The 56,965-nt window shown below is 68.6% G+C and carries 53 protein-coding genes, 2 pseudogenes and 1 riboswitch (2 of these 56 cut by a window edge); of the genes and pseudogenes, 33 read left to right on the forward strand and 22 right to left on the reverse strand.

Annotated features, from left to right (window positions below; genetic code table 11):
• The 3 genes in view from ABZV44_RS10835 to ABZV44_RS10845 are tightly spaced (at most 11 nt apart) and all read right to left on the reverse strand, a layout consistent with a single transcriptional unit that may run on beyond the window.
• Positions 1-314: the 5' portion of a DUF742 domain-containing protein gene (locus ABZV44_RS10835; protein WP_354834447.1), read on the reverse strand. Its footprint begins 124 nt before the window's first position; only the first 314 of its 438 coding nucleotides appear in the window; its start codon is at positions 312-314; the stop codon falls past the left edge of the window.
• Entirely contained in the window at positions 311-739 is a 429-nt protein-coding gene (locus tag ABZV44_RS10840) for a roadblock/LC7 domain-containing protein (protein ID WP_354834451.1), read from the reverse strand. The genes ABZV44_RS10835 and ABZV44_RS10840 overlap by 4 nt, the downstream gene beginning before the upstream one ends.
• Before the next feature lie 11 nt (positions 740-750).
• The gene (locus tag ABZV44_RS10845; RefSeq protein WP_354834453.1) at positions 751-3,273 is read right to left on the reverse strand and encodes a nitrate- and nitrite sensing domain-containing protein; all 2,523 of its coding nucleotides are present in this window, start codon (positions 3,271-3,273) and stop codon (positions 751-753) included.
• A 312-nt stretch (positions 3,274-3,585) separates the two neighbouring features.
• On the opposite strand from ABZV44_RS10845, the gene ABZV44_RS10850 reads away from it, so the two are divergent.
• Complete coding sequence (locus tag ABZV44_RS10850; RefSeq protein ID WP_354834456.1) at positions 3,586-4,227, forward strand: DUF4389 domain-containing protein; 642 nt, start codon at positions 3,586-3,588, stop codon at positions 4,225-4,227.
• On the opposite strand, the gene ABZV44_RS10855 is transcribed toward ABZV44_RS10850, so the two are convergent.
• The 3 genes from ABZV44_RS10855 to ABZV44_RS10865 are packed head-to-tail and all read right to left on the reverse strand — an operon-like array spanning position 4,191 to position 6,788.
• Positions 4,191-5,180, reverse strand: a complete 990-nt coding sequence (locus ABZV44_RS10855; protein WP_354834459.1) for an ATP-binding cassette domain-containing protein — start codon at positions 5,178-5,180, stop codon at positions 4,191-4,193. The genes ABZV44_RS10850 and ABZV44_RS10855 overlap by 37 nt on opposite strands.
• The gene (locus ABZV44_RS10860; RefSeq protein ID WP_354834462.1) at positions 5,177-5,992 is read right to left on the reverse strand and encodes an ABC-2 family transporter protein; all 816 of its coding nucleotides are present in this window, start codon (positions 5,990-5,992) and stop codon (positions 5,177-5,179) included. The genes ABZV44_RS10855 and ABZV44_RS10860 overlap by 4 nt, the downstream gene beginning before the upstream one ends.
• The gene (locus ABZV44_RS10865; protein ID WP_354834465.1) at positions 5,985-6,788 is read right to left on the reverse strand and encodes an ABC-2 family transporter protein; all 804 of its coding nucleotides are present in this window, start codon (positions 6,786-6,788) and stop codon (positions 5,985-5,987) included. Before ABZV44_RS10865 ends, ABZV44_RS10860 begins: the two co-directional genes overlap by 8 nt.
• Positions 6,789-6,997: 209 nt before the next feature.
• Between ABZV44_RS10865 and ectB the strand changes: the two genes are divergently transcribed.
• From ectB to ABZV44_RS10910, 9 genes are all read left to right on the forward strand, one after another.
• The gene (gene ectB, locus ABZV44_RS10870; protein ID WP_354834468.1) at positions 6,998-8,260 is read left to right on the forward strand and encodes a diaminobutyrate--2-oxoglutarate transaminase; all 1,263 of its coding nucleotides are present in this window, start codon (positions 6,998-7,000) and stop codon (positions 8,258-8,260) included.
• A 178-nt stretch (positions 8,261-8,438) separates the two neighbouring features.
• A complete protein-coding gene (locus ABZV44_RS10875; protein ID WP_354834471.1) occupies positions 8,439-8,789 on the forward strand; it encodes a hypothetical protein in 351 nt (116 codons plus the stop codon).
• Positions 8,790-8,880: 91 nt separating this feature from the next.
• Complete coding sequence (locus ABZV44_RS10880; protein WP_354834473.1) at positions 8,881-9,693, forward strand: ABC transporter permease; 813 nt, start codon at positions 8,881-8,883, stop codon at positions 9,691-9,693.
• Positions 9,666-10,469 (forward strand): ABC transporter ATP-binding protein, encoded by an 804-nt coding sequence (locus ABZV44_RS10885; protein ID WP_354834476.1) that lies wholly within the window; start codon positions 9,666-9,668, stop codon positions 10,467-10,469. The genes ABZV44_RS10880 and ABZV44_RS10885 overlap by 28 nt, the downstream gene beginning before the upstream one ends.
• Positions 10,466-11,461, forward strand: a complete 996-nt coding sequence (locus ABZV44_RS10890; protein ID WP_354834479.1) for an ABC transporter substrate-binding protein — start codon at positions 10,466-10,468, stop codon at positions 11,459-11,461. The genes ABZV44_RS10885 and ABZV44_RS10890 overlap by 4 nt, the downstream gene beginning before the upstream one ends.
• A gap of 10 nt (positions 11,462-11,471) precedes the next feature.
• Positions 11,472-12,617 (forward strand): LLM class flavin-dependent oxidoreductase, encoded by a 1,146-nt coding sequence (locus ABZV44_RS10895; protein WP_354834482.1) that lies wholly within the window; start codon positions 11,472-11,474, stop codon positions 12,615-12,617.
• A 150-nt stretch (positions 12,618-12,767) separates the two neighbouring features.
• A complete protein-coding gene (locus ABZV44_RS10900; protein ID WP_354834485.1) occupies positions 12,768-13,049 on the forward strand; it encodes a hypothetical protein in 282 nt (93 codons plus the stop codon).
• A 67-nt stretch (positions 13,050-13,116) separates the two neighbouring features.
• On the forward strand, positions 13,117-16,038 hold the full coding sequence (locus tag ABZV44_RS10905) for an AAA family ATPase (RefSeq protein ID WP_354834488.1): 2,922 nt from the start codon (positions 13,117-13,119) through the stop codon (positions 16,036-16,038).
• A gap of 73 nt (positions 16,039-16,111) precedes the next feature.
• Positions 16,112-17,794 (forward strand): bifunctional metallophosphatase/5'-nucleotidase, encoded by a 1,683-nt coding sequence (locus tag ABZV44_RS10910; RefSeq protein WP_354834491.1) that lies wholly within the window; start codon positions 16,112-16,114, stop codon positions 17,792-17,794.
• A 33-nt stretch (positions 17,795-17,827) separates the two neighbouring features.
• Here ABZV44_RS10910 and ABZV44_RS10915 read toward each other — a convergent pair whose 3' ends face one another.
• Complete coding sequence (locus ABZV44_RS10915; protein ID WP_354834494.1) at positions 17,828-18,595, reverse strand: glucose 1-dehydrogenase; 768 nt, start codon at positions 18,593-18,595, stop codon at positions 17,828-17,830.
• 184 nt (positions 18,596-18,779) lie between these two features.
• Here ABZV44_RS10915 and ABZV44_RS10920 point away from each other — a divergent pair, with 184 nt between their 5' ends.
• The 3 genes from ABZV44_RS10920 to ABZV44_RS10930 all read left to right on the forward strand — a co-directional run bounded on the left by ABZV44_RS10920 (position 18,780) and on the right by ABZV44_RS10930 (position 20,812).
• The gene (locus ABZV44_RS10920; RefSeq protein WP_354834497.1) at positions 18,780-19,334 is read left to right on the forward strand and encodes an HD domain-containing protein; all 555 of its coding nucleotides are present in this window, start codon (positions 18,780-18,782) and stop codon (positions 19,332-19,334) included.
• Positions 19,335-19,380: 46 nt separating this feature from the next.
• Complete coding sequence (locus ABZV44_RS10925) at positions 19,381-20,289, forward strand: LysR family transcriptional regulator (protein WP_354834500.1); 909 nt, start codon at positions 19,381-19,383, stop codon at positions 20,287-20,289.
• Between the two features lie 247 nt (positions 20,290-20,536).
• Positions 20,537-20,812 (forward strand): hypothetical protein, encoded by a 276-nt coding sequence (locus ABZV44_RS10930; RefSeq protein ID WP_354834502.1) that lies wholly within the window; start codon positions 20,537-20,539, stop codon positions 20,810-20,812.
• 174 nt (positions 20,813-20,986) lie between these two features.
• On the opposite strand, the gene ABZV44_RS10935 is transcribed toward ABZV44_RS10930, so the two are convergent.
• Positions 20,987-22,759 (reverse strand): NRAMP family divalent metal transporter, encoded by a 1,773-nt coding sequence (locus tag ABZV44_RS10935; RefSeq protein WP_354835304.1) that lies wholly within the window; start codon positions 22,757-22,759, stop codon positions 20,987-20,989.
• Positions 22,760-23,101: 342 nt separating this feature from the next.
• Positions 23,102-23,280: riboswitch (M-box (ykoK) riboswitch) on the reverse strand.
• A gap of 143 nt (positions 23,281-23,423) precedes the next feature.
• Between ABZV44_RS10935 and ABZV44_RS10940 the strand changes: the two genes are divergently transcribed.
• Both ABZV44_RS10940 and ABZV44_RS10945 read left to right on the forward strand, forming a co-directional pair.
• Positions 23,424-23,567 (forward strand): helix-turn-helix domain-containing protein, encoded by a 144-nt coding sequence (locus tag ABZV44_RS10940; RefSeq protein WP_354834505.1) that lies wholly within the window; start codon positions 23,424-23,426, stop codon positions 23,565-23,567.
• Between the two features lie 7 nt (positions 23,568-23,574).
• Positions 23,575-23,823: a hypothetical protein gene (locus ABZV44_RS10945; protein ID WP_354834508.1), complete on the forward strand. Its 249-nt coding sequence runs from the start codon at positions 23,575-23,577 to the stop codon at positions 23,821-23,823.
• A 60-nt stretch (positions 23,824-23,883) separates the two neighbouring features.
• Here the strand turns inward: ABZV44_RS10945 and ABZV44_RS10950 are convergent, their stop codons facing one another.
• Together ABZV44_RS10950 and ABZV44_RS10955 are read right to left on the reverse strand one after the other, a co-directional pair.
• Positions 23,884-24,237 carry a hypothetical protein gene (locus ABZV44_RS10950; RefSeq protein WP_354834511.1) on the reverse strand — a complete coding sequence of 118 codons (354 nt, stop codon included), beginning with the start codon at positions 24,235-24,237 and terminating at the stop codon, positions 23,884-23,886.
• Positions 24,238-24,367: 130 nt separating this feature from the next.
• Positions 24,368-25,788: pseudogene (locus tag ABZV44_RS10955) on the reverse strand (amidase).
• 81 nt (positions 25,789-25,869) lie between these two features.
• Between ABZV44_RS10955 and ABZV44_RS10960 the strand changes: the two are divergent.
• The gene (locus ABZV44_RS10960) at positions 25,870-26,508 is read left to right on the forward strand and encodes a TetR family transcriptional regulator (protein ID WP_354834514.1); all 639 of its coding nucleotides are present in this window, start codon (positions 25,870-25,872) and stop codon (positions 26,506-26,508) included.
• A gap of 4 nt (positions 26,509-26,512) precedes the next feature.
• Positions 26,513-27,565, forward strand: coding sequence for an AraC family transcriptional regulator (locus tag ABZV44_RS10965; RefSeq protein WP_354834517.1), 1,053 nt, complete (start codon positions 26,513-26,515; stop codon positions 27,563-27,565).
• A 21-nt stretch (positions 27,566-27,586) separates the two neighbouring features.
• On the opposite strand, the gene ABZV44_RS10970 is transcribed toward ABZV44_RS10965, so the two are convergent.
• Entirely contained in the window at positions 27,587-28,957 is a 1,371-nt protein-coding gene (locus tag ABZV44_RS10970) for an NAD(P)-binding domain-containing protein (protein ID WP_354834520.1), read from the reverse strand.
• A 300-nt stretch (positions 28,958-29,257) separates the two neighbouring features.
• On the opposite strand from ABZV44_RS10970, the gene ABZV44_RS10975 reads away from it, so the two are divergent.
• From ABZV44_RS10975 to ABZV44_RS10990, 4 genes are all read left to right on the forward strand, one after another.
• Positions 29,258-29,677 (forward strand): YciI family protein, encoded by a 420-nt coding sequence (locus tag ABZV44_RS10975; protein ID WP_354834523.1) that lies wholly within the window; start codon positions 29,258-29,260, stop codon positions 29,675-29,677.
• An 11-nt stretch (positions 29,678-29,688) separates the two neighbouring features.
• On the forward strand, positions 29,689-30,969 hold the full coding sequence (locus tag ABZV44_RS10980; protein WP_354834526.1) for a sigma-70 family RNA polymerase sigma factor: 1,281 nt from the start codon (positions 29,689-29,691) through the stop codon (positions 30,967-30,969).
• 95 nt (positions 30,970-31,064) lie between these two features.
• Positions 31,065-32,237 (forward strand): serine hydrolase domain-containing protein, encoded by a 1,173-nt coding sequence (locus tag ABZV44_RS10985; RefSeq protein ID WP_354834529.1) that lies wholly within the window; start codon positions 31,065-31,067, stop codon positions 32,235-32,237.
• A 127-nt stretch (positions 32,238-32,364) separates the two neighbouring features.
• A complete protein-coding gene (locus ABZV44_RS10990; protein ID WP_354834532.1) occupies positions 32,365-33,468 on the forward strand; it encodes a glycoside hydrolase family 43 protein in 1,104 nt (367 codons plus the stop codon).
• Between the two features lie 2 nt (positions 33,469-33,470).
• On the opposite strand, the gene ABZV44_RS10995 is transcribed toward ABZV44_RS10990, so the two are convergent.
• Complete coding sequence (locus ABZV44_RS10995; RefSeq protein WP_354834535.1) at positions 33,471-34,484, reverse strand: AraC family transcriptional regulator; 1,014 nt, start codon at positions 34,482-34,484, stop codon at positions 33,471-33,473.
• A 163-nt stretch (positions 34,485-34,647) separates the two neighbouring features.
• On the opposite strand from ABZV44_RS10995, the gene ABZV44_RS11000 reads away from it, so the two are divergent.
• From ABZV44_RS11000 to ABZV44_RS11035, 8 genes are all read left to right on the forward strand, one after another.
• Positions 34,648-35,169 (forward strand): hypothetical protein, encoded by a 522-nt coding sequence (locus ABZV44_RS11000; protein WP_354835306.1) that lies wholly within the window; start codon positions 34,648-34,650, stop codon positions 35,167-35,169.
• A gap of 11 nt (positions 35,170-35,180) precedes the next feature.
• Positions 35,181-36,515: a peroxidase gene (locus ABZV44_RS11005; RefSeq protein WP_354834538.1), complete on the forward strand. Its 1,335-nt coding sequence runs from the start codon at positions 35,181-35,183 to the stop codon at positions 36,513-36,515.
• On the forward strand, positions 36,512-37,528 hold the full coding sequence (locus ABZV44_RS11010; RefSeq protein ID WP_354834540.1) for a hypothetical protein: 1,017 nt from the start codon (positions 36,512-36,514) through the stop codon (positions 37,526-37,528). Before ABZV44_RS11005 ends, ABZV44_RS11010 begins: the two co-directional genes overlap by 4 nt.
• Before the next feature lie 34 nt (positions 37,529-37,562).
• Positions 37,563-38,222 (forward strand): GAP family protein, encoded by a 660-nt coding sequence (locus ABZV44_RS11015; protein WP_354834542.1) that lies wholly within the window; start codon positions 37,563-37,565, stop codon positions 38,220-38,222.
• Between the two features lie 243 nt (positions 38,223-38,465).
• A complete protein-coding gene (locus ABZV44_RS11020) occupies positions 38,466-39,791 on the forward strand; it encodes a saccharopine dehydrogenase NADP-binding domain-containing protein (RefSeq protein WP_354835308.1) in 1,326 nt (441 codons plus the stop codon).
• Positions 39,792-39,797: 6 nt separating this feature from the next.
• Entirely contained in the window at positions 39,798-41,090 is a 1,293-nt protein-coding gene (locus tag ABZV44_RS11025; protein WP_354834544.1) for an FAD-binding oxidoreductase, read from the forward strand.
• Positions 41,091-41,184: 94 nt separating this feature from the next.
• Positions 41,185-41,880, forward strand: coding sequence for a transporter (locus ABZV44_RS11030; RefSeq protein WP_354834546.1), 696 nt, complete (start codon positions 41,185-41,187; stop codon positions 41,878-41,880).
• An 80-nt stretch (positions 41,881-41,960) separates the two neighbouring features.
• The gene (locus ABZV44_RS11035) at positions 41,961-42,611 is read left to right on the forward strand and encodes a TetR/AcrR family transcriptional regulator (protein WP_354834549.1); all 651 of its coding nucleotides are present in this window, start codon (positions 41,961-41,963) and stop codon (positions 42,609-42,611) included.
• On the opposite strand, the gene ABZV44_RS11040 is transcribed toward ABZV44_RS11035, so the two are convergent.
• A complete protein-coding gene (locus tag ABZV44_RS11040) occupies positions 42,575-43,756 on the reverse strand; it encodes a helix-turn-helix domain-containing protein (protein ID WP_354834552.1) in 1,182 nt (393 codons plus the stop codon). The two genes, ABZV44_RS11035 and ABZV44_RS11040, sit on opposite strands and share 37 nt — an antisense overlap.
• Before the next feature lie 151 nt (positions 43,757-43,907).
• Here ABZV44_RS11040 and ABZV44_RS11045 point away from each other — a divergent pair, with 151 nt between their 5' ends.
• A complete protein-coding gene (locus ABZV44_RS11045; RefSeq protein WP_354834555.1) occupies positions 43,908-44,657 on the forward strand; it encodes a GMC oxidoreductase in 750 nt (249 codons plus the stop codon).
• Positions 44,658-44,797: 140 nt separating this feature from the next.
• On the opposite strand, the gene ABZV44_RS11050 is transcribed toward ABZV44_RS11045, so the two are convergent.
• The 3 genes and pseudogenes from ABZV44_RS11050 to ABZV44_RS11060 all read right to left on the reverse strand — a co-directional run bounded on the left by ABZV44_RS11050 (position 44,798) and on the right by ABZV44_RS11060 (position 46,741).
• A complete protein-coding gene (locus tag ABZV44_RS11050; protein ID WP_354834558.1) occupies positions 44,798-45,034 on the reverse strand; it encodes a hypothetical protein in 237 nt (78 codons plus the stop codon).
• A 22-nt stretch (positions 45,035-45,056) separates the two neighbouring features.
• Positions 45,057-45,191 (reverse strand): annotated as a pseudogene (locus ABZV44_RS11055) (phosphotransferase family protein); the annotation flags it as partial.
• 296 nt (positions 45,192-45,487) lie between these two features.
• Complete coding sequence (locus ABZV44_RS11060) at positions 45,488-46,741, reverse strand: helix-turn-helix domain-containing protein (protein WP_354834561.1); 1,254 nt, start codon at positions 46,739-46,741, stop codon at positions 45,488-45,490.
• A 128-nt stretch (positions 46,742-46,869) separates the two neighbouring features.
• Here ABZV44_RS11060 and ABZV44_RS11065 point away from each other — a divergent pair, with 128 nt between their 5' ends.
• Entirely contained in the window at positions 46,870-48,378 is a 1,509-nt protein-coding gene (locus ABZV44_RS11065; RefSeq protein ID WP_354834563.1) for an NAD(P)/FAD-dependent oxidoreductase, read from the forward strand.
• 5 nt (positions 48,379-48,383) lie between these two features.
• Positions 48,384-49,271: an alpha/beta fold hydrolase gene (locus tag ABZV44_RS11070; protein WP_354834565.1), complete on the forward strand. Its 888-nt coding sequence runs from the start codon at positions 48,384-48,386 to the stop codon at positions 49,269-49,271.
• 38 nt (positions 49,272-49,309) lie between these two features.
• Here ABZV44_RS11070 and ABZV44_RS11075 read toward each other — a convergent pair whose 3' ends face one another.
• Complete coding sequence (locus ABZV44_RS11075) at positions 49,310-50,233, reverse strand: alpha/beta fold hydrolase (protein ID WP_354834567.1); 924 nt, start codon at positions 50,231-50,233, stop codon at positions 49,310-49,312.
• 233 nt (positions 50,234-50,466) lie between these two features.
• Between ABZV44_RS11075 and ABZV44_RS11080 the strand changes: the two genes are divergently transcribed.
• Positions 50,467-50,742: a hypothetical protein gene (locus ABZV44_RS11080; RefSeq protein WP_354834570.1), complete on the forward strand. Its 276-nt coding sequence runs from the start codon at positions 50,467-50,469 to the stop codon at positions 50,740-50,742.
• Between the two features lie 339 nt (positions 50,743-51,081).
• Here ABZV44_RS11080 and ABZV44_RS11085 read toward each other — a convergent pair whose 3' ends face one another.
• From ABZV44_RS11085 to ABZV44_RS11105, 5 genes are all read right to left on the reverse strand, one after another.
• A complete protein-coding gene (locus ABZV44_RS11085; protein ID WP_354834573.1) occupies positions 51,082-52,389 on the reverse strand; it encodes an FAD-binding oxidoreductase in 1,308 nt (435 codons plus the stop codon).
• A gap of 26 nt (positions 52,390-52,415) precedes the next feature.
• On the reverse strand, positions 52,416-53,867 hold the full coding sequence (locus tag ABZV44_RS11090) for an amidase family protein (protein WP_354834576.1): 1,452 nt from the start codon (positions 53,865-53,867) through the stop codon (positions 52,416-52,418).
• Positions 53,864-54,316, reverse strand: coding sequence for a DUF2871 domain-containing protein (locus ABZV44_RS11095; RefSeq protein WP_354834579.1), 453 nt, complete (start codon positions 54,314-54,316; stop codon positions 53,864-53,866). Before ABZV44_RS11095 ends, ABZV44_RS11090 begins: the two co-directional genes overlap by 4 nt.
• Before the next feature lie 7 nt (positions 54,317-54,323).
• Positions 54,324-54,761, reverse strand: coding sequence for a DUF4267 domain-containing protein (locus ABZV44_RS11100; RefSeq protein WP_354834582.1), 438 nt, complete (start codon positions 54,759-54,761; stop codon positions 54,324-54,326).
• Between the two features lie 73 nt (positions 54,762-54,834).
• Positions 54,835-56,965 carry the 3' portion of a BTAD domain-containing putative transcriptional regulator gene (locus tag ABZV44_RS11105; protein WP_354834585.1) on the reverse strand. It continues 1,127 nt past the right edge of the window, so 2,131 of the gene's 3,258 nt are visible here — the last part of the coding sequence; the start codon falls outside the window, past its right edge; the stop codon is at positions 54,835-54,837.

The following is a 56,965-nucleotide window of genomic DNA, read 5'->3' on the forward strand; positions in this document are numbered from 1 at the left end:
GGAACCCGCAGGGCCGCACCGATTTCGGCGATGGAGTGCGGGCGCTGGCACAGTCGCACCACCCGTTCCAGCTCGAACCGCAGCGGCGCGGACAGTGCCGCGGGGGTGGCGCGCACCAGGGTTTCGATGCGCAGGCCGTCGACTACCGGCGTGGTGCGCCCCGAGGTCATCATGAACGGTCGCACCACCTGTTCCTCATCGTCGGCCAATCTCGTATCTCGCGTGGGTTCTTCGGACGCGGCGGCACCGGACCAGCCGCGCGGGCGGCCGGGCGCGATCATGCGCGCGTCCGGCAGCCGATGCGAATCATTCATCGGCTCAAGGACTCCCGCAATTCGGTGATCAGGGCCGGGGTCAGCAGCGCGCCGGCGCGGTCGGCCAGCACGGCCATCTGATAGCCGACCAGGCCCACATCGGCGCCGTTGTCGGCGATCACGCCGATGCAGCTGCCATTGCTCATGGCCGAGACCAGCAGGAATCCGCGCCCCATCTCGATCATGATCAGCCGCAGTCCATCGAAATCGTAACTGCGCGAAGCGCTTCGGCCCAGGCTCGTGAGCCCGGAGACGATGGCGGCGAGCCGGTCGCCCGCGGTCCGGTCCAGGCCCTGGGACATGGCCATGAGTAGCCCGTCGGAGGACACCGCCACGGCGTCGCGCACCCCGTCGGTGGTACGCACGAAGTCGGCCAGCAGCCAGTTGAAAGTGTGCGGATCGGTGTCGGTGTAGTGGGTCGTCACCCGGTGTCCTCCTATGCTGTCGATCCGGGCCGCGGCGGTTCGCCGGTCTGCCCGCGCTGATGGCCGGACCGGAATCCGGCGAGCATGCTGCGTATCTCGTCGGGGGAGCGGTCCGCGACCGGCGGGGCGGCCGGCCGTGCGGCCGCCGGTTGGGCGCCGCCCGGTGTGACGCCCGGATTCTCGCGAGTCTTCCGGTTCCGCTTGACGAGACCGTTTCGCGTACGTTGCACCTCCGGGACAGCTCCCGAAACCTCGGTCGCCGCTCCCGGTGAGCTCGCCGGAACCGGGCCCGCCGAGGGCCCCGCCGCCGGTGGCTGAATGGCGAACGAACCCGTGGCCGGCCCGCCGAAGAGACGCTCGGCGGCGGTGGCGTGCGGTGGGGCCGCCGGGGTGTGCGGCGGAGCGGTCACGGTAGGGATGGGCAGCGGAACGAGTTTGATGGAGTTCGGGCTCGCGGGTGCGCCATTGGTGATGTCGTCGTGCACGGGTGTCGTACGCTGCGGGCGTTCCGTGTCGCCGGAGCCGGGGGTGTGTCCCGAGCTGTGGCGGCCCGGTTTCGGGTCCGGCATGGTGTCGGCGACCGTCGGAAGCTGCGCGCCCGCAGCGTGTTTCGAATCCTCGGGCGGGGCGGGAAGTTCCGCGCCGGGATCGCCGAGCAGGTCGCCCGGCAACTGCAGCCGGGCCACCACGCCACTGGTGGGGGACACGGTGAGCTCGACCTCGATGCCCAGGCGCCGGGCCAGCCGGCCGACCACGTAGTGGCCCAGGAAGCGGGTGGGCGCGACGAGGAAGTCGGCTTCGCCGCGCAGGCGGGCATTGGCGGTACTGAGCTGTTCGGGCGGCATGCCGACGCCGTGGTCGACGATGGCGAGCATGTAGCGCGAGCCGAGCCGGCGGCCGTAGATCTCCACCTCCAGATCGGGCGGGGAGAAGGACAACCCGTTCTCGATGAGTTCGGCCAGCATGTGCGCGACCTCGCTGACATGCGCGCCCGCGATGGAGATCTCGTCCACCCGGCGCAGCACCACCCGCCGGTAGTCGTCGACCTCGGACAGGCCGGCGCGGATGACGTCGGTCAGCGGAATGGGTTTCGACCAGCGGCGCGGGCTGGACTCGCCGACCAGCACCAGCAGGCTCTCGGCATTGCGCCGCATGCGGGTGGCCAGGTGGTCGAGCTCGAAGAGGTTGGCCAGCGTGCTGGGGTCGAGCTCCTCCCGCTCGAACTCGCTGATCAGCCCGAGCTGGCGGCGCACCAGGTTCTGATTGCGCCGCGCCAGGTTGGCCATGGATTCGGTGCTGTTGCGGCGCAGCCGCGCCTGCGCGGACGCGAGTTCGTAGGCGGTGGTCTGCACCCGGTCCAAAGCCCGTGCCACGGACACGATCTCGGCGCCGGCGCTCTCGTCGGCGCGCACCGGTTCGGGCGGGTCCGGGTCCGCGCCCTCGGAGGTCTGCCAGGCTTCGATGAGCTGCGGCAGTCGTTTACCGGCCACCCGGTCGGCCTCCTCGGCCAGCTCGGCCAGCGGCCGCACGATCGCCCGCACGGTGGCGACCACCAGCGCCACCTCGGCGGCGATGGCCAGCAGGGCGGCCAGCACGTAGAGGGACAGGCGCAGGGCGGCGTCGCGGCGCAGTTCGCTTGCCCGGGAGGTGATCTCGCCGCCGATATTGCGCTGGACGGTGCGTTCGCCGTCGATGATCGAACTCATCTGGCGCCACCAGTCGGCGGGGTTGACCGATTCGGTGATCGGACCGCGGTCGGAGGCGAGGGCGATGGTCTCCGCGTCGCCCGCCCGCGCCGACTCGTCGGTTCGCATCGCGGTGTAGAGCTGCGAACGTTGCGCGGGTGTGGCATCGCGTTCGAAGGCAGTCACCGCGGCCTGTTTGGCCGCTCGGATATCGAGGAACCTCACGTACTCGCCCGGTGCGAACGCGCCCGCGGCGAAGACACCGTTGAGGAAGCCGCGTTCCTGACCGGTGAACTCCTTGACGTCGCCGAGCGCGTAGAGGCTCTGCAGCCCCCGCCACAGCCGGCTGTCGAGAGCGTGATCGAGGCCGGGCCGCGCCTGGTTCAGCGTGCCGATCGCATTGGTATAGAAGGTGAACGAGGCCGACCGGTCGGCGCGACCGGCGTCCACATCGGCGCGCGTGGCGGTCACTCCGGAGAACTGCTGGAGCGCGGTGCGCACCAGATCGGCGCCCGGCGGCTGCTGGTTCAGCGTGGAGTTGAGCTCCTGCAATGCGCTGTCGGTGGCCAGGCGCTGATTGCCGAGCGCCGTGCGGGACGCGGTGTCGCCGCCGAGCAGTCCATTGGTGAGCCCGCGCTCGCGCTGCACCTCGTGGACCAGGTCCTGGACCGCCAGCGCGAGATGGACCGACTGGGCCGTGTTCCCGGTGTCGCGGTAGTCGTTCACCTCGCGGGTGATGACGATCGTCAGCAGCGCCAGCACCAGCGCCACCGACACGATCAGAATGCGCCGCAGGCGAGCCCGGATAGTGCGTGGCCGGATCAATTCCATTGGCGGCGTGAGCTTCACGTTACCCGATGGCAACAGTTTCGCCGGACGCACTCTCACTCGGTCTCCCGTAAATCAGCTTCGTGCCGACCCGGGCCGGGCACATGGAGAATAGTCAGCAACGTCGCACACCCGACTCCCGGCCGCAATTCGAAACAAGTCGATGTGGTGTGCGGAACTCGCTGTCGCGCGCGCTATTACAAATCTGGTCACAATGTGTGAGAAGCAGATGTGATCTTCGCGTCGCCGGGGAAACATTGGGGTGAACAACGGCTCACCGCTGTTCCGGCGGCGGTCGGAAGGAGGCCGCCGCGCTCGAGAGGAGTGACGGACATGCAGCCCAGTCCCGCTTATCCGGTGCGTGTGCGGGGAGACCTCGACCCGGGGTTGTCCCGCTGGCTGTGGATAGTCAAGTGGATACTCGCCATTCCACACTATGTAGTGCTGATCTTCCTGAGCATCGCGTATCTCGTGGTGAGCATCATCGCTTTCTTCGCGATCCTCATCACCGGCTCGTATCCGAGAGGGCTCTTCGATTTCAATGTCGGCGTGCTGCGTTGGAGCTGGCGAGTGCGTTTCTACGCGCTCTCGCAACTGGGAACCGACCGCTACCCGCCGTTCAGCCTGCAACCCGATCCGGACTACCCGGCTGATCTGGAAGTCGACTATCCCGAGCAACTGAATCGCTGGATGGTCTTGATCAAGTGGTGGCTGCTGGCGATTCCGCAGTATCTGATCGTCGCCGCGTTCATGGGCGGCGGCCGCAATCAGCTGTCGCTGCTGCCGATCCTGTTGATCGTCGCCGTCATCGGCCTGCTGTTCACCGGCGCGTATCCGCGGGGTCTGTACGACTTCGCCATGGGCGTCAACCGCTGGACGTTGCGGGTGCGCGCCTACGCGTCCCTGATGACCGACGCCTACCCACCGTTCCGGCTCGATCAGGGCGCGAGGGAGCCCGACGCCGCGGCCTCGTAGAGGCGCCGCACCACGTCCTCGATATCGGGTTCCTCGATGGACAGGTCGCGGACCTCGGCGCGTGCCGAAACGGCCGTGAGCAGCTGTGCGGCAGTGGTGATCTCGGTGTCGAAGGCCAGCCGCTGCCGCATGCCCGCGCCCTGGCTGTCGAGCAGTTTGGCGCCGGGCAGGTCGGCCAGGTCGGGGGTGGGCTCGGCGAGATCGACGGTGAGCACCCGTTGCGCACCGACGGTCGCGCCGAGGCCGGTCAGCGAGCCGTCGTAGACCAGCCGGCCGTGGTCCACCACCAGCACCCGCTCGCAGAGCCGCTCGATATCGCCCATGTCGTGGGTGGTGAGCAGCAGGGTGGTGCCGCGCTGGGTGCGCTCGCAGCGCAGGAATTCGCGTAGTCGCTGCTTGGACAGTACATCCAGGCCGATGGTCGGTTCGTCGAGAATGACCAGTTCGGGCGAATGCAGCAGGGCCGCCGCGACTTCCGCGCGCATGCGCTGGCCCAGCGACAGCTGCCGGACGGGGGTGTCGAGGGTGCCGCCCATCTCCAGCTGCTCGACGAGCTCGGCGGTGCGGGTGCGCGCCGCCGCCGGGGTGAGCCGGTGGATGGCGGCCAGGATCGAGAACGATTCGCGCAGTGGCAGATCCCACCACAGCTGCGAGCGCTGCCCGAACACCACGCCGATTCGCCCGGCCAGCTCGCGGCGCTGCCGCACCGGGTCCAGACCGCAGGTGCGCAGCTGCCCGGCCGAGGGCACCAGGATGCCGGTGATCATCTTGATGGTGGTGGACTTGCCCGCCCCGTTCGCACCGATGTAGCCGACCGCCGCGCCCGGCTCGACCCGGAAGCTCATATCGTCCACCGCGATGAGCACCTCGCGCCGGCGCCGCCAGCGGCCCTCCTTCTTGCTCAGCACGAAAGTCCTTGTCAGCCCCTCGATATCGATGATGGCACCGTTCACCCGCCGCCTCCTTGATAGTGCCTGGTCCCGAGTCGCCACAGGAACAGCGCGGCCGCCCACACCCACGCCGCCGCCACCGGCGCCGCCCAGGCCAGCCAGCTCGGCAGCAGGGCGGGCCCGGGCAGCCCGAGCAGCGCGATGGCGGGCAGATACGAGGTGAAGGCGACCGGAACCAGAAATCCGAACACGAGTTTCGTCGGTGCCGGGAACACCGAGGTGGGTTGCATGGACGCGTACGACCCGCCGTAGGTGAAGGCATTGGTCAGCTCGGCGCCGTCGATGAGGAAGAACTGCGCCCCGGCCGCGCACACGAAGAGCCCGGCGAAGATGGCGATTCCGGACAGCACCGTGACGGTGAACAGCACCAGGTGTGCCGCGGTCCACTGGATGTCGTTGCGTGCCAGGCCGAATGACAGCACGGTGGCGGCCACCGCGATGCGCGCCACCCGGCGCAGCTGGATATCGCTGGTCATGAGCTGCAGCAGCAGGGGTTGTGGCCGCAGGTAGAAGGCGTCCAGCTTGCCCATCCGGATGTAGGTGGGGAGCGTGTCGGCGCGCCCGACGACCATGTCGGCGATGGCGAAACAGGTGTTGCTCATGCCGAACAGCAGCAGCATGGCGTTCAGGTCCAGCCCGCCCAGCCGGGGCACGTTGTGGAAGATCACCCACATTTCGGCGAACTCCACCAACCCGATCAGGAAGGCGCTCACCACATCCGCGGCGAAGGACAGCGGATAGGCGCGTTGCGCGCGCACCCGTGAGCCCAGCACCGCGCGGTAGGGCGTCAGCCGGGAGGGACGTGCCTCACCCACCCTGCACCTCCAGTTTGCGGCGCCCCGCCCGCAGTAGCAGCTGCCCGGCGCCCACCAGAACGACTAACCAGAAGCATTGCACGACAATGATTTCCACCGCATCCCTGCCCGCTGTGCGACCGGACAGCACATCGATGGGCCACTGCAGCATGGACGGGAAGGGTGTGGCGTAGGCAATGTCGCGCAACCAGTCGGGAAACAGGTGCACCGGCGCGAACAGCCCGGCCAGGAAGGTGCCCAGGATCATGTGCAGGGCGCGCAGCCCGCGGGTCTCGATGAGCCAGAACCCGGCCAGGCTGACCGCGAACATGGACAGGAACGACAGCGTCATCGCCAGCAGCAGGCTGAGGGCGCCCAGCGCGTACGGTCCCGGCGTGCCCGGGAACGCGAGCCCGAAGGTCAGCACGCCGACGAGAATGCTGGGTATGCCGCGCGGTAACAGAGAGAACGCCGCCCGCCCCAGATATTCGGCCAGGTGCGCGAATTGGATGTCGATCGGCCGCAGGAAGTCGATGGCGACGTCCCCGGTGCGGATGCGCTCCACGATGTCGGGCAGCGTCCAGAAGGCGATGGCGCCCAGCAGTCCCTGCGACAGCCAGATGTAGGCGCCGATGGTCCCGCGGTCGTAGCCGCCGAATCCGCTGTTCACGCGCACGGCCGTCATGAGCACGGCCGCCCGCACGAAGCCGAACACGAGATTGGTGAGCAGGCCCGCCAGCATGGCGAGCCGGTAGTGCGATTGCCTGCGAAACCCTGCCTTGACCAGCTGCCAGTAGACCCCCACGTCGCTGCGCACAAGAGGTTGACACTACGGGTGCGGTCGTTGTCCTGCAATGGAGTTGCGTGCCCCCCTCGCGTGGGACCGAGTTATGCTCGATGCCGGTTTGTTGCGGTGTGCGTCACGCGCGGAGCATTCACGTCCGATTCGCCGGAAAGCGGGTGCACGACTCGGTTCCTGTGATAGAAACATCAGCGTTTCACTTAGTTGCGACGCTAGGACCGACGATGACCATGGCCGACACGAACGTTTTCGAGGCGCTCGAATCCAATGTGCGTGGTTACTGCCGTTCCTGGCCGACGGTGTTCGACACCGCCAGCGGCGCCTGGCTCACCGACGAGAACGGCAAGGAGTACCTCGACTTCTTCGCCGGCGCGGGCGCGCTCAACTACGGCCACAACAACCCGCTGCTCAAGCAGGCGCTGATCGACTACCTGCTCGGCGACGGCATCACCCACGCCCTGGACATGTCCACCGTCGCCAAACGCCGGCTGCTCGAGGCCATGCGCGACCTGGTGCTGGTCCCGCGCGGGCTGGACTACAAGGTCCAGTTCCCCGGCCCGACCGGAGCCAATGCCGTCGAGGCCGCACTCAAGCTGGCGCGCAAGGTCACCGGCCGCACCACGGTCCTGAACTTCACCAACGCCTTCCACGGCATGACGCTGGGCGCGCTGTCGGTCACCGGCAATGCCGCCAAGCGCGCCGGCGCGGGCGTCCCGCTGGTGCACGCCGCCCCGATGCCCTACGACGGTTATCTGGATGAGCCCGAGGACTTCTCGTGGATGCGCCGCGCCCTCGACGACAGCTCGTCGGGCCTGGACAAGCCCGCCGCGGTCATCGTCGAGACCGTGCAGGGCGAGGGCGGGATCAATGTGGCCCGCGCCGAATGGCTGCGGCAGCTGTCCGAATTGTGCTCGGCCCGTGGCATTCTGCTCATCGTCGACGACGTGCAGATGGGCTGCGGGCGCACCGGCCCGTTCTTCTCCTTCGAGGTCGCGGGCATCACCCCCGATATCGTCGCGCTCTCGAAGTCGATCGGCGGCTACGGCCTGCCCATGGCGCTGGTGCTCATGCGCCGGGACCTGGACCAGTGGTCGCCCGGTGAGCACAACGGCACCTTCCGCGGCAACAACGCAGCCTTCGTCACCGCCGAGGTCGCGCTGCGTCACTACTGGTCCGACGACCGCCTGCAGCTCGCCACCCTGGCCAAGGGCGCGCGCGTGCACGAGCACCTGGCCGCGCTGGCCGAATCCTTCACCGGCATCTCCACCCGCGGCCGCGGCCTGGTGCACGGCCTGGTCTTCGAGGACGCCTCGCAGGCCGAGAAGGTCTGCCAGGTCGCCTTCGAGCACGGCCTGCTGGTCGAAACCTCCGGCGCCAATGACGAAGTCGTGAAGCTGCTCCCACCCCTGACCGTCAGCGATGACGAGATCACCCACGGCCTGGGCATTCTCACCCGCGCCGTGGAGATCGTCCGCGACGGCCACTAGACGTCGGCCACCGCCCACACCGGTGCCGACCCGGTGCCGGGTTCCCAGCTGCGGAGGGAACCCGGCACCACCTATCTCTCTGTCGTGACATGCTGCTGGAACCAGGCGAGCAGGGCCGCGTCGTTCTTGGGTGAGTTGCCGGGATATCGGCTGTCGATCCGGTGACCATCACGAACAGGTGCAGGTCCTCGTACACCGCGACCAGGACGTCGCGGGGCGGGTCCTCGGTCTTGTCGGTGTAGCAGACGAACCGGCCGATGGGGGTGCTCTGTTTTCGCCAGACATCATCGGCGCCACCGCCGCCGCAGGCATGGCCGGGAAACTGACCCAGGTCGGCCTGATACACGGTCTCGGCGGTACCGCTGTTCGGGAATCCGACGCAGGAGACACCCGGGTCGTCGATCTTGGTATCGCAGTCGAGGATTGCGGTGGCCGGGCCGACGGGCGGGTTGCCGTGCCGGCACTCGGTGTGGATGTATGGGGCGTTGAGCGGGGGCAAGCCCAGAATCACGCGGATTACAACCGGTGACCGGGCGCGGCCGGACCGGCAGGGTCGGGGTGTGGCGGACGAATGCCCGCGGCCGCCACCGTCCCCGTCCCCGTTCGCCCGAGGTGCTGTCGTGTCCGCAATTGCCGTGCAGGCCAGGCCCATTATCGGCCGGCCACGCCTGCCGAGCGTCTCCGTGCTGGCCCGCTTGGTCGCGCCGGTGCTGCTGGTGGTGGTCTGGCAGCTCGCCAGCTCGACCGGTGTGCTGCCCGAGCGGCTGCTCGCCTCCCCGGTAACCGTCGTGCGGACGGCCGTCGACCTGATCGAGGACGGCACGCTCACCAAGGCCGTGTCGGTGTCGCTGCAGCGCGCCGCGCTGGGCTTCGTCATCGGCGCGGTGGCCGGTATCGGGCTGGCCCTGGCGGCCGGGTTGAGCCGGGCCGGGGAGTACCTGGTCGACCCGCTGATGCAGATGCTGCGGACGCTGCCGTTCTACGGCCTGATCCCGCTGTTCATCCTGTGGTTCGGGATCGGGGAGCTGCCCAAGATCGTGCTGGTCGCCTTCGGGGTGGCGATTCCCCTGTACCTCAACACCTTCGCTGGTATCCGCGGCGTGGACGGCAAGCTGGCCGAGCTGGCCCGGGTGCAGCGACTGAGCCGGGCGGGCCTGATCCGGCACATCGTGCTGCCGGGCGCGCTGCCGCAGACACTGGTCGGGCTGCGTCAGTCGCTGGGCGTGGCCTGGCTGGCGCTCATTGTCGCCGAGCAGGTCAATGCCGACGCGGGTCTGGGCTTCATGATCAACGACGCCCGCGAGTTCCTGCGTACCGACGTGATCGTGGTCGGCCTGCTCGTCTACAGCGTGCTCGGGCTGCTCACCGACGCGCTCGTTCGTTCCATCGAGAGGAGAGCGCTGTCATGGCGACGCGGCTTCCTGGCACCCTGACCGATTCGGTGATCGCGGCGACGCTGGCCGAACTGGAGGAGACTGCGGCGGGCCCGGCCGCGGCCGATTCCCCGGTGGTGCGAATTCGGGGTCTGGTCAAGGACTTCGGCGCACGCCGGGTCCTGCACGGACTGGATCTCGACATCCGACCCGGTGAGTTCGTGGCCCTGCTCGGGCGCAGCGGCTCCGGCAAATCCACCCTGCTGCGGGCGCTGGCGGGCCTGGACGACGAGACCGGCGGTGAGCTCACCGTGTCCGGCGAGGTCGCGGTCGCCTTCCAGGAACCGCGTCTGGTGCCGTGGAAACGCGTGCGCGACAACGTGACTCTCGGCCTTCGCCACGAAAATCCCAGGGCCGCCGCCACAGCCGCGCTGGCCGAGGTGGGCCTGGCGGCGCGCGGCGCGGCCTGGCCGCTGACCCTCTCCGGCGGTGAGGCGCAGCGCGCCTCACTGGCCCGCGCCCTGGTCCGGGAACCGGATCTGCTGCTGCTCGACGAACCCTTCAGCGCCCTGGATGCCCTGACCCGCATCACGATTCACGGCCTGGTGCTGGACCTGTGGGCGCGGCATCGGCCCGGCGTGCTGCTGGTCACCCACGACGTGGACGAGGCGGTGCTGCTGGCCGATCGTGCCCTGGTGCTCGACGGCGGTCGCATCGCCCGCGAGATCCCCATCGACCTGCCGCGCCCGCGCCGGCGCGACCATCCCGAATTCCTGGCCCTGCGTACGGCATTGCTCGCCGAGCTGGGTGTCACCCCGGAAGGAACCACCGAATGAGATCCAAGCGCCTGTTCGCCGCCGTGGCGGTCGCCACGGCCCTCGTCAGCGCGGCGTGCTCGTCCGGCAATGACGACACCAAGGGCGTGAACGCGGACGGATCGGTGGACCTGTCACAGGTGACCCTGCACATCGGCGATCAGAAAGGTCTTGCGCTGCAAGCCCTGCTGGAGGTCTCCGGTGCGGGCAAGGGGCTCCCGTACAAGGTCGAATGGTCCACCTTCACCGCCGGACCGCCCCTGCTCGAGGCCATCAACGCCGGATCCATCGACTTCGGCGGCGTCGGCGACGCCCCGCCGGTGTTCGCGGCGGCGGCCAAATCCCAGATCAAGATCATCGGGTCCTACGACTCCGGGGCGGCCGGGAACGGTCTGGTGGTGCCCAAGGACTCGTCGATCAAGGATCCGAAGGACCTGCGCGGCAAGAAGATCGCGGTCACCAAGGGCAGCTCCGCGCACTACCACCTGCTGTCGGTACTGACCAAGGCCGGGCTCACCTTCTCCGATATCGAGCCGCAGTACCTGCAACCCGCCGACGCGCTCGCCGCGCTGTCCACCGGGCGGGTGGACGCCTGGACGGTCTGGGACCCGTATGTGGCCCAGGCCGAACTGAGCGGCAATCGGGTGCTGGTGGACGGCACCGGCTACGTGAAGCCGGACAGCTTCTTCGTCACGGGTTCGAAGACGTTGCAGAACAAGGCGAACGCGGCCGCGGTCCGGGACCTGCTGGTGCGCATCCAGCGTGCGCACGGGTGGATCACCGGCCACCGCGAGGACTGGGCCAAACAGTCGGCCGCCATCACCGGGGTGCCCTACGACGTCACGCTCCTGGCCGTGAACCGCGCCAACTACCAGGATCACCCGCTCGATGACGCGACGATCGCCGCGGAACAGCAAGTGGCCGACGGTTTCTCCGACGCCAAGCTGATTCCGGGCAAGGTCCGGATCGCCGATTTCATCGACACCCGCTACAACGACCGATTCACCTCCTAGGAGTCCGCGCATGAGCTTGTCGTTCCACTGGTTCCTGCCCACCTCCGGCGACTCCCGCGGCCTGGTGGCCGGCGGGCACGGCACCCCGATGTCGGGTGACCGCCCGGCCTCGCTGCACTACCTGAACCAGATCGCCGCGGCCGCCGAGACCAACGGCTTCGAGGCCGTGCTCACCCCCACCGGCTCCTGGTGCGAGGACGCCTGGCTCACCACCGCCATGCTGGTCGAGACCACCGAGACGCTGAAATTCCTGGTGGCCCTGCGCCCGGGCCTGATGAGCCCCACCCTGGCCGCGCAGATGGCGGGCACCTTCCAGCGGCATTCCGCGGGACGGCTCTTCCTCAATGTGGTGACCGGCGGCGAACCGCTCGAGCAGGCGGCCTACGGCGACTTCGCCGACAAGGAGGCCCGGTACGCCAGGACGGGAGAGTTCCTGGATGTGGTGCGGTCGCTGTGGAACTCGCACGAGCCGGTCACGTTCCGCGGCGAGCACATTCACGTCGAGAACGCGCTGTTGAGCAATCGGCCCGATCCGGTGCCGCCGGTGTTCTTCGGCGGCTCCTCGGCCCCGGCGGGACCCGTCGCGGCCCGGTACGCCGACACCTATCTCACCTGGGGTGAACCGGTGCTGGCGGTCAGTCGCAAGCTCGACTGGATCCGCGGGCTGGCCGTGGACCACGGCCGCAAGCTGGACTACGGCCTGCGCATCCACGTCATCACCCGCGACACCTCCGAGGAGGCGTGGGCGGTGGCCGACAAGCTACTGGCCGGGATCGACCCGGCCGATATCGAGCGCGTCCAGAACGCCCTGGCCAAGAGCGAATCCGAGGGGCAGCGCCGGATGTCGGAGCTGCACAACGGCAGTACCGACCGGCTCGAGATCGCCCCGAACCTGTGGGCGGGCGTGGGCCTGGTGCGCGGTGGCGCGGGCACCGCGCTGGTCGGCTCGCACGCGGAGGTGGCCGAACGCCTCGTCGAATACTCGAAGGCCGGCATCTCCCACTTCGTGCTCTCCGGCTACCCGCACCTGGAGGAGGCCTACTGGTTCGGCGAGGGAGTGCTGCCGATCCTGGAGCGAAAGGGACTGTGGCAGCACCCGATCCGCCGCCCCTCCCTTCCCGTCTCGACCCCGTTCGCCAGCGCGTCCAGCAGTTAGACCCGAAGTAGCCGGGCCCGGTCGCCGCACCCCGAGGGCGCGGCGGCCGGTGAGTACATGCCGTGAGTAATTCGGCGGAAGCGGCAGCGGGACAGGTCTTCCTACGCTTCGGGCAGCACCCACCGCGGGTGACTCCGAGAGGAGGAGACCATGTCCTATATCCATATCAGCCACACGCCCGGCGTCGGCTTGCGGCGGTACCGGGAGGTGCACGAGGCGCTCGGGCCCGAGCCCCTGGCGGGCAACCTGCTGCACATCGTCGGCGAACTGGACGGCACCCTGCACATCGTGGATGTCTGGGAATCCGCCGCCGCGGCCGACAGATTCGCCGCCGAACGGCTCTTTCCGGCCTTCGAGCGCACCGGCATCGCACCCGGCCCGGACGCCACCTTCGAGGCCTTCGAGGGCGAGATCACCGACCGGCGCGGGTAGCGGTCGGTGATTCGCATTCCGGGCGGAGGGGCCTGGCGTGCGAGTAACGTGCGGTCCGGAGGTATCCGTGTCGACCGAGTTCATCGGGCGCGAGCGCGAGCTCGCCGACCTGCGCAGGCGATGGGAGCAAGCGGCGCACGGCACGCCGCGGCTGATCATCTGCCGCGGTGAGGCGGGCATCGGCAAGACCCGCCTGGCCAGTGAACTCACGACCTGGGTCCGAACGCGGGGTGGCCGGACGCTCTGGGCACGGGCGCTCGAAGCCCGGGATGCGCCGCCGTTCGGGCTGTGGCGGCAGGCCTTCGACGCATCCGAGCCCGATATCGAGGATCCCGCGACCGGCCGGACGCGGCTCTTCGACGGATTCGCCGACCGGCTCACCGGGGACGAGCCCGTTCTGCTGGTGCTCGACGACATCCACTGGGCCGATGAGCCCTCGCTGCTGGCGCTGCGGCACATCGTGCGCGGCTGGCGCGAGCAGCGAATCCTGGTGTGCGCCAACGCCCGTGACACCTCCGCCGACGCCGAGGCGGGCTGGCGGGCCGTGGCGCCGGAACTGCTGCGGGAGCCGGTGACCGACGTCCTGGACCTGACCGGGCTGTCCCACGGCAGCTCCGCCGCCTGCCTGAGCGCGGCGGCCGAACGTGCCGTGCCCGAACGCATTACCGCCGCGGCCTACCGGATGAGCGGTGGAAACCCCTTCTATCTGCGGGAACTCGGGCGGGGCCTGCGCGGCGCCGCCGGCGACGAGCTGCGCCTGCCCGCCACACTGCGGGAAGTGGTGCGCGGCCGCCTCGCCACCGTGCCACCCCGCGCCCAGGAACTGTTGCGGGCGGCCGCCATCCTCGATGACGCTTTCCCCGTCGCGATCGCCGCGCGGCTGATCGGCCGCCCGGTGCTGGAATGCCTCCCCGCGCTGGACGCCGCCGTCGCCTCCGGGCTGCTCGTCCTCGAATCACCGGGCGGGACAGTGCGATTCACGCACGCCCTGGTGCGCGCGGCGCTGCACGACGGACTGTCCCTGCAACAGCGGGTGCTGCTGCATGCGCGCGCCGCCCGCGCCATCGAGGAGCTGTATCCCGATGCCCTCGATCAGCACGCCGCCGCCCTGGCCCGTCACTACGCCGAATCCGCGCTGGCCGGTGACCGCGCGCCCGCCCTGCGGTGGGCCCGCCGCGCGGGCGACAATGCCCTGCGCGACCTGGCCTTCGAGGAAGCCGCCCGGCTGTACACCGTTGCCCTCGACCACACGACCGGCGGCCCGCCCGCCGACCGCGGCCGCCTCCTGCTGACCCGCGCCACCGCCCACTTCCGTGCCGGGAACCTCGAACCCGCCCGCGCCGACTGCCTGGCCGCAGGTGAACTGGCCCGCCGCACCGGCGACGCGAACCTCCTCGCCGAGCGCGCCCTCATCCTGGAGCCGGTAGGAAATCATCTGTGGGACAGAGATATTCACGAGTGGTGCATTGAAGCGCTGACGGCGGAAGCGTCGCTTGGAGACGGTGACCAGGCGGACGGGACCACGGTCGAGCAGGGCGGCAGCGATCCGGCACTGGCCGATGGTGCGGGGAGTCTGTTCGGCGCTGTGGATTTCGACGCGCGATCCGCAGTGAACTGCGCTTCCGGAGGGTTGCCCGAATCGCTGCGGGCACGGCTGCTCGCCCGCGCGACCGAGGCTGCGTCGTATCTGGGCCGATGGGACGAGATCGGCGAGACCAGCTCGCGGGCACTGGCATTCGCCGATCGATGCGGCGATGCCGAGGCGCTGGTGGCGGCGTTGCGGGCGCGGCAGCTGGCCTGCACCGGGCCGGAGGATCTGGCCGAACGGGTGCGGCTGGCGGCGCGGATGATCGACATCGGCGTGCGGTCGCGGCGGCCCGGCACCGAGCTGTGGGGCCGGCTCTGGGCCATCGACAATCAGTGGGAGAGCGGCGATCTGACCGCGGTCGAGACGGAGCTGTCGCGGCTGCGGTGGTGTGCGCGGCACACCGGGGGACCCATGGCCACCTGGCACGTGCTGCTCACCGAGGCCGCGCTGGCTCAGGCCAGGGGCCGGTTCGACGATGCGCTGCGGGTGGCGGGGCAGGCGCGGGAACTGGCCGAATCCCTGGGCCATCCGGCCGGATTCGGCGCCTACCGATCGCTGCTCGGCACCATCGGCCACCACCGCGGCTATCCGGACGAGGCGTTCGACATTCCGCCCGCCGCCCAGCGCGGCGAGGTCCGCAACCAGCTGTTCGCCGTGCTGGGTCCCGCGTTTCCCCTGGCGGAGAGCGGACGCCTCGACGACGCGGCGGGGCTGTACCGCGGCCTCGGACCGCCACCGGAGTGGGACATTCCGCCGTTCTTCCGGCTGATCGTCATGACCGTCGGCGGATCCATCGCGCTGGCGCTGGGATACACCACCCATATCGCGTGGTTCGCCGACCAGCTGCGGCCCTACCGCGATCGGCATGTCGTCAGCGGTGCGGGCAATGCGCACTACTTCGGCCCGGTGCCGCTCTGGCTCGGCAAATTCGCCGCCGCACTGGGTGATTCGGCAGCCGCGGAACGCGAGCTGCGGACCGCGCTGGAGATCTGCCGGGACACCGGCGCCCAGGGTTTCGTGGTCGAGGCGAGCACTGATCTGGCCGCGGTGCTGCTGGCGCGCGGGGCGACCGAGGAGGCGCTGGCACTGGCGAAAGCCGAGCTGCCGCAGGCCGAGACGATCGGCATGCCGCCGTGGACGGACCGACTGCGGAGCATTGCCGCCGAGGCGTCCGCGCGGGCGGTGCTGTCCCCACGTGAGCGGGAGGTGGCCCAGCTGGTCGCCGCGGGGCTGAGCAATCGCGAGATCGCCACCGCCCTGGTGCTGTCCGAGCGCACCGCGCAGAACCATGTGCAGCACATCCTCACCAAACTCGGCCTCACCAATCGCGCGCAGATCGTGGCCTGGGTGACTCACGCCGCCCGCGGACCGGGCGCACAGGCTGGACCGTGGCATCGATGAACAGGGCTCGGAGACGCCGGAATTCACCCTGTCGTAGTGCGACCGTCGACCACGTCTGACACAGTCGACAGGTATGAACGGTCGGCGGCGTGTTCTGGGACTGTGCGCGGCGGTACTGAGTCTGGCCCTGGTGGCGGGCTGCGGCGGTGCGGACAACCCGGCCCCCGCCACCTCGACCGCGGTGCCGTTGGTGTCGACCGGCGACCTGCCCAAGGCACAACCGGGTGAAGTACACCTGTTCGGGATCAACGACCTGCACGGGAATCTGCAACCGCCGGACGGCGCCAACGGCAAAGTGGGGACGTACATCGCCGGGGGAGCGACGTACCTGGCCGCGCATCTGGCGCGGCTGAAGGCGGCCTATCCGGACAGCGCCATCCTGTCGGCCGGGGACAACATCGGGGCCAGCCCGCTCGTCTCCTCGCTGTTCCACGACGAGCCGACCATCGACTTCCTGAACTCGGTGGGAGTCGCGGCCTCGGCGGTCGGCAATCACGAATTCGACCACGGCGTCGCCGAATTGCGCCGACTCCAGCAGGGCGGATGCGCCGCCGACGGCTGCACGCCGGGCCAGCCGTTCACCGGGGCGAAGTTCCCGTACCTCGCCGCCAATGTCACCGACGGCAACGGCCAGCTGCCGCCCGGGCTGAAGGCGTGGACCATGCTCGAACTGGGCGGCCACAAGATCGGCGTCATCGGCGTCGTCACCACCGACACCGAGCACATCGTCACGCCCGAGGGCATTCGCGGCTACCGCTTCGGCGACGAGGCCGACGCCATCGGCAAATACGTGCCCGAGATGAAATCCGCGGGTGCGGAAACCGTGGTGGCGCTGCTGCACGACGGCGGCGCCCAGCAAACCCACGGCGGCCCGGTCGATTACAACGGCTGCGCCGGCATCTCACCCGACGTCCAAGCACTGGCCCACCGCACCGATGCCGCGGTGTCGGTGCTGCTCACCGCGCACAGCCATCAGGCCTACAACTGCACACTGGACGGCAAGGTGGTCACCCAGGCCGCCTCCTTCGGCCGCCTCGTCACCGACGTCACTCTGCGCTTCCACGACGGCAAGGTCGAGGCGAAGGCCGTCAACCGGGTCGTCACCCGTGATGTCACGCCCGCGCCCGCCGCCGTCCAGCTGGTGGATTACTTTGCCGGACAAGCGAAACCGCTGGCCGATCGAGTGATCGGCCAGGCCACCGCGCCGGTGCCCGCCGAGCCCGCTCCGGCCGGGGATTCCCCGCTCGGCGACATCATCGCCGACGCGATGCTCGACGCCATGACCACCGTGCAGGCCGTGGCGGCCTTCATGAATCCGGGCGGGGTGCGTGCGGGGCTGACCGGCGGCAACATCACCTACGAGCAGGCATACACCGTGCAGCCCTTCGGCAATCAGGTGGTGGCGGTGGCGCTGACCGGACAGCAGATCCTGAATCTGCTGGAGCAGCAATGGGACAATGTCAGCAAGCCCGGCGTGCTGTCGGTCGCGGGCATCACCTACACCTACTCCGACAGCGCGCCCAAGGGGCACAAGGTGGTCGACGGCAGCGTCCGGGTGGCCGGGCAGCCGCTGAATCCCGTGGCGGTCTACCGGGTTTCGACCAACAACTTCCTGGCCGCCGGGGGCGACGGCTTCACCGTGTTCCAGCAGAGCCGCGAAACCCTGGTCGGCCCCATCGATCTCGACGCCCTGGAGACCTACCTGCGCGGCCGCGGGGCGGTCACCCCGCCCGCGAGTCGCATCGAGAAGCACTAGCGCCGGAACTCCTCGACCGGGAGCCGTGGAGTGCTATTGGCCCATCACGTATTTCACCGTCGGCCCGGCGGTCCAGCCGCCGTCCACCGCGAGTTCCGCGCCGGTGACGTAGGAGGACGCGTCCGAGAGCAGGAAGACGATGGCCGAGGCGATCTCATCGGCCTCGCCGACCCGGCCCATCGGGGTATTGGGATAGCCGCCCTCACCCTGCTGGATGCCGACCTGTGCGGTCATCGGGGTGTAGGTCATGCCCGGGTGCACGGAGTTCACTCGAATCCGGTCGACGCCGTTCTCGATGGCGGCCACCTTGGACATGCCGCGCACCGCCCACTTGGACGCGCCGTAACTGCCGGTCAGAGCCAGGCCCATGAGCCCGGCGGCGGAGGAGATATTGACGATCGAGCCGCCGCCCGCCTGCTTGAGCGCGGGCATGAAGGTCCGCATGCCCAGGAAGACGCCGACCAGATTGATGTCGATGACCTTGCGGAAGTGCTCTACCGATTCATCGGCCAGCAGCTCCCCGGTCGAGATGCCCGCATTGTTCACCAGGCCGTGCACGCTGCCGTCGAAGGCGTCGCAGGCCGCGGCCAGCGCGGTGGTCCAGTCGAGTTCGGAGGTGACGTCGAGGTGCTGATAGGCGGCCCGCGAGCCCAATTCGGCCGCCAGCGCCTTGCCCTCCTCGTCGAGCACGTCGGCGATCACGACATTCGCCCCGGCCCCGACCGCCTGCCGGGCGGCCGCGGCGCCGATGCCCCGGGCCGCGCCGGTGATGAGAATCGTCTTGCCGCTCAGATCGTGCATGGGAGGCTCCTTCCAGAGGAACCGGCGCACAGGCGTGGTGACCCGTTCGCCGGCCACACAGTTGGTTTGCTGAATAGTGTCCGATGCGTTCGGAATCGGCTCGGCGGCGCACCCGAATCCATATCGTTGATATATCAACTATTTCAACCGGGTGGCGGCGCGGGTATTCCCGTAGGGTGCGGGCGTGAACCGCGCGCCCATCGGCACCGTCGACGAACTCATGACCCTGCTGGCCGGCTGCGCCGACGCCTGGGACATGCCCGACCGCAGCGGCGATCCGGTCGACATCCTCGACCACGACCGGCAGTGCGCCGAGCTGCTGCGCCGCGAGTTTCCCGGCGATGAGGAACTCCAGGTGGCCGGGCTGGTGCACGACATCGGGCACGTGCTGGTGCCCGGTGACGACGCGGGACACGGAGTCCACGGCGGCGAGGCGGTCCGGGCCCTGCTCGGCGCACGGGTCGCGCGGCTGGTCGAACTGCACGTCGTGGCCAAGCGGTATCTGGCGGCCACGGATTCGGTACACGCCCAGGCGCTTTCGCCGTCGAGCCGGCGCACCCTGATCGCGCAGGGCGGTCCCATGACGCCCGCGGAGATCACGGCCTTCGAGCGCGATCCCGATTTCGCCGCGGCCCTCGCGCTGCGGCGCGCCGACGACGCGGGCAAGGTGGTCGGCCTGACCGTCCCTCCCCTCGAGACCTGGCGGCCGGTGGTCGAGCGGGTGGCCGCCGCTCGCTGACCGCGGGTCGCCGGGCCCGGCCGGGCGGCCTGCATAGACTCGCTCTGTGCCGTTGTCCCCGCGCGTCCCCGATCTGGCCGCCCTCGATCTGTTGTTGTCGGTGATCGAGCTGGGCAGTCTCGGGCGGGCGGCCAAGGCGCACGGCATCAGTCAGCCCTCCGCCAGCTCGCGCATCCGCTACCTCGAGCAGCTGGTGGGCGTGCCGGTGCTGGAGCGGACGACGCTCGGCTCGCGGCCGACGGCAGCGGGCTCGCTCATCGCCGAATGGGCGCGCACTGTCGTGGATGCGGCCGCCCGGCTGGACGCCGGGATCGACAGCCTGCGCGCGCAGCGGGATTCGCGGCTGCGGGTGGCGGCCAGCCAGACCGTCGCGGAGTACCTGTTCCCGAAATGGCTGGTGGGCCTGCGAGCCCGGATGCCGGACACCTCCATCGCCCTGGAGTCGGGCAATTCGGCCGAGGTCGCCAAGGCGGTGCTCGAGGGCCGGGCCGGAATCGGGTTCGTGGAGAGCCCGCGCCTGCCGACCGAACTGGAAAGCCATGTGGTGGGCCGGGATCGGCTGGTCGTGGTGGTCGCGCCCGGTCACCCCTGGGCCCGCCGGGCCGAGATCGACGCGGCCGAACTGGCGCGCAGCCCGCTCATCTATCGCGAACCCGGATCGGGCACCCGGAACTCCTTCGAGCGCGCCATGACCGCCGGAATGCCGGGCTGGGAGCCGAATGTCGCGCTGGAGCTGTCCTCGACCACTGCCATCAAGACCGCCGTCGCCGATGGCATCGCGCCGGCCGTGCTGAGTTCCCTGGCCGTGGCCACCGAACTGGCCGAGGGAATCCTGATGTCGCCCACGGTGACCGGTCTGGATCTGGAAAGACAGCTGCGTGCGGTATGGCCGATCGGACAGAAGCCGACCGGTCCGGCGCGTGATTTGTATGCCATTGCGCGCCGCCCACTCTGAATCGCCCGCGGGAGTTTCGGACGAACCTAGGGGAGTTTCCGCGCCATTCCGAGGGTTTTGTCCGCAGTGTTGACAGAGTGACGCCCATCACCATAGTGTTCCGGCGCAGGCCCAGAGAATTTCCGAAGGGCCGACGCTGCCTGCACATTTCTCTCGCCGATACAATGGCTTCGCTGAATTCGCAGCCCGAAGACACAAGTGCGCCAACGCCTCCCCGTGGGCGTTATCAAAGGGTTATGGTCACGGCATGGTGCGAACCGCCGCCGCTGCCGCAGACCCGGATGAGCCAGACATTCCGGCCACTGCTTCGCGGCCGAAGCTAGAGGTTGTTCCCGAATCGCCTGACCCCGAAGCGCCACAGTCCCACTCCTTCGGCGCACACGTCCTGAGCCCGGCCGATATCGAGCGACTGCCGTCCTCGGCCCGGCACCGCATCGCGGCCTTCATCCACCTGCAGGTGGCAACCCTGGAGGAGTGGCCAGAGCCGGTGCTGCCCCCCATTCCCGATCTCGACGATCTCTGACGGTCGTGCACCCCCGGTATTCCCCGAACCGGATTCGTCCAAACCTGTGTGGTGCCGTCCGATTTCATCCCGCACACTGCTGAGCTTCATCGACAACGTGAGCTTCATCGAAAACGGCCGCAGCCCAAGCGCATCGGTGATGATGTGCGGGAACTGCGGCCGCGCCGTGGTTGATCAGCCGCCGATGGACTGGAAGATCTTGACGCCCACCAGGATCACCGCGAGCAGCAGGTAGCCGCGCAGAGCGAACATGCCCACCGTGCGCGCCGTGGAGAACGCCGGTCGCGCCAGGGTGTCGAGCGCGGGGGTGCGCCAGGTGTCGCGGTCCGCCTCCAGAATGGCCTTGCGCTCGGCCTTGGTGAGGCGAGTGGAGTCCAGCTCCTTCACCTGATCCGGATCCAGTCCGCCCAGCTCGGCCGCGGTCCGCTCGGCCCGGCGCCGCCGGCCGCGCTGCCAGGCGATGAGCATGCCCGCCCCGCCCAGGACGCCGACCAGCGCGCCCGCGCCGAAGCCGATTTCGAGGGTCGTGGTGGTCAGGTCCGGGAAGAAGGTGGCCGCGGTGAGCGCGAGCGACAGCAGCACCAGCGACCAGACGATGACCCCGGCGACAATGTTCTGCCTGACCGTGTTCACCCACGGGCCGAGCACGGCCTTGTCATTGCAGAGCAGGACCAGGAACACCGTCGCCGACGGCAGCAGCACCCCGGCCAGCGCCTGCACCCCCTGGGTCAGCAGGCCCAGCACGTGATCGGGACTGAACGAGACCGCGGCGGCGACGCCGAGCAGCGCCGCGTATCCGAGATAGAAGGCCGGCGCCTCGGAGACCTTCCAGTGCAGCGAGTGCCGCCGGCCCAGGGTGTCGCCGAGGGCGTAGGTGGTGGCCAGACCGACGGCATTGGCGCCGATGAGCGAGGCGTCCAGCAGCAGGATGGCGAAGAGCGCGCCGGCGGCGGTGCCCACGTGGTCGTGCAGCGCGTGGGCGACGGCCCCGGCATCGGTGAAGCTGCCGGCCGCGGCCGTGCCCGCGAGGCCGAAGGTGGTCGCCGCCATGATGGCGACCGCGCCGACCATGACCACGACGATGCCGACCCACAGGTCGATGCGCTCGTAGCGGATCCAGCGGGGGGTGATGCGCTTGTCGACGATATTGGACTGCTGGAAGAACAGCTGCCACGGCGCGACCGTGGTGCCCACGATGGACACGATGAGCAGCAGCAGCGTCGAGTTCAGCCCGCCCGGGAAGGACGGCAGGAATCCGTGCGCGACCTGGGATGCCTTGGGGTGCACCAGGAATGCCAGCGGGAACATGACGATGTTCAGCGCGATCAGCCCGAACAGGAACCGCTCCCAGCGCCGGAACGAACCGCCGGCCACCATGGCGAACAGCGCGACCGCGGCCAGCGGCACGGCGACGCCCTTGGGCAGCCCGAAGTAGTTGAGCGCCATGGAGACACCGATGAACTCGGTGACGATGGTGAGCGCGTTCACGATGAACAGATCGCCGACGCTGAACGCGCCCCAGAACTTGCCGAAGCGGTCGAAGATCAAGCGCGCGTGGCCGACTCCGGCGACCGCGCCGAGACGGACCACCATCTCCTGGTTCACGTAGAGCACCGGGATCAGCAGCACCAGGGTCCAGACCAGCGCCATGCCGTAGTTCTGTCCGGCCTGCGCGTAGGTGGCCACGCCACCGGCATCGTTGTCGCCGACCATGACGATCAGGCCGGGCCCGATGATGGCCAGCAGCATGCGGAAACGCTGGAGGCGGGAACGGCCCTCGAGGGTGTCGTGCCGGCCGATGGAGCCGAGCGCGCCGACGATATCGCCGACATGCGCGCTGTCCATGACGGCGCCGGTGGGGTGGGCGTCGGCGGCGGGCCGGCCGGCTGCGGCGGGCACGGCGACGGTGGAGGTGCGGCGGCTGGAGCCGTTCGCGAAGAAGGCCATGGCCTGTCCCTCGCTTTCGATCATCAGGATGTGCGGGCGTGCGGAATACGCCCGGCCGCCGAGCGAGTTCGGGCACGGATCGACCGGCCCGGGGCACGCGCGGGCTACCGACCGGCGGTGGAACGCCGGGCACGCCTGTGCGGGAAACGGGTCAGCCGGTGACCGGAATGCGGCAAGCCGGGGACGTCAGGAGAGTGAAATCCGTACTCGGATACGGACTATCGCCGGAACTCATTGTTCGTCCCTCACCTCCTTGCCGCCGGGACGTACGTGGACGTCACTACATCGGGTGTCGCATCGCGCACAGCAGGAGGGATCTGGGCCCCGCAGAACGGCATGGACCCTGCACCCCTCTCGTCAGAGCTTCGGCACTGCACGACGTATCCGGGGGCTCGCGGCCCGGGAAGCCACTTCGGATCACCCCTTAATCCGGGGTGATCTGTCCTAACCCTGGGCGTCTCTCGACGTCGTCGGATCAGTGGCCTGTGTTCGTACAGGAGCCTCGCCTAGCGAGGTGCTGACTGGGCAATGGTGAGCCCGGCTGTTCCCCTTGTCAAATCCGGGCCGGTCGGTTCCTCGTAATCCCTTGTGCCCCAACCCGGTCCGGCCAAGACCACTCCGTGGCAAACATTCATGGCCACCCGGTCCGTTATCGCATCCGGCGGTGGCGACGCTCGTCGAGGCGGACATTCTCGAACAGTCGGTCCACTACCGGATCGAACGGATCGAACGCCTGACCGGGCGCGACCTGTCCCGCCTCGACGATCGCATCGATCTGCGGGCCGCCCTGAGGGCGGCCGGTGCATGATCGGTCGGTGTCCGAACTCAACAAGCACAATGTCGTCTACTTCGAAAGTGCCACGATGCGAGGGCTCTACGCCGCTCTCGACGAGTGGCAGCGGGCCAATAATCACCGGTTCCTGTCGCTCGGCATTCAGCAGGATGACGGGCTCTTCTGCTGCATTGCCCTGATCAATCCCGCCGAGGTGGTCATCACGAGCGCCGACGGCCACAATCACGCCGCCGTCAACCGATTCGGCCTGCTTTCCGTCACCTCCGACTAGCCGATCGTTGCCGGTTCAGTAGTTCAGTAGTTCAGTTCCGGGTCGTGGCCGGGTGACCGGTCACGACTCGATTCCACGTCGCGCCTGCCACGAACTGACCTGACGCGGACGCCATGCCCCGCGGACCAGGGGGTTGTGCCCATGTCGCCCGGCACGCTGTTCCCGCTTGAATTCGCGGAAATATTCGAAGCGGATCATCAGCAAACCCGAGACGATGAGCACCGCGGTCGCGATCGCGCCCAGTATCGCCCAGCCGTGGTAGCCGGACGCGGCGGCAGTGAGTGTCATGCCGAGGCATGCGATGCCGAGCAGGCACAGCACTAGAGCTGGGCCTTCGCCCGGGTCCTCGATGGCGTCACCGGGATGCGGATGCCAGTGCTCTCCGTTCGGCTTGACCGCCGTCACCCTGACCATGTCCCTACCTCCCTCGAACCGAGAAAACTCCTTGCCTGTAGTCCAGAATGCACCCGGTGTTGCGGCTACGTGCGAGTAATGTCCTGAAATTTCGGAGAGAATGCCTGATTCGCAGGCGTCATTTCAGGAATCATCCCAGCAATTGGCCCTCCGTCGGGAGGTGGATGCGCGGGAAAGGCTGTTCGGATTCGAGGAGATACGCCAGTTCGATAAGGGTCCGTTCGTCGCCGTGCGCACCGGAGAGCTGCACGCCGACCGGCAGTCCCGCGCCGGTGCGGCCCATGGGCAGCGATATGGCGGGGGTCCCGGCGATATTGTTCAGCGGTGTATAGCCCACGTAACCGGTGAGCCGCTCGATCAATTCGGGGAACGGAACCGTCGGTGAGACGAATCCGAGTTCCGGTGTGGTGTGCGAGAGCACCGGCGAGACGACCACTTCGTGCCGCGCGAACATCCGGGCGTAGGCGGCCGGCACCCGGCGTAGTCGCCGCAGCGCACCCGGGGTGCGGTGCCAGGTGCGGCGGTGATGGTCCCGCAGGCCGCGGGTGAGGCCGTCGGCCTTGGCGGCGTCGAAGGACCGGTCCAGGATGATCTTCCCGGTGCTGACCGCGAGATCGGCGAGCAATGCCCAGTACTGCACGAAGTCGGCGGCGAACTGCGCGGTGACCGGCAGCGTGATCGGCTCCACGACGTGACCGGCCCGCTCCAGCAGGCTCGCGGTGTGCTCGACCGCCGCCCGGGTGGGCACGTCGACCTCGGTGCCGGTCACACTGTGCATGATCAGCCCCACCCGCAGCCGGCGCCGGCCGGGCCGTGCACCGCCCCGACCGGTGCCAGTCTCGGATTGCGCCACACATCCTCGGCGGCGGCCACGAACGCCGCGGTATCGCGGACCGTGCGGGTGACCACGCCCTCGGAAATCATGTGAACGGGAAGGTGTTTCACCTGTTCACCGTCCACGTGCCGGCCGCGGCTCGGCTTGAGCCCGACCAGTCCGCCGCACGCGGCCGGAATGCGAATGGATCCGCCGCCATCGTTCGCGTGCGCGATCGGGACGACGCCCGCGGCGACGAGCGCGGCCGATCCGCCGGACGACGCGCCGATCGAATGGGCCAGGCTCCACGGGTTCCGCGCGGCCGGCTCGGTCATGTACTCGGTGGAGGCGTTGAAGCCGAACTCCGGCAGTCGCGACTTGCCGATCAGGGTCAGTCCGGTGCCGAGGAACTGGCGAGTGTAGGCCCCGTCCTTCGCGGCGGGCCGGGCCCGGAAGGCTTCGCTGCCATGATTCGTCGGCAGGCCCGCGACATCGGTGTTGTCCTTCACGAACGTGGGGACTCCGTACAGCGCGCTGCCGGGCCGGGTGGCGTAGCGCGGGGAGTCGTAGAGCGGGCAGGCGACCGCGTGCAGCTCGGGGTCGACCGCGCGGGCCCGGTCGACGGCGGCGGCGGCGAGCTCCCGCGGGCTCACCTCGCCGGCGCGGACCAGGTCGGCGAGGGCAACCGCATCGTGTTCGCCGAGGGCATCGTCGCGAAAGGCGTGGAGGGGCGTCATGCCGAGCAAGCCTAGAAGAACTTACAGACTTTGCCCAGGTAAATCTGTAAGGAATTACAGAGAGCGACTAGGGTGGGTGACGTGACCGAACGCCGCCATCGCCCGAGCGCCCTGGCTCGGCGAGCAGCCCTGCTCAAAGCCGCAGTCGAGGTGGCGGCCGAGGTCGGCGTGGCCGGAGTGACCCATCGCGCGGTCACCGAGAAGGCCGGGCTGCCGCTGACCACCGTCGGCTACTTCTTCGACTCGATCGACGCACTGACCGAGGAGGCGCTGCGCGTCTACACCGAAGAGGATGCCGACACCCAGATCGCGATCGCGGAGTCGCTCGCCGAGGCGCACGGTTCGCCCGACGAGATCGCGGCCGCCTTCACCGCCGCCGCAACGCCGCGCACACCGGAAACCCTCGCGCTGTTCGAGGCCTACCTGCACGCGGCGCGCCGGCCGGAATCCCGTGACGCGGTCACCCGCGCGCTGACCGCCGCGCGTCGGGCCGCCGCTGCGGGCGCGCGGGCGGCCGGGGCCCCGGATCCGGATGCCATGGCGCCCGCCTTCACCGCGCTGGCGCACGGGCTCGCGCTGCACGAGATGGCCTCGCCGGGTGCGCTGCCGCCCGACACCGTGCACGCGGCCTTCCGTGCGATGTTCCTCGGATTCCTGCTCGACAGCGGGCATATCGAGCCGGCCCTGCAACTCAGACGGCAGTCGGCGCCGCAGGAGTAGCGCCGTGACCGACCCCGCCGTGCGGCACCGGGACCGGGTGGACGCCCGGCTGGACCTGCCGATCATTCCGCCCGCCGTGCTGATCGGGGTCGCCGAGATCGGGCGGCGTGACGGTTGTGACGTCGAATCATGGTTCGCGGGAACAGGTTTGGATCCGGACCGCCTGGTCGCGGTGGAATCGGTGAAGGTGTCGTTCCAGGAAGCCGTCACCGTCCTGCGCCGCGCGGTGGAGGCGCTGCCCGGCCGGCCGCTCGGCATGCGGGTGGGCATGCGCGACACCCTGCTGTCGATGGGGATGCTGGGGGTGGCCATGCGCTCGTGCGCCACCGTCGGCGAGGCGCTCTCGGTCGGGATCGATCTGCATCAGGCCTCGGGGACCCTGATGGATGTGGAGGTCGAGCGCTCGGGTCAGGAGGTCGCGCTGCGGCTGCACGAGCGCCGGCCCGAACCCCGGCTGCTCGCCTTCCTGTGCGAGGAAGTGCTGTGCAGCGTGCTGATTCTGATGCGCTCGGTGCTCGGCCCGGGCTGGTCGCCGACCCGGGTGGAACTCGGCTATCCGCCCCCGCCGTACGCCGCCGAGTACCGTCGCTTCCTACGCTGCCCGGTGGACTTCTCCGCCGGAGCCAACCGCGCGGTCATTCCGGTTGCCGCACTGGAGGTTCCGCTGCCCACCCACAGTGCGCCGACCCGGACCATCGCCATCGAGGCCTGCCGGCGGCTGCTGGATGCCGGCCGTCCGGCCCCGGACATCGTGGTGGCCGTCGAGGCGGTACTCGAGCGCGACCTCCGCCATCCGCCGACCATGGCCGAGGTCGCCGCCCACCTGCATGTCACCGAGCGCACCCTGCGCCGCCGGCTCGCCGCCGCCGGTGCGAGTTTCAGCACGGTCCGGGACCGGGTCCGGGAGCGGCGCGCGATCTTCCTGCTCCGCCGATCCGGTCTGTCCATCGGTGCGGTCGCCCGTGCAGTCGGGTACAGCGATATCCGGGAATTCCGACGCGCGTACATCCGCTGGACCGGGCATCCGCCGAGTTCGGTACGGCGAGAACCGGAGTGAGCCCGGTGCCGTGCCGGGCGCTCAGGCCCGCACCTGCCGGACATCGCGGGCGGACCCGACCGCGTCGAACATGCCCGGGGTGAGGGTCTGCCAGCCCAGGCGCTTGCGCAGCGCGCCCAGGTAGCGGTGATACGCGCGGGCGTCGACGTAGGCGCGGTGGCGTGCGGTGGGCAGGAAGTTGATGCCGCCGTTGAGCTTCGGATGATCGGTGGCGATCAAGCGGTCGAACGCCGCCGCCCGCGCCGGGGCATGGTCCTGATCGTGCAGGTACTGCGCCAGCACATTGCTGATGTGATCGAACAGGGTGTAGGCGCTCGAATTGACCTCGAGATACCCCAGCCCGAACAGATTTTGATGCTGCTGGTTGAACGCGGAGAGATACAGATCCGGTCGTCCTTCGTTCCAGGTGAAATGCCGCTCGGCATAGGGGATCGCCCAGTCGTAGCCCGTGGCGTAGAGAACCAGGTCGACCTCTTCGCTGCTGCCGTCGGCGAACCGGACCCGAGTGCCGTCCAGGCTCGCGATATCCGGCCGGATCGCCACATCGCCGTGCTGGAGGTGGTGGACGAGCTGACTGTTGAGCAGCGGATGCGATTCGAACAGTTTGTGATCCGGCTCGGGCAGACCGTATTTGGTGAGATCGCCCTGAACGAGCCGGAGTAACGCGCGGAAGAACGGCCGCTCCAGCCAGAGCGGCAGCTGCGGCCCGGCATCGGCGAGCTCATCGCTCGGGATCCCGAGGACATGTTTGGGAATCACGTGATAGCCGCGCCGAATGCTGACGAACGCGGCGGCCGCATTGGCCGCGGCATCACACGCGATGTCGGCCCCCGAGTTGCCCAGGCCGACGATGAGTACCCGCTTGCCGCGGAACTCCAGCGGGCTCCGGTACTCCGACGAGTGCCGGATCTCGCCGGCGAATTCGCCCGGATGCCGGGGTCGGCGGGGTGCCCAGGTGACGCCGGTGGCGCAGATGACGGCCCAGTAGCGACATTGCGTGCCGTCCGCGAGGGTCACCAGCCAGTCGCTGCCGTCCTGCTCGACATCGGTGACCTCGGTGTTGAACCGGACGGTCTCACGCAATCCGTAGGCATCCGCGAAAGCCCGCGTGTAGTCGAGGATCTGCCGATTGCCCGGGTAGTCCGGATAGGTGTCGGGCATCGGGAAGTCGAAGAATCCCGAGGTCTTCCGCGACGAAATGAAGTGTGCGGACTCGTACATCGGTGAGCCAGGATTATCGAGATCCCAGATACCGCCTACATCGGAATGCCGTTCGAACTGGTCATAGGCGATGCCCAGGCGCTTCAGGGCCCGGGCCGCGGACAGCCCGGCCGGACCGGCGCCGACGATGCACACTCGCCGCTGTGCCGGTTGAGTTTCCTTGTCTGCCATGGACTCTCCATTCGCGTGCCGAAGAATGAGGGGATTCAACCCCCGGAGCCGCGAATCCAGGAGGGCCGATCCGGCCAGAAGAGTGGGGAAACCGGACAACCGGTGACCGGATCGGAACACTCGACGCCCCGGTGGTCGCGGCGCCGTACCGCGCGGTGCTCCAACAGCTCGGCGGCTGTCGCTGACCACTCGTGATCGGGCCCTGTCGAACTTTTTCGCGGCCGTGTCGATCTGTCGGGAGGTCGTTCGACCTTGGTGTGAGAGGGTCGGACAGCGACCCGCGACAAGGAGGACGATCCCGTGAAGTACATGCTGATCTGGCGCGCTGGCGACGAGGGCAATGCGGCCATGGCCGAGGCCGACTTCGAGAAGGTGCTCGAATCGGTCGGGCGCTTCAACGACGAGCTGATCCGCGCCGGGGTCCTGCTGGCCGCCGAGGGGCTCGACAGTGCGGAAGAGGGTGTCGTGGTGGACTTCTCGTCGGAGCCGCCGCTGGTCACCGACGGACCCTACGGCGAGACCAAGGAGCTGTTCGGCGGCTTCTACATCCTGAACGTGGCCTCCAAGGAGGAGGCCGTCGAATGGGCCAGGCGGGCGCCCTCGTTCGGTCCCGGATTCAAGACCGAGATCCGGCGCGTCACCACCATCGACGAATTCCCGCAGGACAACGAGTGGATCCAGAAGGAACGCGCCTGGCGCGAGGCCACCGGGCAGCTGTGAGCCGCTGAGCCATGGCCGACCCCACCGGTCGTGACGCCGTCGCCGCGGTGTGGCGCATCGAATCCGCGCGCATCGTCGGCGCCCTGGCCCGCTACACCGGCGACTTCACCCTGGCCGAAGACCTCGCCCAGGAAGCGCTGGCCGAGGCGCTGGTGACCTGGCCGCGCGACGGCGTGCCACGCAATCCCGCGGGCTGGCTGCTCACCGTCGGCCGGCGTCGCGCCATCGACGCCTTCCGCCGCCGCGCCACCCGCGACGACCGGTACCGCGCCCTCGCCCGCGACCTGGGCGAGGGCGGGGTCGCCACCGGCGGGACACCCGCGGAAACGCCAGGGGCGGAACCGCTCTGGGATCCCGATCAGATCGACGACGACGTGCTCGCGCTCATGTTCGTGGCGTGCCATCCGGTGCTGTCCCGCGAGGCGCAGGTGGCGCTGACCCTGCGCGTGGTCGGCGGTCTGACCAGCGACGAGATCGCCAAGGCCTTCCTGGTACCCACCGCGACGGTGCAGGCCCGCATCACCCGCGCCAAGAAAACCCTTGCGGCGGCACAGGTTCCGTTCGCCATCCCCCCGGCCGACGAACGCGCCGCCCGGCTCGGCTCGGTGCTGAACGTCGTCTACGTGATCTTCACCGAAGGCTCCTCGGCGACCTCCGGCGCACACCTGATCCGCCTCGACCTCGCCGCCGAAGCCCAGCGCCTCGCCCGGGTGCTGGCCCGCCTCGTCCCCGAGGAACCCGAGGTCCACGGCTTGCTGGCCCTGCTGGAACTGACCGCCGCCCGCTTTCCCGCCCGCACCGACGCCAGCGGCCGGCCGATCCTGCTCGAACACCAGAACCGAAGGCGCTGGGACCGGGCGGCCATCCGCCGCGGCCGCGCCGCCCTCGACCAGGCGGCCCGCCTCGGCCGCGGCCTCGGCGCCTACGGTCTGCAGGCCGCGATAGCCGAATGTCACGCCGTCGCCGACTCCGTCGAGGCGACCGACTGGTCCCGCGTCGTCCTGCTCTACGAAGCCCTGGCCCGGCTCTCGCCGTCCCCGATCATCGACCTCAACCGGGCCGTCGCCGTCTCCATGGCCGAGGGGCCCGCCCCTGCCCTAGGCATTGTCGACGACCTCAGATCGGCTGCGGCCCTTCCGAGTTCCCATCTGCTCCCGAGCGTCCGCGGGGAACTGCTCGCCAGACTGGGCCGGACAGCCGAAGCCCGAACCGAATTCGACCTCGCCATCGCCCTGTGCGGCAACGACCAGGAACGCACCGTGCTCGAAGCCAAACTCGCCGAACTGGATTGACCAGCTCCTCGGGTCGGGCTCCGGGATTTCCCCCATTCCGATTCTGGGGATGTGCCGGATTACGCCGGGGCGGCGGCGAAACTAGCGTTTCCGCCATGACTTCGACTCTGCGCGGGCGCCTTTCGGTTGCCCTCGGTGCCGCCGCGTTACTCGTAGCCGAGATGGCCACCGCGGTCGCCCAGCCCGCCGGGCCCTCGCTCGCGGAGCAGTTGCGTCAGGACACCGCAGCGATCCACGCCCTCGGCATCAGCGGCGTGCAGGCCCGCGTCATCACGCCCGACGGTGGACAATCGGTAACCACCAGCGGCACCGCCGACCTGAACACCGGCCTCCCGGTCTCCTCCGACGGCTACTTCCGCATGGCCAGCACCGCCAAGACCCTGGTCGCCACCGTGGTTCTCCAACTCGAGGCCGAGCACACGCTGACTCTCGACGACACGGTCGACCGCTGGCTGCCGGGAGTGGTGCAGGGCAACGGGAACGACGGCAGCCGGATCACCATTCGCCACCTGCTCCAGCACACCAGCGGTATTCACGACGACCTGCCCGGATACACCACGCCGGAGGAGTACTACCAGCAGCGCTACGACCTCTACAGTCCCGAGGCGCTGGTCGCCCGTGCCATGGCCCAGGCGCCGGACTTCCCGCCCGGGCAGGGCTGGCAGTACTCCAATACCGGATATGTCCTGCTCGGCATGATCATTCAGCAGGCCACCGGCCGACCCGCTCACCAGGAGATCGAAGCCCGCATCGTCGGCCCGCTCGGGCTCGATCAGACCCGGTGGACCGGCGCCTCGCCCACGCTGCCCGAGCCGCGCGCCCGGGCCTACCAATTCTTCGGTCCCGGCGCCGAGGTGGACGTCACCGATCAGATACCCGTTGAGCACGAGACCCTTTCGTGGGTCACCACCACCCGGGACGAGAACAGCTTCTTCCGCGCGCTGCTCGGCGGCCGGCTGCTCCCGGCCCGGCAGCTCACGGAGATGAAGCAGACCGTCCCGGTGAGTGCGGAACTCCAACAGCTGTGGCCCAGTGGCCGATACGGCCTCGGCCTGGCCGAACGCCCCCTCAGCTGCGGCGGAACCTACTGGAGTCACGAGGGCGGGGACGGCGGCTACATCGCTCTCAACGGCGTCACCGAGGACGGCATGCGAAGTGCTGTGGTGTCCATGTCCGAGGCGCGCGGCGACACCCCGGAACACGTCCTCGAGCAGGAGAACGTGGGCAGCGCCTTGATCGACCACGCGCTGTGCGCCGGGAACCGGTGAGCGGCGCGGCCGATCGTTGCGGAGTCCCAGCGAATCGCTGTGCAGTCCTGCGGCTTTCCGTTTGTGATTGAACTCGCCGACGACGGCGTCGAGACTGAATTCTCGACGTTCGCTGGAGGTGGTGCTGGTGAGTTGGCGAAGAGCCGCCGGGCTGGTCGGTGTTCTGACGGTGGGCGTCGGAACGATGGTCGCGGGGGGCAGTACACCGAAGGCCTCGGCAACCGGGGCGCATAGCGAGGAATTCACCAATCCGGTGCTGGCCGCCGGGGCCGACCCGAGCATGACCTACTACCAGGGCCGATTTCACCTGGTGCAGGGGGACTTCTACAACGACGACAACATCGTGATCCGCAGTTCGGACACGCTCGGGGGACTGGAGGAGAGCGAGCCGGAGGTGGTGTGGGAGCACCCCGACTGCCCCGCCCCCGCCTGCACCAAGATCTGGGCTCCGGAACTCGTGCACATCGGCGACCGGTGGTGGATCTACTTCGCGGGGCAGGAGGACGACCGCAACGAGACCCATCGGATGTACGCGCTGCGTTCCACTGGAAACGACCCGACCGGCCCCTACGAATACCTCGGGCCGCTGAACCTGCCCGGCGGCTGGGCCATCGACGGCACCTATCAGCGGTACGCGGGCGCCGGCTACTTCTTCTGGTCCTGCCTGCGCGACCCCGATGACACACGCGTACAAGACATTTGCGTGGTCCGCATGGCGGATCCCATGACGCCGATCGGCGACCGCGTCAGCATCGCAACACCCACCGCCGCCTGGGAAACCGTCCCCAACGACGCGGACCTCCTGATCAACGAGGCCCCGCAACCCCTGATCGCACCCGACGGCCGCCTCTTCGCAACCTTCTCCGCCAATGCCAGTTTCGACGACACCTACTGCCTGGGCCTCCTCGAACTGGCGCGCGGCGGCGACCCCATGGACCCCGACGCCTGGACCAAATCCGCCGGTCCCGTGTTCCCCGGCGGTCCCGGCGCCATCGCCCCCGGCCACAACGGATTCCTCACCATCGACGGCCGCCCCTGGATCACCTACCACGCCCGCCTCGAACCCGGCACCGGCTGGCCCGGCCGCAGCATCCGCGTCCAGCCCATGTACTTCGGCAAGGACGGCCGCCCGCAATTCGGCACGGCCTTCGCCCCCGGCGACCCCATCGTCATCGACGGCAAAGACCACAACGCTCCGGGAACCCCGGTGACGCCCGAGCCGTGGCGCTGAGGTCAGGTCGCCTCGGCCGATGCCCGGGTGCGGCGCCACTGTGCCGGGCTACAGCCGTGCTGTTTGCGGAACCATCGGGAGAAGTTCCCGGGGGCGGAGAAGCCGAGGAGTTCGGCGGTCTCGGTCAGGGAGCGGCGCGGGTTGGCGACCATGTGGCGGGCCAGTTCGGCGCGGGTCGAATCCAGTAGTGAGCTGAAGGTCTCACCTTCGGCGGCGAGGCGGCGGTGGATGGTGCGGCGGTCGACGCCCAGGCTGCGGGCCACCTGCTCCACCGAACAGCGGCCGGTGGGGAGGAGCAGTTCGATGAGCTCGCGGACGCGTTCGGCGGTGGTCGCGGGACGGACCGGGTGGACGGGGTCCAGCAGCCGCTGGGTGTAGGCGCGCAGCTGTGGATCCGCCATCGCATTGGGTGCATCGAGATCGCTTGTGTAGGTGAGGATTCCATTGAAGTCCTGCTCGAAGGTCACCTGCGGTCCGAAGACCCGGTGATGGGCGCGCAGATCGGGCGGGGCGGGGTGGGTGAAGCGGACCTCCACCGGCTGCCATGGGGCGCCGATGAATCCGGCGAGTAGGCCGTGCAGCACGCCGACCGCGAGTTCGACGGATTGGCGGGTGTCGCCGGGCTGCCCGATATCGAGGGTCAGCCGGATGGTGGCGAGGCCGTTCTGTTCGGTGAGGCGGGTGTGCAGCGCCTCGTTGTACGTGTCCTCGTGCCGCGACATCACGGTCAGAGCGCTGCGCACGTCGGGCTCCTCGCGGACCACCAGGCTCAGCGGCCCCAGATTGGCGAAGCGGCGGCGCTCGGCCAGGCGCAGCCCGAAATCTGCGCAGTTCGTCGCGACGGACGAGTGCTCGAGCAGCTCGGCGATCGCGGCGGCGGGCACCCAGCGGTCCTGCAGGCTCAGACCGGCCGGGTCCAGGCCGGACGTGCGCAACAGCCCCACCGGGTCGATGCCGAGCGATCGGCACAGCTCCACGTATTCGTTCAGCGCCGCGTAGCGGGCCAGTGGTTTCACCGATTCTCCGACGTCCCGAAATGATCAGCATCCTGTCCCGTAATGATAAGCGGGTGGTCCCTGCGCTGCCTACTGTGGGTTTCGTTCCAGCTACCGAAGCCAGATCGAAGGAAGGGGCGACGACGTGGCCACAAGCAACGTGGATTGGTCCAAGCCAGCAGCGATGGCCATCCCCGAGACGGGGTACTTCGAGTACGAACAGGGGCGGTACGGGCCGGTCTATCCTCGTACTCCAGCTAACTATGGGTTTTCCATCGTCGCCAAGGTCAAGCCGGGTCATGAGGCGGCGATCCGGGAGCACGGCAAGGTCATCCAGGCCGCGGTCGAACAGGATCCGACTGTGCTTGCGCCGCTGCGGCTGCACTATCTGCGGTGGGTGCTGTTCGATATCGGCGACGGCCTGACCTTCCAGTACCAGGGCATCTTCGATACCGACTTCGACAAGTACCTCGAGGACGCGCTCGACCTGTTCCTGTCCACGGGCATCACCACCGCCTTCGTGAATCTCGAAGGCTTTCCCGAGGATTGGCGCACCAATCGGGCCGCCGCCATCGAATTCTTCCGCAAGCACCAGTTCCCGAGCTTCCTCGAATACGGCGAATACCCGTATGTGACCTCCGACGAGGTCAAGAAGGCCCTGCGGCTCAAAGCGGCGTTCTCCGACATGCTCGACGAGATGCAGTAGCGGGGGTCGCGATGCTCGAATTCGACGATATCCAGCACATCCTGCTGACCCGGGTGCCGGCGCTGACCGGACGCTACGAGTTCCTGTCCTTCACCGACGCCGCCGATGCGCGCGCATGGCTCGCCGCCATGGCCGACCGCGTGCCCTCGGTCGCCGACCTGCAGGACTCGGTGGACACCGACAAGCAGTGGGTGTCCGTGGCTTTCACCTGGACCGGACTGCGCGCCCTGGGCGTCCCGGACGACGCGCTGGCGAGTTTCCCGGAGGAATTCCGCCAGGGCATGGCCGCCCGGGCCGAAGTCCTGGGCGATACCGGGGCCAACCATCCAGACCATTGGATCGACGGCACCGCCGGTGACGAACTGCACGCGATCGTCATCCTCTTCGCCCGTGACGCCGCCGAACGCGACCGACGGGTGGCCGAACACGATGCACTCCTCGCCGCCTGCCCGGGTGTCACGGTGCTGTCGTCGCTGGATCTGGAGGCCGTACCGCCGTTCGGCTACGCGCACGACCACTTCGGTTATCGGGATCGCTTGTCGCAGCCGGTGATCGAAGGTACGGGGGAGGCGCCCACGCCGGGCAGCGGCGCACCGCTGAAGGCCGGGGAGTTCATCCTGGGTTACGACGACGAGAGTGGGCCGCCGCTGGATCTGCCGCAGCCCGAGGTGCTTTCGCGCAACGGCACCTTCATGGCCTATCGCCGCCTGCGCGAACACGTGGGTCGATTCCGTGACTTCATGGCCGAGCACGGTGACACCGCCGACGAACAGGAGCTGGTTGCGGCAAAGCTCATGGGCCGCTGGCGCAGTGGCGCGCCGCTGGTCCTCGCCCCGGAGACCGACGATCCGGAACTGGGCGCGGATATGAGCCGCAACAACGATTTCAACTACAAACAGATGGATCCGCACGGCTACGCGGTGCCGCTCGGCTCGCACATCCGGCGCATGAATCCACGTGATACGGGCGTGAACATGCAGCGCCGCCGCATGATTCGCCGCGGCGCAACCTATGGGCCGCACCTGCCGGAGGGAACCCCAGACGACGGCGCCGACCGCGGCATCGCGGCCTTCGTGCTGTGCGCGAGCCTGGTGCGCCAGTTCGAGTTCGCGCAGAACGTGTGGGTCAACGACACGTCGTTCCACGAACTGGGCAACGAGCGGGATCCGATCATCGGCAACCAGGACGGCACCCTGGAGTTCAAGATTCCGAAGCGTCCGATTCGCAAGACCATCACCGGAATTCCGGCGTTCACCAGTGTCCGAGGCGGCGCCTACTTCTTCCTGCCAGGGCTGCGCGCCCTGCGCTACCTGACCACTCTCACCGATATCGAGGCAGCAGCATGACGTCGTTCACCCCGGCCCGCACCTACAACCAGGCCCACCTGGCCCGCCCCTACACCCCCGGCAAGCGGCGTATCAGCATCTACTGGTCGTGGAGCTATCCCTGGGAAGCGCAACGGGATACGGCCGAACTGGACAACCGCTTCTCCACCATGACCGAGGTGCGCCAGGCCACCTGGCCCGCCTATGAGACGCCCGAATACGATGCCGCGCACTTCCTGCAGGGCATCGCGGGCACCCTCGAACTGTTCCACCGCTCCACCCTCGACTTCCAGCGGGTGGCCGGGGAAGTGACGGGGCATCCGGTGGCGGTGTTCCAGCGCATCGACCAGGCCGGATTCAAACAGCCCATCGATGAACGCATCCTCGCCGACACCGACACCCTCATGGTGTTCGGCCTCGATCACCTTCTCGCGCAGGAGGAAGCGGCTCCCGAGGAGATCACCGCGATCCAGCAGTGGCTGCAGCGCGAGGGCACCTGCCTGCTCCTCGCCCCGCACCACGACGTCGGCTTCACCGATGATCTGAAGCAACGCCAGATCGAGTTCGAACACCATGGTGATCCGCTGGTGCCGCGCCAGCAGCGGTTCGGCGCCTACACCCGCTCGCTGATGACCGCCCTGAACGTCCCGGTGCACAACGTCTACGGCCTACGGCCCGCCGTCGTCGAAGGCACTCGCTCGATCGCGCCGCTCACCTCCTTCCGTGACCTCGACACCCCGCGCTTGCTCGACGACGTCACCACTTTCAATTTCCACCCGCACCTGCCCCACTACGAATTGACCGAGCCCGAAAGCGATTCGGTGCGCCTGCTCGCGCGTCAGCCCATCGAACTGTCCCGTCCCCACCCGTTCATCGAGGCCGGCAACACCGAATTCAATACGTTGTTGTGGCTGCCCCCCACCGTCGAACGTGCCGGCGACATCGTGATGGCCGACTCCACCAACTTCACCACCCTCTTCGGCGGCACCGACAGCCTCGCCAACTTCTGGCGCAACCTCGCGGCGATGAAATGACCCCGGCTGCGAACGGCGGCCCGATGCCGCAGAGGTGGGACCTGTGATCGGAGACCTGCTGCCACTGGCCATAGGCGTTGCGCTGTCACCCATTCCGGTGGTGGCGGCCATCCTCATGCTGCTCTCCACCAACGCCGGCCGGGCCAGCGGGGGCTTCGCGCTCGGCTGGGTAACGGGCATTCTGATGGTCACGGGGCTCGTGACAGCCGCGGCCGCATCCGGGTTGATGAGTTCGGCGGGCCGGCCCTCCACCGCGGCCGCTGCGATCAAGATCGCCATGGGCCTCCTGCTGGTGTTCATCGCCTTCCGTCAATGGCGTAGCCGCAAGGACGATTCGATACCGGGCTGGATGAAAGCCATCGACGAACTCGGCGTCGCCAAGGCTGCCGGCTTCGGTCTGCTGCTGTCGGTACTGAATCCGAAAAACCTGCTCCTGTGCCTCACGGCGGGCGTCACAATCGGCACCTCGGGGCTGAACCCGGCCGGCACTGCCGCGGCAATCGCCGTCTTCGTCTTTCTGGGCGCGGCATCGGTGGTCGTCCCGGTGGGCGGCTACGCCGTCGCGGCGAATCAGCTGCGCGGCGCGCTCGCCCGCTTGAAGAACTGGCTACAGGCGAACAACCACACGGTGATCGCCGTGGTGTTCATGGTGATGGGCACCACCGCCTTCGCCAAGGGCGTGAGCGGATTCTGACCAGAGACTGATCGCACTGTGCCACACAGTGTTTCACCACCGTCCCGGGTCGTCGGCGGAAGTTCGACGACCCGAGACGGTCTCATGCCGTCGTTACACGGTTCGCCGCACTCTGCGGTCGAAACTCCGGCCCACTTCCACACCCCACCGGTGTCGACCAGGTGAAATGTCGATCATGTATCGGCCAAATTAAACTTACAGAGCGTCATTGACACTGCGTAAGTATGGCTCTAGCCTGTGACCATGACCACAGCAAAGAGAATTGTCTTCATCGGCGCGGCAGGTGACATGTGCCGCGTGGCGATCGATCGCTTCGCCAAAACGGCCGGGGGCGGCGGCTGGAAGTTGGAGTTGTACGACCTCCGGCCGGAGGCGCTCGAGGCGTTCGTCGCGACATTGCCGGCCAAGGAAGTGACGGTCGGCTCGTTCGATCTGTTCGACGGGGTCGCGCTTCGCAACGCGATCGAGGGCGCCGCACTCGTCGTGCTCGGCGCGGGGCCGTACAACCGGACCGCGGAGCCGGTGATGGAGGCGTGCCTCGAGAAGCGAGTGCCCTATCTCGACCTCGACGACGATGAGGAAAGCACCCTCGCCGCAATGGAGCTCGATGCCCGGGCGCGGCAGGCCGGCGTGCCGATCTTCGTCGGATGTGGCGCGTCACCCGGACTGACCAATGTGATGGCGTCCGACGCGGCCCGCGATATGGACACGGTCGAGCGCATCGATGTGTGCTGGGTGACCGGCGACGAAGGGCCGGTGCCGTACGGGCGCGCGGTGCTCGATCACGCGATTCGCGGCTATGCCGGCCCCTGTCACACCTGGGAGCACGGACGCTCGGTGACTCATCAGACCTTCCTCGAAACCGATGTGTTCGCGCTGGGCAACAGCTTCGGCGATGGCTACCGGTTCTACGAATGCGCGCATCCCGAGGCGGTGACGATGCCGCGGCGCTGGCCGGGCGCCGACCGGATTCGGGTGCTCGGTGCGCTCGATCCGCCGCCGGTCAACGGCATCATGCGCGGGATCGCCGTGGCGGTGCAGGAGAACAAGATCTCGATGGACCAGGCGATCGATTTCGTCAACGACGTGATGACCGACAAGACCGGCTCGCTCCGGGTGTGGAAGCACGCGTTGTCGGGGCTGTGGGGCACGGTTCGCCGCGGCGAGATCGGCGCGCGCGAGGTGCTGAAGTACCTGGCGACGGCTGCAGCCGGCAAACATCCCGCGTTCCGCGGGACGAACTATGTGCGCGTGATCGGCAAACGTGATGGGGAACCTGTGGTTTCGGTGCGTCGAGTGCCGGTCAGCGGGCCTGGCACCGCCTGGACCGACATGGCCTCCGCCACCGGTTCGGCGACCGCGGCATTCATGGTGCTGGCCATCCAGGAACTGGGCGATCTGTCCGGCGTCCTGGCGCCCGAGGACTGGGCCGAGCCGGAGCTCTTCTACCGGACGTTCGCCAAGACCGGCGGGGCGCAAGCCCATGAGGTCGTCGAGGCGCTGGTCGCACCGAGCTCGGCGGTGACATCGCGCAAGGTGAGTGCCTCGGCCGATCAGGGCGGGCGGTGACGGCACATGGATCTCTTGACTGAAACCGGTTGGGCCGCACCGCGCATCACCGGCGAGCCCGCACTAGCCGGCGACATCACGTGCGACGTCGCCGTCATCGGGGGTGGCGTCGGCGGCATGACCGCGGCGCTGCGGCTCGCCGAGTCCGGTGCCGACGTCGTGCTTCTCGAAGCCGAAACCTGCGGGTGGGGTCCCAGCTCACGCAACGCCGGCTACCTGACCAACTCGATCGCGGCCGACCCGGCATTGCTGGCACTGCTGTTCAGTCGTAGCAAGGTCCGGGCGCTGTTCCAGTTCGCCGAAGCCGCAGTGGAATTCGCCCAGGAAACCATCGAGCATCGTGCCATCGACTGCGATTTCGAGAAGGTGGGAATCGTGCAGGCCGCGGTGTCGAAGGGACAGCTTCGCAAGGCCCGGCGGAACGCGAAGATCATGGCCGAGGCGGGGTCGTCGGCCGAGTACGTCGACGGGCGAGCGGCGGGCCTCCCGGACGGCTTTCTCGGAGGTATGCGGGAAGGCGTCGGCGGAACCTTGAATCCGGCCAAGTTCGTCCTCGGATTGCGCGGCGCCGTCCTCGCTTCGGGGGCAAGGGTTTTCGAGCACTCTCGGGTGCAGGACGTCACCGACAGCGACAGTGCGGTGATCATCGCGACGGCCAATGGCCGGGTGCGTGCCAGGCAGGCGCTGCTCACCACCAACGCCTACACCAAGAACCTCTCGATCGCGCCGCGTCGGTTGGTCTCCCCGGTATGGACGTCCCTGGTGGAAACCGAGCCGATCGCCCCGGAACGCCTGGACGAAATCGGCTGGACCAGTAGGGCGCCCATGGTGACCGCGCACATGATCCTGGAGAGCTATCGCGTCACCCCGCGAAACTCGATCGTCTTCGGTACCCGGCGCCTGGAGACGACCAGCGGTCCGCTGCTCGCCCGGACCCCGTCGACGCGCGTCGTCGACGACCTCGTACGTGGCTTCCGTGACCGCTTCCCCGGGCTGCACGACGTCGCGCCGCAACGGGCGTGGGGCGGCTGGATCGGCATGAGCTCCTACTGGCTGCCCGTGGCGGGGGAGGCCTCGCCCAACGTGCTGTATTCGCTGGCGTGCAACGGGCACGGCTTCGCGCAAGCCCAGTATGTCGGCCACATGCTGGCCGGTCGGCTCTCCGGCGAACCCATGGCCGAGGACCTGGAAACCATCTGGCACGGCCGCGGGCGCTTCTGGCCCAGCTTCGTCAGCGGACCGGCACTGGAACTCGGCTGGTTCGGTGACCGTCTGTCCGACCGGTTGGCACGCCTCTGATCAGCGACGGGCCCGGCAGCAAGCGGGGCCCGTCGAATACGGCCGCCAGGCCTTCCGGACACGGCCGCCAGGCCTTCGAACACAAGAGATGAACATGGACATCAAGAACTTACTGCTGTTACTCGCCGATCTCTGGATGATCTTCGCCGGGTTCACCTATGGCTCGAAATTCATCAGGAATTTCCGCAATTACCTACTCGGCCTCGAATGGATCATCGTTGCGACCTCCGGCACCAATTTCTTCTTCTTCGCATTGCTGGGCGCTCATCGGACCAGTCCGATGTACCACATCGCGCTCTTCTTCGACGCGTTCTCCAGGGCGGCCGGAATCACGTTGATTCTCATCCTGGGTTTGATGAAGGTGACCCACCGCTACAAGCCTTCGCTGCCAACCGATATCGCCGTCTTCGCACTCGCCACCGTCGCGGGCCTGTACTTGTCGATATTCGCCGACCGGATAGGCGTCGCCGGGGCGACCTTCTATGTCGTCGTGAACGTCATCACGTCCGTGTTCCTGCTCTACTTCGTGCGACGGCTCTGGAATATCGATGAGCGAGGACAGGCGATCGGGGTGGTCCTTGCCACCGCGGCGGCATTCGTCATCGCCGCGACGTACGACTTCTATCACATTCCCGGCGATGACGAGAACCACACGTTCTTCTATATCGGTGCACTCGCGACCTGGGGATTCCAGATGATGATGTACTACTACGCCTACCGCGCGCTGCACCGCCACAATGAGCGAACGGAATCCGATCAGCCCGTGGTCAGCCGGGGACTGTCCCGATGACGGTGGATCCTGGCCGGTAGGCGGACACGCCCGGCGGCGGCTGCGCGGGGTCACCTCTATCGTGAAGTAGTGAGGACACGATGAGCAGACGCCCGAAGCATGATCCCAAAGAGTCGGAACGCGAGATCATCGACGCCGCAAAGGAGTTCCTGCGCGAGCGGCCGTTTCGTGAGATGACCGTCGACGCGGTGATGAGCCTTACCGGGCTCAAGCGTCCGGCGTTCTATGTCCACTTCCGCGACCGTCACGATCTCGCGTTGCGGGTTGCCGACGAACTCGGGCAGGACGTGTCCGAGATGCTCGACCGTTGGCTGGTGGGGACCGACCTGCTCAATGACGCACGGGCGGCGTTCGAGGGACTTGCCGAGGTCTACCTGAAGCATGGCGCGGTATTGAGCGCGCTGGCGGATGCGGCCGCCAGCGATGAGAAGGTCGACGCCGCATACAGCGGGTTGATGGAACGATTCGCCGACGCCACCGCCAGACGGATCATCGACGATCAGGCCGCCGGCCGCATCAGCGCGGATCTGGATGCGGTCGAAACCGCCCGTGCCCTGGTCTGGATGGATGAACGCTATCTGAACCGGGTATTGGCTCGTGCCCCGCAAGTGGATCCGAAGCGGGTCGTCGATGTGCTCTACAACATTTGGATGTCGGTGCTGTACGGAATGCAGCAGCTACCGGACACGGTTTCTCAGGAGCCGAGCCGAACCGCGCGGAGCGCGACGTAGAGCTCGGCGGCGGATCTGGGATCCGAGCAGCGACGCCCGGTGAGGGTCTCGATTCTGCGGAGACGATAGTGAATGGTGTTGCGGTGGTAGTTCAGCCGCTGCGCGACCTCGGTGTTCGATCCGCCGCAGTCGAACCATAGATCGAGGGTGTCGAGCAGGGTGTCGCGGTCCTCGTCGTCGAGTTCGAGGATCGGGCCGAGGATTTCGCCGGCGAGGCTGCGGGCGGCCTCGGGCGCGCTGACCAGCACCAGCGGGAGCGGGGTGTGCCCGTAGACGGTGACGCTGTTCGAGCCGGGGTGGATGCAGCGGGCGGCGAGTTCGGCCTCGCGCACAGCCGTGCCGGTCATCGACAGTGTGGAGAAGATGCGGCTGACGCCGACCCGGCCGCTCACGATCTGCCGGAGCCGGGTCAGCGAATGATCCAGTGCGCGTTGATTTCCGAGGCTGAGCAGCCCGATGCGAGCATCCGATTCGGTCAGCCACACCGAGTGCACGTAGGCCGCGCGCAGCCCGCCCTCCGCGCCCGGCACCGGATTGGTGGACGGCACACCGGACTCGGCGTGCACGACGACGAACACACCGGCCCGCGGCAGGTGCAGCATGCGGCCGATATCGGCCAGCGACGCGGCGTCGGTGTCGCTGTAGAACAAGGTGCGCAGCATGGCCTGCCGTTCGGCATCGGCCCTGGTGACACGCTCGGTCAGGAAGCCGGAGTAGGCGTCGGCCGCCGCGCTCGAGTAGTCGTCGATGAGCCGCCAGACCTCCGAACCCAGTGCGGGCAGGATGTTTTCGCCCGACCGGTCCGCGGTGGCCAGCGACCGCTCCCAGATCAGCCGGCCCGCCAGCCGGTAGGCGTGCAGCAGCGCGGCGAGCGGGATACCCAGTTCGGCCTTGGCCCTGCCGACCTCGGTGGCCGCCTGCAGCCGTCGCCCGCTGATGCCCGCGAGCTGGCCGAGCATGGCCTCCAGATTGTCGTGGACGGCGGTGCGCAGCACGGTTTCCGGCAGGGCGGCGGTTTCCGCGTAGGCATGGTCTACGGCGCGGATACGCCCGACCAGTTCACTCGCGAGGTCGTCGATGTCCGCGAGCAGGGTGCGGGCAACCGCCTCGGACCCGTTGGCGGGCGGTCCGATCAGGGCTGTCATGCGTTCGATGGTACGAAAATGACGAGATCGTGTTGTGTGCTGGAACACAGTCGGCAACCCGGATCCGCCGACTCGGGCACATGGTGTGGACCGGGGCTTCGCTTGCGGTATCGAGATCGATAGTGATCTAGGCCATATCGGCCCGAGTTCGATGCGAAAGCGAAGAGAGGTGCACGAACTCCCGGTCGGGCAGCACCTGCAGGACCATCTCGCGGTCTTCCTGAACTATCGCACCGATCGGGAATCGCTGATGACCGCGTTGACGCCGGACCACCTCGCGCTGTTGCAGACCGAGGCGCGCGGACCGCTGACCTCGAATGTCGGTGAGGCGGGCGGATTCGTCGCGACCCGGCCCGGATTGGCCGGCCCCGATGTGCAGTTCCATCAGGCGCCCGCCCTGTTCTACGACGAGGGCATGGGTCCGCTGCTCGAGCACGGCTTCGGATTCGGTCCCTGTCTGGTCAATCCCACCAGCCGCGGTGAGCTCACCCTGCGGTCGGCCGCACCGGGCACCGCACCCCGTATCCGGCACAACTACCTGGCCACCGAGGACGACCAGCAGACCATGATCGCCGGGCTGCGCATCGCGCTCGACATCGCCGGGCAGACCGCCCTGCGCGAGGTCACGACCGGCGAATTCTCCGTTCCGGCTTCGGATTCGGACGCGGACCTGCTCGACTTCGCCCGCCGCACCGCGCAGACGCTCTACCACCCGACCTCCACCTGCGTCATCGGTGCCGTCGTGGACCCGCAGTTGCGCGTACTGGGCCTGGAAGGCCTGCGCGTGGCCGACGCCTCGGTCATGCCGACGGTCGTGCGCGGCAACACCAACGCCCCCACCATCATGATCGCCGAGAAGGCCGCCGACCTGATCGCCGCCGACGCCGGGATTTCGGGATAAACGAGACTCTCGCCTCCGCCGCGCAGACCGAGTGACTCGCGGCGGACTCCCCACTACGGGGATGGGTGAGCAGGCCCTACGAGGTCGACACCGGAAACGACGACGTGCAGGCGGATCGCCTGCACGCCGTACGGGGTCCGCTACCGGGCGGGACTATCCACGGCAGGGTGACGCAATCGCTCCATGCACTGCTTGCGAAGCGTGGACGCGGTCGCCCCGGTGAGCACCTGCGACGCCGAGGACGCCAGCAGCCGCATGAGACGGGCGTGAAACTCCTTCGGGCTCAAGCCGAAACGTACGAACGCCTCGGCGTCATTCCCGCCGTACGGCGCCCAGGCGGTCGCGAATTCCAGCATCTCGTTCTCGATGGGAGTCATCGGCGCCGCCTTTCGCTGCGGGTCACTCGGGGCCGGAACCGGCCGGGATCCCGGCGGTTTCGGCGATCTCATGGGCCTTGTGGACCGGAGTGTCGATTCGTGCGACGGTCGGGGTGCCCGCGGCGGCTCTCTGCCGAGGTCCGTCCAACGCCCGCCGCGGCTCCCACTATCGTGCCCACCGGTCGAGCCGGCGGTGCACGAAGGATGTGCGCTGGTCATTCGGCCGACCTCGCGCGTTGGTTCTCGGGCATGGGCCCACTCCGCTCCTGTTTTTCCTGTGATGTCGCCACCAACGGGCGCTGAAACCGCAATCGGCCGACAGGCCGGGGCAGCAGTCAGATCTCGAATTGGATTCGACTTTAGGGGGGTGGTGTGACGCTGTCAACAGCCATGTAAGGACATGAATGGCGAGCTCGCGGTCGAAAAGCCCTCGAGCGAGCCACCCGTGTCCGGCTACATGTCGGTGCGAGTCAGGACCCGGGCTCCGATTCGATGGGCGAGTTCGAGCGCTAGCTCGACGGCCAACCGGCGTTCGCCCGGCCGATGTCCGAGCAGCTCGGTGGCGCGAGAAACACGTTGCAGCACCGTGTTTCGATGCGTGTGCAGGCGGGACGCGGTGCGCGGGGCGTTCTCGGCTTCCTCCAGGAATACGCGCAGGGTCTCACGCAACCGGGCGGCAGCGGGAGTGTCCGCCGCCAGCGGACCCAGCGTGTCGGCGACGAATTCGGCTGCGCGGGAGGGATTTTCCGCCGTCAGCGCGGCGACCTCCAGGTCATGGAAGAGCGTGACCCGCGCGGCGTCCGGCTGCCCGGCGAGCAGGTTGTGCATCCCCAGCGCCGCCTCGTGGGAGCGGCGGAAGCCGGCGATGCCGGAGCGAGCCGGGCCGACCGCGACCCGGACGCCCGGGTGGGCCGCGCCCAGCGCGCCCCGCAGGCCGTCGACCGTGAAGGCGGAGGGGGTGCCCACCCACGCCCACAGTGTGGAGCTGCCCGCGGACAGCGTGAGCGGGGGCCGCGCCCCACCGGCCCGCGCCAGCATCGCCGCCGCGGACTCGAGCGTGCCCTGGACCTCGCCGGCCGGCGAAGACCACAGCACGAGCGCCGTGTGCGTGCCGGCGAGGTCGTATCCGAGCCGCTCGCTCGCCCGGCGGTTGTCGATCGGCGCACCGTCGAGAATCAGCCGGATCGTCTCGGTGCGCCGGGCCAGCGCGCCACCGAGAATCTCCTCGCGTTCGCGCTGTGCGACCGAGATGACCCGGCCGACAACCTGGTCGACGTACTCGAACATGCGCTGAGCGGAGATCTCGAGCAGTGGCACGAGCAGTGGACCCGACCCCGCGATCCGCGTGGCATGCGCCAGGTAGTGCCGCCACGCGGTGTTCTGCCCGCGCCGATAGGACTGGAAGATCACGTCCAGATCCATGCCGCGCCGCGCGACCGTGCGGGCCACGTCGAGCGCTTCGGGTGGCACATCGATCGAGGACAGGCGGGCCTCCCGGCGGGCGAGAACGGTCAGCAGCCGTGCGGCATTCGCGCGATTGCTGGCCGTCATGTCCGCGATCAGTGCCGCGTCGGCGCCCACCAGGGGTGACAGCTCGATCTCGGCGGCATCCATCTCGGCGACCAACTGGTCGAGATCGGCCAGCATCACCTCCGCCACTCGGCCCATGAGATCGACGAGTTCGGGTGCCGGATCGGGACCATTCATGCACCCAGTGTGCGGCCGCACATTTTCGGGGGCAAATGATGGCCCGGCGGACATACCCCGGCGGTGATCTCGCTCCTAACGTGAACCGAATCACAGCCCCGCCCTCTCTGCGGCCCAGGAGACCCTTCGTGACGATCCCGTCCAGCCACCACGACACCACCGATTTCGATGTTCTGGTCATCGGCGCCGGAATATCCGGTATCGATGCCGCCTACCACCTCGCGACCCGCCGCCCCGGCACGTCCTTCGCGGTGCTCGAAGCCCGCGACTCGATCGGCGGTACCTGGAGCCTGTTCCGATATCCGGGTCTGCGCTCGGACTCGGACATGCCCACCTACGGCTACGGCTTCAAGCCGTGGACGCATCGCAAGTCGATCGCCGACGGGCATCTCATCCTGGATTACCTGCGTGACACCATCACGGAAAACGGTCTGTCCGAACACATTCGATTCGGTCACCGGGTGCTCGACGCCCAGTTCTCCTCCGCGACCGGGCGCTGGACGGTCCTCGTCGAGCACACCGGCAGCGCGGAGCAGGTGCGATTCACGGCGCGATTCCTGTTCCTGGGCACCGGAATGTACGACCACCGTGCCGGATACACCCCTGATTTCGCCGGCCTCGACGAATTCGAGGGCCGCGTCGTGCACCCGCAGCATTGGCCGGCGGATCTGGACCACACCGGGAAGCGCGTGGTGGTCATCGGCAGCGGCGCGACGGCGGTGACGCTGATTCCCGCGATGGCGGGCAGCGCCGCCCACGTCACCATGCTGCAACGGTCGCCGAGCTACGTCATGTCGCTGCCGGCCGTCGACGTGATCGCCGGCGCCCTCAACCGCGTGCTGGGCGCCGAACGCGCCGCCACGCTGATCCGGCGGAAGAACATCATGATCACCCGCGGAATCTACAAAGCCTGCAAGCGCGCCCCGCGCGCGGCGCGCCGGCTGCTGATCGCCATGGTGCGCCGGCAACTGCCCGCCCATTTCGATGTCGACACGCACTTCACGCCCCGCTACAACCCGTGGGAGCAGCGGGTGTGTGTGGTGCCGGACGGTGATCTGTTCAAGGCGCTCTCGAGCGGCCGCGCCTCGGTCGTCACCGACCGCATCGCGCGCTTCACGCAGACCGGCATCCTGCTGGAATCCGGTCAGCAGCTCAGCGCCGACATCATCGTGACGGCAACGGGTTTCAACCTGTCGCCCTTCGGCCGGATCCGGTTCGAGGTCGACGGGCGACCGGTGGACCTGCCGCGGACAACGGTCTACAAGTCGATGATGCTGTCCGAGGTGCCGAACCTGGCCTTCGTGGTCGGCTACACCAATATTTCCTGGACGCTCAAGGCCGATCTGGTCTGCGAGCACTTCTGCCGTCTACTCGATCATATGGACGCCAACGGTTTTCACACCGTCACGCCGGCGGCGGCCGACCCGGCCATGGAACGGGTGCCGCTCGTGGACGACCTGCACTCCGGCTATGTCCAGCGGGGGATCGCGGGGTTCCCGCGGGCGGGAACTCGTGGCCCGTGGACAGTGGAGATGGCCTACGAGAAGGACGCCGAGCGCCTGCGCGAGAGTCCGGTGCACGACACCGCATTGCGGTTCACCTTCGCCGCCCCCGCGACCGTGGCCGCGGCCAGGTGAGCGCGATGCGGAACATCACCTTCACCAGCCATGGAACCCGTTGCGCCGCATGGCATTTCACCGGGGTGGGTGCCGAACCCGGGCGTCCGTGCGTGGTCATGGCGCACGGTTTCGGCGGCACCCGCGACACCGGACTGCTCGGGTATGCCGAACCATTCGCCGCGGCCGGGTACGACGTCCTGGTGTTCGACTACCGTGGCTTCGGAGACTCCGAAGGCACTCCACGCCAGCGTGTTTCGTACCGTCGGCAGCGCGAGGACTATCACGCGGCCATCGCCGTCGCTCGGCAGTTGCCCGGCGTCGACCCCGAACGCATTGTGCTCTGGGGGACCTCCTACTCCGGCGGCCATGCCGTCGCGGTCGCCGCCCAGGACCGGCGAATCACAGCGATCATGGCGATCACCCCCGCGATGGACGGACTCGCCACGCTGGCGCACGTCCTGCGCCGCGCCGGTGTCGGCTACCTCGCACGCGCGGCCGGGCACGGATTGCGTGACCTTGCCCGGAGCATCACCAAGCGGCCGCCGCACTACGTGCCGATCGTCGGCCCGCCCGGATCGCCGGCCATCATGACCAGCCCGGGCGCGGTGGAGGCCGTCGTTCCGGTCGCGGGACCGACCTGGCGTAACGAGGTGTGCGCTCGGGCCGCCCTGGAAGTCGGCCTGAACCGGCCCACCACCTTCGCCGGGCGTGTGCCCTGTCCGATCCTGGTGCAGGTCGGCACGAACGACAGTGTCGCGCCACCGAGCGCGGCCCTGCGCGTCGCTGCGAAAGCCGGTCCGCGGGCGCGTATTCGCGAGTATCCCGTCGACCATTTCGACATCTATCAGGGTCCGTGGCAGCAGCAGGCGGTGACCGACCAGCTCGAGTTCCTCACCGCTGTATTGCGGTGACCTCCAGGTCCACGATCGGCACGCCGGCAGAGCATCGGTCAGAACTGCGGCCCGCTCCCGCACCGCACCGGCACCGGCCGCCCCGGATCCAGCGCGTTCAGAACCATCGCGTCCACGCTCGGGTCGTACGCCAAGCCGCTGTGCCCGACCGGGTCGTCCGGGCACTGGTCCTGGACGACGAGGTCGGTGACGCCATCCTCGGCGATGGCCGCGGCGGCGGGCGGGGACACCATGGCGTCGTGCGCCGACACGATGGTGGTGTAGCGAATGCCGGTCCGGGCGATCGGGCCGTCGTGCAGCCGGGTCATCGCCACCGAGCCGGGGGAGACGTCCTCACAGATCCCGCACACGCCCGCGACCAGCCCGCGTAGCCCGAGTTGTGTTGCGCCGCCGATAAGTCCGCTGGTGATGCCGTTCGTGGGTGGTGCCAGGACGACGACCGCGCCGATCCGGTCGACCGCTGCCGGGTCGGTCTTCGCGAGGTAGAGCGAAACGAACGCGCCACCGGAATGCCCGAGGAGGTCGACCTTGGCGGCGCCGGTCTCGGCCCGCACGCGGTCGATGAAGGCGGATACCTGCGGCCCGGACACCGACACCCCGTCGATCCCGCCGTCGAAGGCGTTGGTCCCGCCGTAATTCAGGGAGTACACGCAGTACCCGGCATTCGCCAGCTTCGGCCCGAGATGCGCGAACCCGTTGTACTGATTGGCGGGAAAGCCGTGCACGAGCACCACCGGCCGCGGATGCGCCTTCGACGGTGTGCACGGCACATTCACGCCGGGCGCCGATTGTGCGGGATCCTGCCCGGACACCACGAACCAGGCTTCCCGGGCGACCATCTCCTCGAAAGTCGCCTCCGGCAGCGGATCGGCGGCAGTGGCCATGCCGGGCGCAACGATGTTCGGTACCAAGGCAATCGCGGTGGTGGCCAGAACCGAGCCAACGCATTCGCGTATGCCCATGTCGAGCTCCAAGAAACGAACGAACTTTTCTCTCAGTGTAGTCCTATAAATTCCCCGCAGGTGGAGGAGCGTTTCTGGAATCTCCACGTGTGGTTCGTCTGAACCCCCGTAGGAATCTCCAACCCGATGCGGCAAACCCGGACGTTCTGTTGGACTCCTCCCCGATTGATCGCACCGGTGCCGGAGGAGGACAGTCGACAGCACCGTTCACCCCCCACCCCGGATCGCGATACATGTCAGCAACACCCGCACATCGCACACAACGGACCCGCTACACCTCCGTCGGCGGAAAACAGGCCGCATGGCGCATGATCGGCAGCAGCATCGAAATCCTGGCCCTCACCGTCACACATGCCGCCAGACCCCCCGACACCGCCGCCTTCGACGACAACACCTGCCACGACCTGTGCTGGGCCCGTGAACGTTTCACCACATTCGCCGACCTCTGGGACGCGATCCGCAGCGAATACTGGCAACTCCTCTTCCACTCCGACGCCCACTTCACCTAGCCCGGCTCGATTGGCTCGCCGACAATCAGTCCCGAAGTCCCCCAACAACTCTCGGCTGGCATCACACGCCAGTCCCGTCTCCCGACGCTGCACGCGGATCGGTCAGCCGGGCTGGGGACCATGCCGTGGATGCGGTCGATGAAGGTGACGAAATCCGCCATGAACCGGGTGGGGAACCGCGACGTCACCAGAAATTAGAGTTCGCCGCCGACAGCACCCGGGTATGCCGCCACCCCCGGGGGGCTGGGACAGCTGATCGCGGGCACCGCACTGCCCCGCCGATCACGATCGGCGGGGCAGTGCTTCGCGGAGTTGCCCGAGGGGCTCGAAACCGAAGGTTCAGTGGGGAATCGGGAAGTTGGCGCGGAATACGCCGTGTGGGTCGCGGGCCTGCTTGAGCTTCCGCAGCCGGTCCACGGTGCCGGGGTCGAAAACGTCTGCGACACTGTCGCCGGCGGACAGGACGGTATACGGTTTGCGGCCGCTGACCCGCGCGCCCAGATCGGTGATGATGCGCTTCTGAGTGGCGTGGACCGCGGCAACTGTGTCGGGGTCCGAGCCGATGGCCTGCAGAGACAGTGCGTAGGGCTCCGTGAACGGCGGAACCGCGCCTCGGGTGGGCTCGGCGAGCGCACCTCCCAGCTGCCGGACCTGGATGCCCAGCATCGGATCGATCGGCTCGTGCAGCAGAATCTCGGCGGCGGTCTCGTCCAGTGCGGTCAGCAGCTCGGCTCGCACCAGTCCGGGGCCCGGGGCGGTGGGCTCGTTCACGATGGCGCCCAACTCGGCCGGGGACAGTTCCCGGCGCGTGTCCGCGAGAACGCCGTCGATCGTGTCGAGCTGTCGCAGCAGGTCTCGTGCACGCGCCGGTTCGCCCAGGTAGGCGGCGGCGATCGCGATGACCGGCGGAGCCTGCGGCAGTTCCAGCCGATTGAGCCAGACCGTGAGCTCGGCCGGTGCGTGATCGGTGATGTCCCGGAAGGCCGCACGGACCGCCTCGGTCCGCTCGGCCGGCCAGGCGATCAGGCCACCGAACAAGGCCGGAGCCGCGAACAGATCGAACTCCATGGCCGTCACCAGCGCGAAATCCCCACCGCCGCCACGCAATGCCCAGAACAGCTCCGGGTCGGACTCCGCGGTGACCCGGGCTGGACGACCATCGGCATCGACGATGTCGAAGGCCTGAACGCTGTCGGCCGCCCAACCGTGTTTGCGGCCGAACCACGACAATCCGCCACCGAGGGTATAGCCGACAACGCTGACCACCGGGGAGCTGCCGGCCAACCCGGTCAAGCCGTGCGGGGCGGCCGCCGCCTGCACCTCGCCCCAACTGGCTCCCGCGCCGACGCGGGCGCGTCGCCGCTCGGGATCCACCTCGACCCGATCGAGCCGACGCGTGCGCACCAGGATGGTGCCCGCGGTATCACCGGATGCGCCGTGGCCGTTGGGCTGAGCGGTCACCGACAGGCCCGCGTCACGCGCGTAGCCGACCACGGCGGCCATATCCTCTGCGTCCTCGACGTGCACCACGGCCGCGACCGGCTGGTCGACATTCAGATTCCACGGCGTCCGTGCCGTATCGAACTCGTCGTCACCCGGCAGCAGTACCCGTCCGCGCACAGCGGATCGCAATGTGTTGTGGGACATTTGAATTCCTTTCGCAACAAAAATGTTCAAAGCGTCGTGCCCGAGCCACCGGACGGAGCCGGGCCCCGGGTGGCCGGGTCGGTTGCCGGCGAGATGGGTGTGGGCATCGGAAAGGCCGCTTCGATATGGGCGGCGGCGGTCAGCGCGCGCCGCTCGGCGAATGGGGCGGTGATCAACTGGACCCCGATGGGAAGACCCTCGGCCGAGACGCCCGCGGGGACCGTCACCGCGGGCAGCGCCAGGTAGTTGGCGGCGATCGTGAGGCGGTGTGCCGCATACATGGTCGCGACCTGCGCGGTGCCGCCGAGGTCGTAGCCGACCGGCCAGGGCAGTTCGTCCGAGACCGGGCCGAGCACGATCGGATGCTCCGCGAGGAAGCGGGACCAGGCCGCGCGGCGGGTGAGGCGTTCACCCAGCGCGGTCATGTAGCCCGCCAGATCCAGCGGCGGGAACAGGTCGATCGCCGCGTCCACGAAGGTGTTCAGTCCGGCGCTGCCGACTCGCCGCATGGCTTCGCGGCGCTGGACCACCACCTCGGTGGAGACCAATCGGCCGTAGTCCGCCGCCACCTCGCCCAAGTGCGGCGGATCGAGTTCGGCCACCGGATATCCCGCGCGTTCGAGGGCGTCGGCGCAGCCGAGCAGCGCGGCCCGCACCTGCGGATCGATACCGTCACCGAGCGTGACGGCGACCGCGGGCAGCGCGGCATCGGTCGCGTCACGCACCGGAATCCATCCGGGATCGCGCGGGTCAGCGCTGTCACAGAGGACCTCGAAGGCGGTCGTCAGATCGCGCACGGTGCGCGCCAACGGCCCTGGCACCGCGAACAATTGGTTCGTCGGTGCGGGTGCGGCCCCGGACAGGCTCGACGCCACCGCCACCCGGCCGGGCGTGGTGCGCAGGGAGGCGACTCCGCAGAACGCGGCGGGTACGCGCAGTGAACCGCCGAAGTCGGTGCCCAGGCCTAGGGGTGTCATGCCCGCCGCTACCGCCGCGGCGTCACCGCCGCTGGAACCGCCCGGGCTGCGAGTCGGGTTCCACGGATTCACCGTCGGTCCCGCCTCGTCGTTGTCGGTGTGCCAGCGAGTGGCGAAGTCCGGCATGTTCGTTCGCCCGATGACGATCGCCCCGGCTCGCCGCAATGCGGACACCGCGGGTGCATCCGCTGTCGCGACGGCCTGTCCGAGGGCCGCCACACCCCAGGTGGTCGGGCTGCCCGCAACATCGAGGTTGTTCTTGATGGTGACCGGAACCCCGTGCAGCGGCCCGGTCGGCGCCCTGCGGTCGGCCGCGGCCGCCTCCGCGCGCGCGGTCTCGGCGAATACCGTGGTGAGCGCGCCGATTTCGGAATCGACCTGTTCGATGCGCTCGAGATGCGCCTCGACGACCTGGGCCGCGGTGACCGCGCCCTCGGCGATCAGCGCCGCGAGCGAGACCGCGTCCCGCGTCCACAGCGCGCTGTCCCGGCCGGTGATCACGATGCCTCCTGTTCGGCGAATACCGCTGCGGTGCGCGGCGTTCGGCTGTCGTCGATGGATTTGCCGAGGGTGATGAAGAAGAGGACCAGCCCGGCGGTCAGCAGGATGTGACCCAGACCCGCGCAGAGCGCGATCGCCTCATTGCTGCTGCTGCCCAGCACGGTGAGGGTGCCGTGCACCGTCATGACCGCGATGGTGGTGACCAGGCCGATGTTGTACAGCCAGAAGAACCAGGCGTACAGGCTTTTCCGGGCAGTGAGCGTGAACTGCTTCTCCAAGGCCAGCACGATGAGGAAGAACAGCATGCCCAGCGCCAGCACGTGGGTGTGCACGACACCGAGCTGCGACTGCCCGGTGAAGTGTTCGGCCTTGGTGATCTCGCGGTAGTAGAGCCCGGAGATCAGGCCGATGATCATATAGATGTGAGCGGTATTGACCAGCGTCTTCATCGGGCGCTCACCGGTTTTCGCGGCGTAGCAGCAGCGAGCCGGTGGCGGCCACCAGGGCGGCGGTGAGGCCGTGAACGTTCAGGGCGGTGGCGGTCGAGCCGCGGCGCACCAGGATGGTGAGCATGTCGCCGGTCGGGATGAGGGCGGTGGTGAGCAGGGCGACGCCGACGGCGCGGCGCTGCCCGGCCGCCAGCAGAGCGAGCGGGATCAGGCCGGTGACCACATCGCGGACGCCTTTGACGTTCAGGAAGCCGTCGGCCTCACCACTCGGCCACTCGGCGAGGCCGAACCCCGGGGCCATGCGCTGCGGGGCGAGCAGATAACCGCCGCCGACGGACATGATGAACCCGGCTCCCAGTACTGCGCCGACAGTGCCGAGACGTGCGCCGAGGCGACGGGAATCACGCACGGAAACAACTGATTCCGTGTTCGGGGGAACAGACATGAACACTCCTGGATCGGTGGGATACGCGTCCCGAGGATCCAGTGCTGCCCGTACCGTTCGCTGACAGTCGTTGTCAGCGAGTGGTACGGAGGAGTTCGAGCACCGCCCCGTCCGGAAGCCGAGCGCCCGCGAGGAATTCCGCGCTCAGGCGCACCGGCCCCAGCGCCGTTTCGGCCTGGTCGAGCGCCCGCCGCCGGAACGGGCCGATGCGGATCACCCCGGCCCTCCGGTTGATCCGGTCGGTGGCGCCGAGAATGCGGGCCGCGCGCCCCGCGCCGCCCTTCGCCAGAGCAACCAGGGCGTAACCGATTCCGACCTCGGCCAGCAGCGCCGCCGAGGTCTGGGCGGCCAGCTCGCGGGGCACGGCCAGCTCGCGCAGCGCGTCGTCCGGCTGCCCCGCCGTGACCAGGGTCGCGGCGTGCGCGGTGCTCACGAAGACCAGGTTCACGAAGCGAACGGTGTCGTGGCGTCCGGCGGGTGGCGGGGCGGCGGGGAGCGGCTGCTCGGACATCCGCCGGAACAGTTCCATCGCGCCGTCGTTGTCGCCGTGCAGGTGCGCCAGGTGCGCCTGCGTCGCCGCCAGGAAGCGCCCGGGCGCGGGGATGATATGCGGGGTGATCAGGGCCTCGGCCCGGTTCAGATGGATTGCCGCGCTGTCGGTATCGCCGCCGACCAGGTGCATCTCCGCCGCGAAGAGCAGCACGCCCATACGCTCACCGGCGCCCAGGTCGGGGCTGAGCAGTTCCAGCGCGCTCGCGATCAGCGGGCGGGCGCTGTCCAGGCCGAGCATGCGAGTCCGGTAGCTGGCCAGGGAGATCAGGGCGCGGCTGTGTGACCGGGGGTCACCGTGCGCGCTCAGACAGGTCAGCGCCGCTTCCAGGGTGGGCAGGGCGCGGGCCGGATGGTCGCCGCCGAGTTCATCGAAACCTTTTGCTATCAGCGCATTTCCGCGTAGCCATGGATCGTCGGAGGCGGTGCACGCGGTCAACAGGCTGTCGTCGTCGCCGAGCAGGTCACGCAGCGCCAGAATGAGCACGAACATCGGGTGCGGGGGCCGATCCTCGGTGAGGGCCGCGCGGGTCAGCCGCTCGAATTGGCCCGTGTTCTCCCGGATTTGGCCCCACCAGATATTGGTGAAATACGCCGGCAACTCCTCGGCGTACCGGCAGGCCAGATAGGCCCCGGTGCACCCCGGCGGCGATGTGTCTCCGAGCAGTGCGAGGACCTCGCGGCGGCGTTCGGCGATGTCACCGTGCAACCCGCGCAGCAGCCAATACCAGACGAGATTCGCGTACAGGCGAACCGCACGCTCACCGTCACCGACGTCCAGCGCCCAGCGCAGCGCGGTTTCGCAATTGCCGTGTTCGGTGATCAGGCGGGCGAGCCAATCGGGTTGTGCGGCAGTGCGTAATCCGTGGGCGGCGGTGTCGGTGAATTCCAGGAAGCAGTCGGCGTGGGTGCGGGCGACCTCGTCGGCGTCGCCGGCGGCGGTCAATTCCGCTGTCGCATAGGCTCGGATGGTCTCGGCCATTCGATAGCGCCGGCCGTCGAAGTCGACCAACGACTTCGTCACCAGTGACGTGACCGTGTCGATGGCGTCCGGACCGCACACCCGGATGATGGCGTCCAAGGTCGCGCCGCCCGCGAAAATCGAAAAACGCCGGGCTGCTGCGGCTTCCGCGTCGGTGAGCAGTCCCCAGCTCCAGGCGACGGCCGCGTGCAGGGTGCGATGGCGCGGGACCGCGTGGCGAGTACTGTTGGTGAGCAGCCGGAAGCGATCGGTGAGCCGCTCGGCGAGGTCCGGCAGCGGCAGGCTCCGCAGGCGGGCGGCGGCCAGTTCGATGGCCAGCGGCATGCCGTCCAGGCTGCGCACGATGGCTCGGATATCCGCGGAATTACTCTCGGACAGTGCGAAATCCGGAAGTGCCGCGGTGGCGCGGTCGATGAACAGCCGGACCGCGGGCGACGCGGTGACCGCCACGATGCCCGCGTCGCCTTCGGGTAGGTCCAAGGTCCGGACCGGATACAGTCGCTCGCCGTCCACACCGATCGGCTCCCGGCTCGTGGTCAGCACCCGCAGCAGGGGCAGCCGCTGCAACAGATCGTCGATCAGGCGCGCGGTCGCCTCCACGACATGCTCGCAGTTGTCCAGTACCAACAGCATTCGGCGACCGGACAGCGTCCGCTCCAGTACTTCGGCCCAC

The organism is Nocardia sp. NPDC004860 (assembly GCF_040609015.1).
Lineage (GTDB): Bacteria > Actinomycetota > Actinomycetes > Mycobacteriales > Mycobacteriaceae > Nocardia.

Excerpts from the sequence above, each read along its gene's own strand:
- ABZV44_RS10850 (WP_354834456.1), top strand. The coding sequence starts at position 3,586 with ATGCAGCCCAGTCCCGCTTATCCGGTGCGTGTGCGGGGAGACCTCGAC.
- ectB (WP_354834468.1), top strand. The coding sequence starts at position 6,998 with ATGACCATGGCCGACACGAACGTTTTCGAGGCGCTCGAATCCAATGTG.
- ABZV44_RS10885 (WP_354834476.1), top strand. The coding sequence starts at position 9,666 with ATGGCGACGCGGCTTCCTGGCACCCTGACCGATTCGGTGATCGCGGCG.
- ABZV44_RS10890 (WP_354834479.1), top strand. The coding sequence starts at position 10,466 with ATGAGATCCAAGCGCCTGTTCGCCGCCGTGGCGGTCGCCACGGCCCTC.
- ABZV44_RS10895 (WP_354834482.1), top strand. The coding sequence starts at position 11,472 with ATGAGCTTGTCGTTCCACTGGTTCCTGCCCACCTCCGGCGACTCCCGC.
- ABZV44_RS10900 (WP_354834485.1), top strand. The coding sequence starts at position 12,768 with ATGTCCTATATCCATATCAGCCACACGCCCGGCGTCGGCTTGCGGCGG.
- ABZV44_RS10910 (WP_354834491.1), top strand. The coding sequence starts at position 16,112 with ATGAACGGTCGGCGGCGTGTTCTGGGACTGTGCGCGGCGGTACTGAGT.
- ABZV44_RS10915 (WP_354834494.1), bottom strand. The coding sequence starts at position 18,595 with ATGCACGATCTGAGCGGCAAGACGATTCTCATCACCGGCGCGGCCCGG.
- ABZV44_RS10930 (WP_354834502.1), top strand. The coding sequence starts at position 20,537 with ATGGTGCGAACCGCCGCCGCTGCCGCAGACCCGGATGAGCCAGACATT.
- ABZV44_RS10935 (WP_354835304.1), bottom strand. The coding sequence starts at position 22,759 with ATGGCCTTCTTCGCGAACGGCTCCAGCCGCCGCACCTCCACCGTCGCC.
- ABZV44_RS10950 (WP_354834511.1), bottom strand. The coding sequence starts at position 24,237 with ATGGTCAGGGTGACGGCGGTCAAGCCGAACGGAGAGCACTGGCATCCG.
- ABZV44_RS10970 (WP_354834520.1), bottom strand. The coding sequence starts at position 28,957 with ATGGCAGACAAGGAAACTCAACCGGCACAGCGGCGAGTGTGCATCGTC.
- ABZV44_RS10980 (WP_354834526.1), top strand. The coding sequence starts at position 29,689 with ATGGCCGACCCCACCGGTCGTGACGCCGTCGCCGCGGTGTGGCGCATC.
- ABZV44_RS10985 (WP_354834529.1), top strand. The coding sequence starts at position 31,065 with ATGACTTCGACTCTGCGCGGGCGCCTTTCGGTTGCCCTCGGTGCCGCC.
- ABZV44_RS11000 (WP_354835306.1), top strand. The coding sequence starts at position 34,648 with ATGGCCATCCCCGAGACGGGGTACTTCGAGTACGAACAGGGGCGGTAC.
- ABZV44_RS11005 (WP_354834538.1), top strand. The coding sequence starts at position 35,181 with ATGCTCGAATTCGACGATATCCAGCACATCCTGCTGACCCGGGTGCCG.
- ABZV44_RS11010 (WP_354834540.1), top strand. The coding sequence starts at position 36,512 with ATGACGTCGTTCACCCCGGCCCGCACCTACAACCAGGCCCACCTGGCC.
- ABZV44_RS11020 (WP_354835308.1), top strand. The coding sequence starts at position 38,466 with ATGACCACAGCAAAGAGAATTGTCTTCATCGGCGCGGCAGGTGACATG.
- ABZV44_RS11025 (WP_354834544.1), top strand. The coding sequence starts at position 39,798 with ATGGATCTCTTGACTGAAACCGGTTGGGCCGCACCGCGCATCACCGGC.
- ABZV44_RS11030 (WP_354834546.1), top strand. The coding sequence starts at position 41,185 with ATGGACATCAAGAACTTACTGCTGTTACTCGCCGATCTCTGGATGATC.
- ABZV44_RS11035 (WP_354834549.1), top strand. The coding sequence starts at position 41,961 with ATGAGCAGACGCCCGAAGCATGATCCCAAAGAGTCGGAACGCGAGATC.
- ABZV44_RS11040 (WP_354834552.1), bottom strand. The coding sequence starts at position 43,756 with ATGACAGCCCTGATCGGACCGCCCGCCAACGGGTCCGAGGCGGTTGCC.
- ABZV44_RS11045 (WP_354834555.1), top strand. The coding sequence starts at position 43,908 with ATGCGAAAGCGAAGAGAGGTGCACGAACTCCCGGTCGGGCAGCACCTG.
- ABZV44_RS11050 (WP_354834558.1), bottom strand. The coding sequence starts at position 45,034 with ATGACTCCCATCGAGAACGAGATGCTGGAATTCGCGACCGCCTGGGCG.
- ABZV44_RS11060 (WP_354834561.1), bottom strand. The coding sequence starts at position 46,741 with ATGAATGGTCCCGATCCGGCACCCGAACTCGTCGATCTCATGGGCCGA.
- ABZV44_RS11070 (WP_354834565.1), top strand. The coding sequence starts at position 48,384 with ATGCGGAACATCACCTTCACCAGCCATGGAACCCGTTGCGCCGCATGG.
- ABZV44_RS11075 (WP_354834567.1), bottom strand. The coding sequence starts at position 50,233 with ATGGGCATACGCGAATGCGTTGGCTCGGTTCTGGCCACCACCGCGATT.
- ABZV44_RS11080 (WP_354834570.1), top strand. The coding sequence starts at position 50,467 with ATGTCAGCAACACCCGCACATCGCACACAACGGACCCGCTACACCTCC.
- ABZV44_RS11085 (WP_354834573.1), bottom strand. The coding sequence starts at position 52,389 with ATGTCCCACAACACATTGCGATCCGCTGTGCGCGGACGGGTACTGCTG.
- ABZV44_RS11095 (WP_354834579.1), bottom strand. The coding sequence starts at position 54,316 with ATGAAGACGCTGGTCAATACCGCTCACATCTATATGATCATCGGCCTG.
- ABZV44_RS11100 (WP_354834582.1), bottom strand. The coding sequence starts at position 54,761 with ATGTCTGTTCCCCCGAACACGGAATCAGTTGTTTCCGTGCGTGATTCC.